General features: G+C 63.4%; 50 protein-coding genes and 1 riboswitch (1 of these 51 running past the window's edge). Of the genes, 3 read left to right on the top strand and 47 right to left on the bottom strand.

Annotated elements, in window-relative coordinates; all coding sequences use genetic code 11:
- From xseA to WC509_02960, 8 genes are all read right to left on the bottom strand, one after another.
- Nucleotides 1-1112, bottom strand: partial view of an exodeoxyribonuclease VII large subunit gene (xseA, locus tag WC509_02995; protein ID MFA5006419.1) — the 5' portion only. It extends 166 nt beyond the left edge of the window; the window shows 1112 of its 1278 coding nt (coding positions 1-1112); its start codon is at nt 1110-1112; the stop codon falls past the left edge of the window.
- Between the two features lie 9 nt (nt 1113-1121).
- Nucleotides 1122-1493, bottom strand: coding sequence for a transcription antitermination protein NusB (locus WC509_02990; protein ID MFA5006418.1), 372 nt, complete (start codon nt 1491-1493; stop codon nt 1122-1124).
- Between the two features lie 78 nt (nt 1494-1571).
- Nucleotides 1572-2636, bottom strand: coding sequence for an extracellular solute-binding protein (locus WC509_02985; GenBank protein MFA5006417.1), 1065 nt, complete (start codon nt 2634-2636; stop codon nt 1572-1574).
- Between the two features lie 124 nt (nt 2637-2760).
- Nucleotides 2761-4467: an alpha-glucosidase gene (locus WC509_02980; protein MFA5006416.1), complete on the bottom strand. Its 1707-nt coding sequence runs from the start codon at nt 4465-4467 to the stop codon at nt 2761-2763.
- A 108-nt stretch (nt 4468-4575) separates the two neighbouring features.
- Complete coding sequence (locus tag WC509_02975) at nt 4576-7515, bottom strand: hypothetical protein (protein MFA5006415.1); 2940 nt, start codon at nt 7513-7515, stop codon at nt 4576-4578.
- A 4-nt stretch (nt 7516-7519) separates the two neighbouring features.
- Nucleotides 7520-8041, bottom strand: a complete 522-nt coding sequence (locus tag WC509_02970; protein ID MFA5006414.1) for a metallophosphoesterase — start codon at nt 8039-8041, stop codon at nt 7520-7522.
- Nucleotides 8038-8625, bottom strand: coding sequence for an RdgB/HAM1 family non-canonical purine NTP pyrophosphatase (rdgB, locus tag WC509_02965; protein MFA5006413.1), 588 nt, complete (start codon nt 8623-8625; stop codon nt 8038-8040). Before rdgB ends, WC509_02970 begins: the two co-directional genes overlap by 4 nt.
- 100 nt (nt 8626-8725) lie before the next feature.
- Complete coding sequence (locus tag WC509_02960) at nt 8726-9391, bottom strand: TrkA family potassium uptake protein (GenBank protein ID MFA5006412.1); 666 nt, start codon at nt 9389-9391, stop codon at nt 8726-8728.
- A gap of 146 nt (nt 9392-9537) precedes the next feature.
- Between WC509_02960 and WC509_02955 the strand changes: the two genes are divergently transcribed.
- Complete coding sequence (locus tag WC509_02955) at nt 9538-10656, top strand: CPBP family intramembrane glutamic endopeptidase (protein ID MFA5006411.1); 1119 nt, start codon at nt 9538-9540, stop codon at nt 10654-10656.
- 49 nt (nt 10657-10705) lie between these two features.
- On the opposite strand, the gene WC509_02950 is transcribed toward WC509_02955, so the two are convergent.
- The 7 genes from WC509_02950 to efp all read right to left on the bottom strand — a co-directional run bounded on the left by WC509_02950 (nt 10706) and on the right by efp (nt 17371).
- Nucleotides 10706-10978 carry an HU family DNA-binding protein gene (locus WC509_02950; protein ID MFA5006410.1) on the bottom strand — a complete coding sequence of 91 codons (273 nt, stop codon included), beginning with the start codon at nt 10976-10978 and terminating at the stop codon, nt 10706-10708.
- A gap of 102 nt (nt 10979-11080) precedes the next feature.
- On the bottom strand, nt 11081-12388 hold the full coding sequence (gene der, locus WC509_02945; protein MFA5006409.1) for a ribosome biogenesis GTPase Der: 1308 nt from the start codon (nt 12386-12388) through the stop codon (nt 11081-11083).
- 36 nt (nt 12389-12424) lie between these two features.
- On the bottom strand, nt 12425-13861 hold the full coding sequence (locus tag WC509_02940; protein MFA5006408.1) for a S1 RNA-binding domain-containing protein: 1437 nt from the start codon (nt 13859-13861) through the stop codon (nt 12425-12427).
- Nucleotides 13854-14540, bottom strand: a complete 687-nt coding sequence (gene cmk, locus WC509_02935; GenBank protein ID MFA5006407.1) for a (d)CMP kinase — start codon at nt 14538-14540, stop codon at nt 13854-13856. Before cmk ends, WC509_02940 begins: the two co-directional genes overlap by 8 nt.
- Before the next feature lie 66 nt (nt 14541-14606).
- Nucleotides 14607-15338, bottom strand: coding sequence for a pseudouridine synthase (locus WC509_02930; GenBank protein ID MFA5006406.1), 732 nt, complete (start codon nt 15336-15338; stop codon nt 14607-14609).
- Between the two features lie 52 nt (nt 15339-15390).
- On the bottom strand, nt 15391-16788 hold the full coding sequence (locus WC509_02925; GenBank protein MFA5006405.1) for a hemolysin family protein: 1398 nt from the start codon (nt 16786-16788) through the stop codon (nt 15391-15393).
- A gap of 22 nt (nt 16789-16810) precedes the next feature.
- Entirely contained in the window at nt 16811-17371 is a 561-nt protein-coding gene (gene efp / locus WC509_02920) for an elongation factor P (GenBank protein ID MFA5006404.1), read from the bottom strand.
- A gap of 127 nt (nt 17372-17498) precedes the next feature.
- Between efp and WC509_02915 the strand changes: the two genes are divergently transcribed.
- Nucleotides 17499-17906: a rhodanese-like domain-containing protein gene (locus WC509_02915; GenBank protein MFA5006403.1), complete on the top strand. Its 408-nt coding sequence runs from the start codon at nt 17499-17501 to the stop codon at nt 17904-17906.
- A gap of 46 nt (nt 17907-17952) precedes the next feature.
- Here WC509_02915 and miaA read toward each other — a convergent pair whose 3' ends face one another.
- The 28 genes from miaA to WC509_02775 all read right to left on the bottom strand — a co-directional run bounded on the left by miaA (nt 17953) and on the right by WC509_02775 (nt 52607).
- Nucleotides 17953-18888, bottom strand: coding sequence for a tRNA (adenosine(37)-N6)-dimethylallyltransferase MiaA (gene miaA, locus WC509_02910; GenBank protein MFA5006402.1), 936 nt, complete (start codon nt 18886-18888; stop codon nt 17953-17955).
- Nucleotides 18867-20570, bottom strand: coding sequence for a DNA mismatch repair endonuclease MutL (gene mutL / locus WC509_02905; GenBank protein ID MFA5006401.1), 1704 nt, complete (start codon nt 20568-20570; stop codon nt 18867-18869). The genes miaA and mutL overlap by 22 nt, the downstream gene beginning before the upstream one ends.
- A gap of 21 nt (nt 20571-20591) precedes the next feature.
- On the bottom strand, nt 20592-23177 hold the full coding sequence (gene mutS, locus WC509_02900; GenBank protein ID MFA5006400.1) for a DNA mismatch repair protein MutS: 2586 nt from the start codon (nt 23175-23177) through the stop codon (nt 20592-20594).
- Between the two features lie 28 nt (nt 23178-23205).
- Nucleotides 23206-24666, bottom strand: coding sequence for a hypothetical protein (locus WC509_02895; GenBank protein ID MFA5006399.1), 1461 nt, complete (start codon nt 24664-24666; stop codon nt 23206-23208).
- A 135-nt stretch (nt 24667-24801) separates the two neighbouring features.
- A complete protein-coding gene (locus tag WC509_02890; protein ID MFA5006398.1) occupies nt 24802-25119 on the bottom strand; it encodes a YlbF family regulator in 318 nt (105 codons plus the stop codon).
- On the bottom strand, nt 25109-26548 hold the full coding sequence (gene miaB / locus WC509_02885) for a tRNA (N6-isopentenyl adenosine(37)-C2)-methylthiotransferase MiaB (GenBank protein ID MFA5006397.1): 1440 nt from the start codon (nt 26546-26548) through the stop codon (nt 25109-25111). The genes WC509_02890 and miaB overlap by 11 nt, the downstream gene beginning before the upstream one ends.
- A gap of 20 nt (nt 26549-26568) precedes the next feature.
- Entirely contained in the window at nt 26569-27327 is a 759-nt protein-coding gene (locus tag WC509_02880; GenBank protein MFA5006396.1) for a TIGR00282 family metallophosphoesterase, read from the bottom strand.
- A 55-nt stretch (nt 27328-27382) separates the two neighbouring features.
- On the bottom strand, nt 27383-28948 hold the full coding sequence (gene rny / locus WC509_02875; protein ID MFA5006395.1) for a ribonuclease Y: 1566 nt from the start codon (nt 28946-28948) through the stop codon (nt 27383-27385).
- A gap of 233 nt (nt 28949-29181) precedes the next feature.
- Entirely contained in the window at nt 29182-30198 is a 1017-nt protein-coding gene (recA, locus tag WC509_02870; GenBank protein MFA5006394.1) for a recombinase RecA, read from the bottom strand.
- A gap of 61 nt (nt 30199-30259) precedes the next feature.
- Entirely contained in the window at nt 30260-30838 is a 579-nt protein-coding gene (pgsA, locus tag WC509_02865) for a CDP-diacylglycerol--glycerol-3-phosphate 3-phosphatidyltransferase (GenBank protein ID MFA5006393.1), read from the bottom strand.
- Nucleotides 30839-30937: 99 nt separating this feature from the next.
- The gene (locus tag WC509_02860) at nt 30938-31669 is read right to left on the bottom strand and encodes a YebC/PmpR family DNA-binding transcriptional regulator (GenBank protein MFA5006392.1); all 732 of its coding nucleotides are present in this window, start codon (nt 31667-31669) and stop codon (nt 30938-30940) included.
- A gap of 57 nt (nt 31670-31726) precedes the next feature.
- Nucleotides 31727-32569, bottom strand: a complete 843-nt coding sequence (locus WC509_02855) for a S1-like domain-containing RNA-binding protein (GenBank protein ID MFA5006391.1) — start codon at nt 32567-32569, stop codon at nt 31727-31729.
- 11 nt (nt 32570-32580) lie between these two features.
- Nucleotides 32581-32940: a hypothetical protein gene (locus WC509_02850; GenBank protein ID MFA5006390.1), complete on the bottom strand. Its 360-nt coding sequence runs from the start codon at nt 32938-32940 to the stop codon at nt 32581-32583.
- Between the two features lie 327 nt (nt 32941-33267).
- On the bottom strand, nt 33268-34311 hold the full coding sequence (locus WC509_02845; protein MFA5006389.1) for a serine hydrolase: 1044 nt from the start codon (nt 34309-34311) through the stop codon (nt 33268-33270).
- An 89-nt stretch (nt 34312-34400) separates the two neighbouring features.
- On the bottom strand, nt 34401-34949 hold the full coding sequence (locus tag WC509_02840) for an epoxyqueuosine reductase QueH (protein ID MFA5006388.1): 549 nt from the start codon (nt 34947-34949) through the stop codon (nt 34401-34403).
- Between the two features lie 9 nt (nt 34950-34958).
- Nucleotides 34959-36674, bottom strand: coding sequence for an SEL1-like repeat protein (locus tag WC509_02835; protein MFA5006387.1), 1716 nt, complete (start codon nt 36672-36674; stop codon nt 34959-34961).
- Between the two features lies 1 nt (nt 36675).
- On the bottom strand, nt 36676-37623 hold the full coding sequence (locus tag WC509_02830; GenBank protein ID MFA5006386.1) for a tetratricopeptide repeat protein: 948 nt from the start codon (nt 37621-37623) through the stop codon (nt 36676-36678).
- Nucleotides 37624-37659: 36 nt separating this feature from the next.
- Nucleotides 37660-39489, bottom strand: coding sequence for a family 20 glycosylhydrolase (locus WC509_02825; protein MFA5006385.1), 1830 nt, complete (start codon nt 39487-39489; stop codon nt 37660-37662).
- On the bottom strand, nt 39486-42665 hold the full coding sequence (locus WC509_02820; GenBank protein ID MFA5006384.1) for a UvrD-helicase domain-containing protein: 3180 nt from the start codon (nt 42663-42665) through the stop codon (nt 39486-39488). The genes WC509_02825 and WC509_02820 overlap by 4 nt, the downstream gene beginning before the upstream one ends.
- A 1-nt stretch (nt 42666) precedes the next feature.
- Nucleotides 42667-44988 carry a PD-(D/E)XK nuclease family protein gene (locus WC509_02815; protein MFA5006383.1) on the bottom strand — a complete coding sequence of 774 codons (2322 nt, stop codon included), beginning with the start codon at nt 44986-44988 and terminating at the stop codon, nt 42667-42669.
- A 136-nt stretch (nt 44989-45124) separates the two neighbouring features.
- Nucleotides 45125-45550: an Hsp20/alpha crystallin family protein gene (locus WC509_02810; GenBank protein MFA5006382.1), complete on the bottom strand. Its 426-nt coding sequence runs from the start codon at nt 45548-45550 to the stop codon at nt 45125-45127.
- A 164-nt stretch (nt 45551-45714) separates the two neighbouring features.
- Nucleotides 45715-46641, bottom strand: coding sequence for a cysteine synthase A (gene cysK, locus WC509_02805; GenBank protein MFA5006381.1), 927 nt, complete (start codon nt 46639-46641; stop codon nt 45715-45717).
- Nucleotides 46638-47528: a hypothetical protein gene (locus WC509_02800; GenBank protein ID MFA5006380.1), complete on the bottom strand. Its 891-nt coding sequence runs from the start codon at nt 47526-47528 to the stop codon at nt 46638-46640. The genes cysK and WC509_02800 overlap by 4 nt, the downstream gene beginning before the upstream one ends.
- A gap of 95 nt (nt 47529-47623) precedes the next feature.
- Nucleotides 47624-48820 (bottom strand): hypothetical protein, encoded by a 1197-nt coding sequence (locus tag WC509_02795; protein ID MFA5006379.1) that lies wholly within the window; start codon nt 48818-48820, stop codon nt 47624-47626.
- Complete coding sequence (locus WC509_02790; GenBank protein ID MFA5006378.1) at nt 48817-49080, bottom strand: thioredoxin domain-containing protein; 264 nt, start codon at nt 49078-49080, stop codon at nt 48817-48819. Before WC509_02790 ends, WC509_02795 begins: the two co-directional genes overlap by 4 nt.
- A complete protein-coding gene (locus WC509_02785) occupies nt 49077-50189 on the bottom strand; it encodes a cysteine desulfurase family protein (protein ID MFA5006377.1) in 1113 nt (370 codons plus the stop codon). The genes WC509_02790 and WC509_02785 overlap by 4 nt, the downstream gene beginning before the upstream one ends.
- Nucleotides 50190-50223: 34 nt before the next feature.
- Entirely contained in the window at nt 50224-51627 is a 1404-nt protein-coding gene (gene lpdA, locus WC509_02780) for a dihydrolipoyl dehydrogenase (GenBank protein ID MFA5006376.1), read from the bottom strand.
- A 95-nt stretch (nt 51628-51722) separates the two neighbouring features.
- Nucleotides 51723-52607: a DMT family transporter gene (locus WC509_02775; GenBank protein ID MFA5006375.1), complete on the bottom strand. Its 885-nt coding sequence runs from the start codon at nt 52605-52607 to the stop codon at nt 51723-51725.
- Nucleotides 52608-52750: 143 nt separating this feature from the next.
- Here WC509_02775 and WC509_02770 point away from each other — a divergent pair, with 143 nt between their 5' ends.
- Complete coding sequence (locus tag WC509_02770) at nt 52751-54871, top strand: AAA family ATPase (GenBank protein ID MFA5006374.1); 2121 nt, start codon at nt 52751-52753, stop codon at nt 54869-54871.
- A gap of 39 nt (nt 54872-54910) precedes the next feature.
- Here the strand turns inward: WC509_02770 and WC509_02765 are convergent, their stop codons facing one another.
- From WC509_02765 to WC509_02750, 4 genes are all read right to left on the bottom strand, one after another.
- Entirely contained in the window at nt 54911-55408 is a 498-nt protein-coding gene (locus WC509_02765) for a ferritin (GenBank protein MFA5006373.1), read from the bottom strand.
- Nucleotides 55409-55522: 114 nt separating this feature from the next.
- Entirely contained in the window at nt 55523-56317 is a 795-nt protein-coding gene (locus tag WC509_02760) for an alpha/beta hydrolase-fold protein (protein MFA5006372.1), read from the bottom strand.
- Nucleotides 56318-56326: 9 nt separating this feature from the next.
- Nucleotides 56327-56869, bottom strand: a complete 543-nt coding sequence (locus WC509_02755) for a hypothetical protein (protein ID MFA5006371.1) — start codon at nt 56867-56869, stop codon at nt 56327-56329.
- On the bottom strand, nt 56844-57257 hold the full coding sequence (locus WC509_02750) for a DUF4430 domain-containing protein (GenBank protein MFA5006370.1): 414 nt from the start codon (nt 57255-57257) through the stop codon (nt 56844-56846). The genes WC509_02755 and WC509_02750 overlap by 26 nt, the downstream gene beginning before the upstream one ends.
- A 12-nt stretch (nt 57258-57269) precedes the next feature.
- A riboswitch (cobalamin riboswitch) is annotated at nt 57270-57433 on the bottom strand.
- Nucleotides 57434-57671: the final 238 nt, after the last annotated feature.

Raw genomic sequence — 57671 nt, 5'->3', positions numbered from 1 at the left:
AGTTCCAGCCGTTCCGCGGCGCGACCGTAGGCGTAGCCGGCTGTGGCGAGAAACGCTTCGGCGCGCGACCGCATCCGTTCCGTCGCCTGTTCGAGGCGGTTCTTCTTCTCGAGCAGGAGCCGGTCGGGACGGGTCAGGTCGAGCCGGTCGGCGAGATGCGATAGGCGGAGGGCGGGTTTTTCAAGAAGGCGTTCGGGAGCGCGGAAGACGAAGGATCCGGTGACAGCCTCGAAACGATCGCGGACGGTGGCGAATGCCCGGTTTTCGGCGAAATCGAGCTTGCGGCGCAGCACGGCGAGCCGCTCGAGAGTCTCGCGGCGGTCGGGAACGACCAGTTCGGCGGCGCCGGAAGGCGTCGGGGCGCGCAGATCGGCGACGAAGTCGGCGATCGTGAAGTCGGTCTCGTGGCCGACCCCCGAGACGACCGGCAGGCGCGAGCGGTGGATCGCGCGGGCGACGACCTCTTCGTTGAAGGGCCAGAGGTCTTCGATCGAGCCGCCGCCGCGGCCGACGATGAGGACGTCGACCAGGCTTTCGACGTTGGCGCGGTCGATCGCCGCGACGATCGAATCCTTGGCGTCGTTTCCCTGCACGGAGGCGGGGTAGACGACGATGCGGGCGGCCGGCCAGCGTCTTCCGATGATGTGGATGACGTCGCGGACGGCGGCTCCGGTCGGCGAGGTGACGACGCCGACGGCCTTCGGATAGCCTGGTAGGGGGCGCTTGCGCTCGGGACGGAAGAGACCTTCGGCCTCGAGTTTCTGCTTGAGTCGTTCGAACTCAAGCCAGAGATCGCCCTTGCCGACATCGGTCATGCGCCGCACGTAGAACTGGTACTGCCCGTAAGGGACGTAGATCTCGACGGAGCCCTCGACCAGCACCTGGTCGCCGTCCTTGGGACGGAATCGGAGCGAGGATGCGGCGCCGGCGAACATCACGGCCGGGATCTGCGACTTCTCGTCCTTGAGCGAGAAGTACAGATGGCCGGAGGAATTGCGTTTGAAATTGGAAATCTCCGCCTTGAGGAGCAGGTCGCCGAGCTGCCGGTCGGCGTCGAACTTCGCCTTCAGGTAGCCGTTGAGCGCGGAGACCGTGATCGGGGTTCGCTCCATCGGATCACCTCATTTGCGGATCTTGTTCTTGATGGTATCGAGCAGCTTGTTGTTGAAGGCCTTCTGCTTGTTGTCGTCGAGGTTCGTGTATTTCTTGGTGAGTTCGATCGCCTGGTCGATGATCACTTCGTGGAACTCGTCGGTATACGCCAGTTCGTAGACGGCGTAGCGGAGGATCGCCAGGTCGACCTTGTTGAGCCGGTCGATGGTCCAGTCGACGAGGTTCTCGGAGATGATCCGGTCGATCTCGGGAAGTTTCGCGAGGACCGCGCGGAACGTCGCGAGGAGTTCGTCGGGATGATCGGCTTCGCCGTATCCGCCTTCCATGCTCTTCGTATAGAGTAGCGTGACGATCGTTTCGCGTTCCTTGGTCCTGCTCATGGGTTTCACCTTGTCTGTGACGTCATTCCTATTGTATCACGCGCGACCACGGATGGAAAGCCAAAACGTCCGTGCGCGTCACTCGCCGGTCTTCGCCCGTTCGAGGATCAGAAGCAGGTCCTCGGCGTGCGGTTGATCGACGAATCGGTAGATGCGCCGGTCGGCTCCCGTCGGGGCGGGATCGAACCTCGGGTCGTCGTACACGTTGTCGTCGGTCATCGCATCGAAGATTTCGAGAAACGGCGGTGTATAGCCGATGTATTCGGCGTTCGCGAGGACGCGGTCGTATTGCATCATGTAGTCGATGAACGCATAGGCGAGATCGAGATCCTCGGCCCGGGTCGGGATGCAGATCGCGTCCATCCAGACGTTCGTCGTCGCCGGCACGTAGAGGTCGAAGGTCACGTCGTTTCCGGAATCGATCGCGAGTTCGCGGGCATAGAAGTAGTCGCCGGAGTAAACGAGCGCCAGATCGAGCGTTCCCGTCGACACCAGCGCCTGAAGCGAATCCTCCCCCCAGGCGGTGAATCGGGCGTCCTTGAGCGCGTCCTCCGCCATCGCGAGTTCCTCCTCGTCGACCGTGTTCACGTCGAAACCGTAGTACAAAAGCGCCGCGGCGACGGCATCGCGCGCCGAATCGTACATGCCGACGTCGTAGGTGTCGCCGGCGGTGAAGAGGGCACCCCATTCCGCCTCCTCGACGAAGGCGGACAGGCCGGGGACAGTCGCGTCGTAGAGGATGCCGAGCGTCCCCCATGCATACGGGATCGCGTAGTCGAACCAGGATTCCCCTCCGTAGAGCGAATCGATCCCGGGCATCACCGTGAGCATGCCGAGGTTCGGAAGGGCCGTCGCGTCGATCGGCCGCAGCATTCCGAGCTGGACGAGCCGTCCGATCATGTAGTCGGACGGGATGACGAGGTCGTAATGCGCCGCTTCCGACCGGAGCAGTTCGACCATCTCCTCGTTGGAACCGACCTCGCGGTAGACGACTTCGCAGTCGAAGTCGCGTTCGAAGGCCGAGACCAAAGAGCGGTCCATGTAGTCGGGGAAGTTGAGGATGTGGAGCTTCGGTCTCGCCGCGCAGGCGGCCGTGGCGAGGATCCCCGCCGCAACGAGGAGGATGAGCAGGATTCTTTTCACGGACGATGCTCCCTTCCCCCGGACGGCGGGAAAAATGAAAGTCGCGTCCCGACCGCGGCTCCGCGCCCGAGCGGAGAGCCGCGCCCCGAGGCGCAACTTCATTATAGTGGAATGGCGCGATTTGTCAAGCGCGCGGGGCGAGGAAGCGGACGAAGGCCGCCGCTTCGTAGGGCTCAAGGACGATCCTTCCGTCTCCGATCGCGGGCGGCTGTTCGCCGTTGTGCACGACGGGCGTCCACCCGTCTGCGGTCACGCCCGGCAGGTCGACGGCGAGCGAAGCGTCGGTGAAGTTGCAGAGAACGAGGCGGGAGGACGTCGCGCCTTCGTTCAGGTAGCAGTAGGAACCGGTCCCGTCGATGTCGAAGAAGCGGATCCTGCCGCCCATGATGTCGGGATCGGCGGCGCGCATGTTCAGGATCGTGCGATAGAGCGAGAGGATCGAGTCGGGATCGGAGTCCTGGTCGCGGACGTTGATCTCGGGATAGTTCGGATTCGTGCGGATCCAGGGCGTGCCGGTCGTGAAGCCGCCGTTCTCGCCGTCGTTCCACTGCATCGGGGTGCGGGCGTTGTCGCGGCACCGCGCCTTGATGATCGCGAGCGCCTCGTCGGGGGAATACCCCTTGTCGCGCATGTTCTGGTACTCGGTGAAAACCTCGACGTCGCGGAACTCCTCGAGTTTGTCGTAGCGGACGTTGGTCATGCCGATCTCCTCGCCCTGGTAGACGATCGCGGTCCCGGGCATGAAGTAGAGCGCGATCGCGAGCATCTTCGCGCTCCTGACGCGGTATTCGCCGTCGTTCCCGTAATGGCTGAGGACGCGCGGCTGGTCGTGGTTGTGCCAGTAGATGACGTTCCAACCCTTGCCGTCGAGCATCCGGTACCAGTTCATGAAGGATCGCTTGATGTTCGCGACGTCGAGCTTCCCCTGCGCCCACTTGCCCATCAGGCGCGGATGGCGGTTGTCGATGTCGGCCCAGCAGTGCCCGAACTGGATCAGCATGTTGAACTCGTTTGACCCGTAGCCGCAGTACATGAGGGCTTCTTCCTTCGAGGCTCCCCCCGACTCGCCGACGGTCAGGACGTCGCGCGGGACGAAGATCTCCTCGCCGAGTTCGCGGAGGTACTCGTGGTGCTTCGGGATCGAGGAGAAATTCTCGTAACCGGGGAAGCCGTCGGGGAAGTCCCAGTTCTTCTCGAGATGGTTCGAGGCGTCGACGCGGAAGCCGTCGAGGCCGAGGTCGAGCCACCAGCGGATCATCTTCTTCATGTCCTCGCGCATCTCCCGGTTGCGCCAGTTGAGGTCGGGCATCTTCTTCGAGAAGATGTGCAGGTAGTATTCGTCGGTCGCCTCGTTATAGTCCCATGCGGGGGACCCGAACCAGCCGATCCAGCGCGTCGGCCGCATCCGGCGGCCGGCGTCGTCGCGTTTCGGCTTCCGCCAGATGTAGTAGTCGTGATACTTCGCATGGTCCGGATGCGAGGGGTCGCGCGCCGCCTGGAACCAGACATGCTCGTCCGAGGTGTGGTTCAGGACGAGATCGGCGATCACCTTGATGTCGCGGGCGTGGGCTTCGGCCAGAAGCGCCCGGAAGTCGTCAAGCGTCCCGTAGTCGGGCGAGACCGCGTAGTAGTCGCGGACGTCGTAGCCGTTGTCGTCCATCGGCGAATCGTAGTGCGGCGAGATCCAGAGGACGCCGATCCCCAGGTCCTTGAGGTAGGGGAGCTTGGCGACGACGCCCCGAAGGTCGCCCTTGCCGTCGCCGTCGGTATCGAAGAAACTGCGGAGATAGATCTGATAGATGTTGCGCTGTTCCCACCATTTGCGTTCCATGAGGGTCCTCCCGTTGAAGCCAAGCCCATTATACACCGCGCGTCCGCGATTGAAAAGCGCGCCGTCCCCGCAACCGTTTTCCGAACGGGCGGGAGCGGCGCGCGGCGCTCAGAGCGACGCGGTCAGTTCCTCGATCGTGTCGAAAATCGGTAGGACGCCGCCTTCGACGAAGGCGATCCGCGCGTTGCGGACGGCGCCGACGAGGGCTTCGTCGTCGACTGGTGCGGCGACCAGGGTCGCCTTGGTGCTCTGCGCGTACGCTTCCCAAAGGGAGAACGATGGCCGGTCGAGGAGAACCGGATCGATCCAGACGTCGTCCCACTCGATGGTTCCCGAGACCTCCCATGGCGCGACGCGGTCGCGCCGGCCGTCGAAGCCGAAGGCGATGCCCGCCTCCGCGAGCGCTTCGATCGCGTCCGCCGCCGCCGGGATCGCGACGTCGCCGTCGGGGATCACGACGAATTGAAGACGGGCGAGGGGGACCTTCCTCTTCTTCGCGGCCCGCAGGATCTCTTCGACGAAACCCGGGGAGACGAGCGTTGCGGGATAGACGGGAAGGGCGAACCGGATCGGGATCGGCCGGATCCGGAAGAGCGCGTCCATGTCCTTCAGGACGACGGACAGCATCGCCCGGGTCACTTCCCGGGCGATGCCGAAGCGCCGGACCGACATGCGGAGGAGTTCGGCGTCGCCGATCACCGGATCGGGATGGAGCGAGACACGATAGAGTTCGACCTTCTTCGTGAAGACGTTGCCGACCTGGGCGTAGCGCGGTCTGATCGCATCGGTCTCGATCAGGTGGTGAAGATGCGCCGCGACGGCTTCCGTCCGGTTCTCCCAGACGATCAGGTCGCGGTCATAGTGGCGATGGGGTGCCCCCGCAGTCGCGGCCGCGCAGGCGAGCCGGGCCTTCGCGATCGATTCGGCGACCGTGCGGTTGCGCAGGAGGTTCACGAAACCGGCGCGGACGCCGGGGGTCGCGATGCGCGGGATGGCGTCGGCGATGTCGCGTTCGGTGCCGTCGACGGTCGCTCCCGCGATACGGTCGAGGATGCGCTTGTCGATCGTGTCGTAATGGGCGAGGAAGGATCCGTCTTCGCCCTGATAGAGACCGAGGAGATGGGTTCCGGCACCGGCGCGGACATGGCGGATCAGCCGCGCGGCCGCATCGTTCCAGTCGTCATAGGTCGTGTCGTCGAGACAGGACGCGGTCCATCGTGCGAGCGCCGTCTGGGTCTCGGTGCGCTTGATCGCGGCGTCGAGCGCATGCATCGTCCCCAGACCGAAACAATAGGAGTCGGAAGCCTTGCGGAGCGCGTCGGCGGCGCGTTCCTCGTCCTCGCGGACGTCGGTGGCGAGGAAGTGGACGGCCTGTCCGTCGGTCCAGACGACAGCCTTCCAGAGCATCTTCCGACCGGAAAAGCCGGTCACCGGAAAGACGAGGGTCTTCTTCCCGACGAAATCGTCGACGTAGAGCTTCCGTTCCCCCATTCTTGTCTGGAACTCCTCGAACGGGATGAAGCCGCGGTCGGTCTCGAGCAGCGACCTGGCGCGGTCGTCGACGAGAAAGAGGTATCCGGACTCGATCCGGAAGACGCCCGTGCCGGCGGCAGAGAAGGCATGGTCGGCGGCCATGATCCGGACGGCGTCCTGTTCCCGCAGACGGGCGGTGTCGAACTTGCCCTCAAGGACAAGGCGGGCGGTGACGAGAAGTTTCGAGACGAAGTCGAAATGGCGTTCGCGGTCGAGGTAGGCGACGATGAAGCCGGCCGTCGATCCGACTGCGCGGACCTTGAGCGCGACCACCTGGCGGATCGGACCGTCCTTGAGTGGGCGGTTGTCGACATGGTCGACGAGGTCGCCGAAATCCACGCCCATGAGCAGCAGGTAGTCCCGGTCGGCGTCGATCGCGGCACCGATCGCGGTGCCCGCCAGGTCGGTTGCGGCCATGTTCTTGTCGAGCAGGAGTCCCTTCGAGAAGGTTTCGACGAGCACGCCTTCCGCAGTCGGGGCGACGAACAGGAGCCGCGGCACCTCGGCGACCTTGACGAGGGCGCGGAAGCATTCGAGGACGACGTCGCGGCGCTCGCGGTCGGCGGGAATCCGGTTGGCCGCCTCGAGCAGGGCGCGGACGCCGTCGAAGCTGTCGATGATTTCGGGTTCCTTCTCCATCAGGGCGAGGATTCTTTCCTTGATCTGCGCGGCCTCGTCGTAGCGGCGGAGCGCCTCCGCCACGCGAAGACCCGCCTCGTAGAGTTCGAGGCGGTAGTTCTTCGAGACGTTCGTCGCGGCCTTCTTCTCGTACGCCTTGTAGAAACGCCACGCCTCTTCGAAGTTGCCGAGGCGGGCGTTGATCGTGATGTAGCGGTCGAGATAGCGCGTCTTGGTCTTCGATCGCAGGAAGAAGTCCTGGTACGCCTTGAGCGCGTTCAGGATCCGGCCGTCGGCGAAGAGGATGTCGGATTCGACGAGATAGAACATCTCGTTCTTCTTCGCCTTGTCGAAGACGAGGGCGTGGTCGTAGGCGTTCCTGGCGGCCGTGAGATCCTGGGTCTTCAGGTACAGCATCGCCAATTTCAGGTATTTCGATGCGAGGTTCGGCGCCGAGATGTTGTCGGGCACCTGGACGAGGGCGGCGATCGCGAGGTCATACTTCTTCAGCCCCTCGTAGCAGACCGAGAGGTAGAACTGCTGCATCATCGTCTGCGACGGGACGCCCGTGGCGAAGCGCGCGCGATACTGCAGGACCTGCTCGAGCTGGACGAAATCCTCCGTCTTGAGGAGAAGCTGGACGAGACGGTCGACGATCGCGATGATCGTCTTGTGGTCTTCGAAGGCGTTGTCGCGGAGAACGGCCGAAAGCATCGCGACCGCTTCGTCGGTCGCCTGCATCGTGAGATAGGTGTCCGTCAGGAGGTGGGTCGCCTTGAGGAAGGCCTCGGCGTCGCCGGCCTTGACGGTCTCGTCCTGCAGGGCGAGCAGCTTGTCGGCGAGTTCGGCGTTCTTCGGGAACGCCTGGTATTCCTTGAGCGTGACATCGAAATCCATCGGCTCACCTCCGGAAGGAATCTTGCTTGCGTTTGGATAGGGTGCGGACCGCCCGGTCGTCGTCGAGGTCGCGGATCGCGGCCGTCAGGGTCGTCTCGGTCACGACGACGACGGCGTAGGTCGCTCCCGCGCCCGACCGCGGTCGCGCCGCGGATCCGGGATTGAGGAAGACGACGCCGTCCCGGTCCTCGAGGAAGGGGGCGTGCGTGTGGCCGAAGCAGACGAGGTCGCATGCCTCCGCCCGGGTGCGTTCGGCGAGCCAGTACAGCCCGCTCTTCACGCCATAGCGGTGACCGTGGCAGAGAAACGTCTTCCATCCCTCGAAGACGGTCGTGAGTTCTTCGGGGAAATCCGGTTCGAACGGATAGTTGCCCCTGACGCCGTAGATCCCGAGGGCGGAAAGTTCGTCCTCGCGCATCTCCGAATCGCCGAGCGAGACGATCCGGTCGGCGTCGCGATGGAGAGACACGATGCGTTCAACCGACTGCCGGTCGCGATGGTTGTCGGAGAACAGGACGATCTTCATCGCGTCCACCAGTCCCGATCCGCCATCATCGCCATGAACGCGCGGCCGCGATGGCTGATCTCGTTCTTGACCCCGGGTTCCATCTCGGCGACCGTGCACCCCGATTCCGGGACGAGGAAGAGCGGGTCGTAGCCGAAGCCGCCGGAGCCGCGCGGAGCGGTCGCGATCCTTCCTTCGAGCGCGCCGACGTAGAGACGGCTCTGTCCGTCCGGCCGGATCACCGCGATCGTGCAGACGAAGCGGGCGCGGCGGTCGGCGACGCCCGCAAGCGCCGCCAGCAGCTTCGCGTTGTTGGCCGCGGCGGTGCCTTCGGCGGAATAGCGCTGGGAGCGCACCCCGGGAGCGCCGCCGAGGGCGACGACCTCGAGCCCCGAGTCGTCGGCGACGCACAGGCCGCCGAACGCGGCGAAGCAGGCCGACGCCTTGAGGAGCGCGTTATCGGCGAAGGTCGATCCGGTCTCCTCGACGTCGGGCAGTTCGGGATGGTCGAGGAGCGAGCCGACGGACAGACCGTAGGGTGCGAACAGTTCCCCGTATTCGACGACCTTTCCGCGATTGCGCGTCGCGACGACGACCTTGCACATGGGCGCATCCCCCTTCTTCGGCATCCGATTCCATGATTAGTATACCATGAGGACGGCGACGTTTTCACCGAAACCGACAAAAAAAGACCGTTTCCGGTCTTCATTTGTTCAGCCACTGGATGAATTTCTCGATGTTTGCGTTCGATCCGACGAGGAGGACCTCGTCATTGGTCTCAAACGGCGTCGTCGAGCTCGGAATCATGATCTTGTCGTTGCGACGGACGGCGACGATGTTGACGCCGAAGCGCGAACGGATCTCGAGTTCGAGGAGATGCTTGCCGAGGATCTTCCGGGCGGCGGTGACGGTGACGAAACTGTACTGCTGGTCGAGTTCGATGAATTCGAGGAAGTTGCCCGAGACCAGGATCTTCGCGATCCTGCGACCGGTGGACTGCTCCGGCCAGATGAGGTGGTCCTGGTCGACGCCGAGTTTCTCGACGACGCGCGCGTGGTACTCGCTCTGCACCTTGACGTAGACGTCCTTGATGCCGAGGTCCTTCAGAATCAGCGTCGTCATGATCGAGTTGTCGACGTTGATGCCGGTCGCGACGACGACCGTGTCGTAGTTGGCGATGCCGACCTCGCGGAGGGCGTCGACGTCGGTCGAGTCGAGACAGACGGCATTGGTCACGATTTTGGCGACCTTGTCGATCTTGTCGATGTTGCGGTCGATGACGAGCACGTCGGCGCCGAGGTTGGAGAGTTCTTCGATGAGCGCGAGGCCGAAGCGCCCGACGCCGATGACGGCAAAAGTCTTTTTGGTCATATGGGATCACCCGTTTCCGTTCTGTCATCATTATACCCTTTTTACGCGGAAAGTCAAATCCGGAACGCGCAACCGCGAATTTTCCTTTCATGAAGCGCGCGCATGCGGTATAATGATGGGTGAAAGCCACGAAGCGGAGGACCACCATGCCCAACCCCTACGAAGACCTGTTCAAGAACGCCCGGACGCCGGCGCCCGCCGCATCCGAACCCGCCCTGCCGGGCTCTCCCGAACCCGCTCCGGTCGATTCCTCCGATCCGCTCGACGACCTGTTCAAGACGCGTCGAACCAACCTCATGCTGATCGTCGTCTACGTGCTCGGGCTCGTCCTGGTCAACGTGGCGATGTACGGCATCTTCATGGCCCGCTATCCCGAGATCGAGTCGATCACGGCGAACATCGTCGAGATCGGCATCACCTCGTCCCATGTCGAAAGCGATCTCTACGAAGGCTTCCCGTATGCCGTCACGATCGTCGGCCGCTACGAGAATCGGAATTCCTTTTCCCTCGGCAGCATCTACGTCGACTATACGTTCCTCGACCGCGAAGGGAAAATCCTCGGGAAATCGTCCTACAGCGAGGACGAGGTCGAGAGCGGCGGAGGGCTCGTGGTCGTCGACACGCTCTACTTCGAGACCGAGGTCGCCTCGGTCGTCCGCGAATACGGATTCGACATGTCCTCGACCTTCTATCTCGTCGTGAACGCGATCCACGGCTTCGCCATCGCGGTCGCCTTCCTCCTGATCGACCGCCTCCACCTGGCCGACCGCTGGCGTCGCTTCCGGAAGAGCTGGAAGTCGATGGTGGGCCATATCGTGATGGGGGAGGTCCAGGTCTACCTCGTCCTGATCCTGTCGACCCTCGCGATGGATTGGCTCGGGATCTCGAGCGGATCCGAGAACGAATCGGCGATCGCCTCGATGTTCAAGCCCGACGCCCTCGTGCTCGTCGCCCTGTTCCTCACCCTCTGCGTCTTCACCCCGATCATCGAGGAGACGATCTTCCGCAAGGTTTTCTTCGGACTGTTCCCGAAGCGATTCGGTCCGGTCGTCCCGATCGTCGCCTCCGGTCTCGTCTTCGGACTGATGCACGTCGTCGCCGCCGGCGACTACCTGCAGTCGATCCCCTACGTCATGATGGGATTCGTCTTCGGCTACGTCTACTGGATCTCCGGAAAGAACGTCTACGTCACGATCGGGGTCCATTTCCTGAACAACCTCGTTTCCTTCCTGATCTACGTCGCGGCGATCTACGGCGCGTTCTGATCCGATTCCATGAAAAAAGTCGACCTTGCCGGTCGACTTTTTGATTGATTCAGCGAACCTGTTCCTTGAGAACCTTGCCGGACTTGAAGGTCGGCGCTTTCAGACGGGGGATGTCGATGATCTTGCCGGTGCGGGGATCGTGTCCGGCGCGGGCCTTGCGTTCCTTGACTTCGAAGGTTCCGAAGCCGGTGAGAATCACCTTTTCACCCTTGACGAGAGCTTCCTGGATGGCCAGGACCGTCGAGTTCAGGGCCTGTTCCGCGTCCTTCTTGGTCAGATCGGACAATTCGGCGATGCGTGCGACTAATTCGGATTTGTTCATGAATTCGATTCCTCCTTCGTATCTTTGGTTTCATTATAGATTCGGTGTGCGCAAATTGCAAGCCATTCGCAGATATTTTCTCCAAATTCCGCCCAAATTCGCCTATTCGCGTCGACGCAGGATCAATTTGATCGGGGTTCCCTCAAAATCGAACGCTTCACGGATTCGGTTTTCCAAATATCGGCGGTAACTGAAATGGAGCGCTTCCGTGTCGTTCACGAAGAGGACGAAGGTGGGGCACTTGACCGCGACCTGGGTGGCGTAGTAGACGCGCAGCTTGACCTGGTTGTGTTCATGCGGCGGGAACATCGCCATCGCGTCGGAGACGACCTCGTTCATCACCGATGTCGAGACGCGGCGGGCGAAGTTCTCGGCGACGCGACGGATCGCGGGGAAGAGGAGATGGACGCGGGTCTTCTTCTTCGCGGACAGGAAGACGATCGGAATGTACGACAGGAACTGGAATTCGGTGCGCATGACCTTGGTCCATTCCTCCATCGTGCGGTCGTCCTTCTCGACGGCGTCCCACTTGTTCACGACGAGGATCATCGCCTTCCCGCTGTCGAGCGCGAAGCCGGCGACGTGCTTGTCCTGTTCCTGGATGCCGACGACGGCGTCGATCACGACGAGCGCGATGTCGGAACGTTCGATCGCCTGCATCGCCCGAAGGGCGCTGTACTTCTCGACCGATTCGAAGATCTTCCCGCGCTTGCGCAGGCCGGCCGTGTCGATGACGACGTACTTCTCGCCGTCCTTGACGAACTCGGTGTCGATCGAATCGGTGGTCGTGCCCTCGATCGGCGAGACGATCACCCGATCCGATCCGAGGATCGCGTTCACGAGCGAGGATTTCCCGACGTTGGGGCGACCGATCACGCAGATCTTCGTCGTATCCTCGGAATACGGTTCCTCGATCGTCTCCGGGAAGCGTTCGACGACCTTGTCGAGCAGATCGCCGACGCCGATGCCGTGCGCCGAGGAGACGGCGACGACGTCGTCCGCCCCGAGTTCGAAGAAATCGTAGGTCTCTTCCAGCAGGCGGCGGTCGTCGACCTTGTTCACGGCGACCACGACCGGCTTCTTCGAGCCGTTCAGGATCTTCATCACGACATAGTCGTCGGGATGGACCCCGTTCTGGACGTCGGTCACGAAGACGACGACGTCGGCCTCTTCGATCGCGATCTCGGCCTGGGCCTTGATTTCAGCCAAAAAGGGCGCATCGCTGATTTCGATGCCCCCCGTGTCGATGATGTTGAAGCGATGGGTCAGCCACGTCGCCTTCGCATAGATGCGATCGCGCGTGACGCCCGGCGTATCGTCGGTGATGGAGATCCTGTCGCCCACGATGCGGTTGAAAAGCGTCGATTTGCCGACGTTCGGTCGGCCGACGATCGCCACTGTTGGCAGCATGCAGATCACCCTTTTTGGAAAACCCGGAAACGGATTCTACTTCTTGAACTTGGCGAACAGGTCGGCGAGCGACTGGTTGCCGGAGACGTTTTCGTTCAGATGCGCTTCGAATTCCTTGCGGTCCGATTTGTAGACGGCCTTCTTGAGGGAGACCGTGAACTTCCATTCCTTCGGGAAGAACTGGAGCACTTCGAGGTTGAGGACGTCGCCGACCTTGACGACGTTCTCGACGCGCTCGACGCGCTCTTCGGCGAGTTCGCTGATCGGCAGGAAGGCTTCGATGCCCTGGACTTCGACGAGCGCGCCCTTCTCCTGGATCGCCTTCACGGTGCCGGAGACGAGATCGCCCTGGCGGACCTTGACGTCCGACCACGGGTTGTACTCGAGATGCTTGCGGGAGAGCGAGAACTGACGCTTCTCAAGGTCGATGTTGGTGATCTGGAGCTCGATCTTGTCGCCTTCCTTGACTTCGCCGGCGAGATTCTTCGAGGGATTCCAGCTGTAGTCGAAGCGGGAGAGGAAACCGCGCATCTCCTTCTCGATCTCGACGAGCATGCCGAACTGCATCTTCTTGAAGATGGTGCCTTCGACCTTCTCGCCGACATGGTGGTTCTTCACGAACGAGGTCCACGGATCGTCGGTGAGTGCCTTGAGCGAGAGCGAGATCTTGCGGCCGGCGAGCTTGATGACCTTCGCCTGGACGACGTCGCCGACCTTGACGGCGTCTTCCGTCTTGGCGGTGCGGTAGTGGGAGAGTTCGCTGATATGGCAGAGGCCTTCGGTGAAGGCGCCGATCTTGATGAAGGCGCCGAAATCGACGATGCGCTCGACGGTGCCGGTGACGACGTCGCCGACCTGGAGCTTGGCGATCTCTTCCTTCTCCTTGGCCTTCAGGAGGCCGTACTGCACCTGCTTGCGCGAGCCGATGAACTTGTCGCGGCCGCGTTCATTGCGGATCTCGATGATCTTGACGATCTCGTTCGTGCCGACGAGGCCCTGTTTGATCTCCGCGAGTCCTTCCGGACCGACGTTCTTGATCTCGACGAGCGAGTCCGGAACGAAGATCTCGATGCCGAAGTAGTTGCAGAGGAGGCCGCCCTTGACGGCTTCGCGGACCTTGACCTCGACGTCGGCGTCGACGACGAGTTCCGCCTTGTGGGCTTCGCGCTGCGCGATCTTCTCCTGCGAGGCGACCTTCTTCTCGACGTCCAGACGGGACAGGAGGAGGATGTTGGAGTCGTCGCCGAAGCTGATCTTCGTGACCTTGACCTCGATCTCGTCGCCGACCTTGACGATCTCACCGCAGTCCTTGATCGGCTTGGTGGTCAGGTGATCTCTATAGATGGTCCCTTCGAACGCGAAACCGACGTCGACGAGGACGGTATTGGGCTCCACTTTCAGAATCTTTCCGACGACGACGTCGCCGACGTGCAGTTCCTTGATGTCCATGGTCATTTGCTTGTTGTCATCCATTGTGGTTCTCTCCTTTTTTATCTCCCGAAGTGATTCTCGTGAACATGTCGTAGATGCGGTCGGCGACGGCGTTGATGTCGAGGTTCGACGTGTCGAGGAAGACCGCGTCCTCCGCCTGCCGAAGCGGGTTGTAGGCCCTGGAGGAATCGATCCGGTCGCGGCGCTCGATGTCCTTCTGGATCTTCAGGACGTCCGATTCGCGGCCGTTGGCCAGATTCTCCTCGTGACGGCGGCGGGCGCGTTCTTCGACCGTCGCGGTCATGAAGATCTTGAGGTCGGCGTCAGGCAGGACCACGGTGCCGATGTCGCGTCCGTCCATCACGACGTCCGCCGCGAGGGCGATCCGCTGCTGGAGGGCGACGAGCTGGTTGCGCACCGGGATGTGGCTGGCCACGACCGAGACGCTTGCGGTGACGGCGGCGGAGCGGATGCTCTGACCGACGTTCTCGCCGTCGAGGAACAGGATCCCGTCGCAGAATTCCATCGTCGTGTCGGCGAGGAAGCCGAAGGCGTCCGGATCCGACAGTTCGACGTGCAGCCGGAGGGCCTTGTACGTTGCGGCGCGATACATCGCACCGGTGTCGATGTAGACGTAACCGAGGCGTTCAGCGAGCAGTTTGGCGACCGTCGACTTGCCGGCACCGGCCGGGCCGTCGATCGCGAGCGCGTGTCGTTTCATCGTATCGCTCCTCAACTTTTCATATTATATCATATTTTCGGGCTTTTCCATCCCTAAATGCAAAATTCATCGTTCCGTTTTTCCGAAACTGCTGAGATTCCAAAGCTGCTTGATTTCGTGCGGTTTCAGACGCCTCCAGGCCCCCGGTTTGAGCCCTTCGCAGGTGATCGTGCCGAAGCGTTCGCGACGCAGTTTCAGGACCGGATGCCCTACCGCGGCGAACATCTTCTTCACCTGGTGGTACTTGCCCTCGGTGATCACGATCGATAGATGGCTCGAAGCCCGGTCCTCGTCGTATCGGACGTCGAAGATCTTCGCCGGCGCCGTCTTCGCGCCGTCGATCTCGATTCCGCGGCAGAGTTTCGTCGAGGTCTCCTTGCGGATCAGTCCCTCGACCTTGACGCGGTATTCCTTCTCGACGTGGAAGCGCGGATGGATCAGGGCGTTGTTGAAGTCGCCGTCGTTGGTGAGGAGGAGGACGCCGGTCGTGTCGAAATCGAGGCGTCCGATCGGAAAGATGCGTTCCCTGGCGCCGATGAGATCGACGACGGTCTTCCGCTTCTTGTCGTCGTCGGTCGTCGAGACCACGCCGGGCGGTTTGTAGAGAACGTAATACACCTTCTCCTCGCGGCCGATCACGTCGCCGTCGATCGCGACCTCGTCGGTCGGTTCGACCTGGGTGCCGGGCAGCGTGACGACGACGCCGTTGACGGCGACGCGCCCCGCGGCGATCATTTCTTCGGCCGCCCGTCGCGATGCGACGCCGGCGGCGGCGATGACTTTCTGCAATCGTTCCATGGGGGACCGCCTTTCAATCAAAGCCGGAGATCGTCCGATCCCCGGCGGTTCGTCATTCGGCGACCGAATCGCCGGCCGTCTTGGATCCCGTGACGCGCACGTTCAGGAGCACCGACTTGATCCGGCGCTGCTTGACCTTGAGGACTTCGAAGGTGAGCACCTCGAGGTCCTCGCCGACGAGTTCGGAGAGATCGTTGTAACGCTGGTTCACGGCCAGCGAGAATTCCAGCTTCTCTCCGACCTCCGGGATGTCCTGAAACTGCTCGAAGAGCCAGCCGCCGACCGAGGTCGCCTCGCTTTCGGGAGGCGTTCCAAGCTCGAGGTCCTCGAAGAGGCGCTTGAGGTCGAAGTCGGCGTCGACCACATAGGTGTTCTGGTCGCGCTTGACGACGTTCTTCTCGACGTCGTCGTGCTCGTCGTAGATTTCGCCGACGAGTTCCTCGAGGGCGTCCTCCATCGTCACGATGCCGTCCACCCCGCCGTACTCGTCGACGACGACGGCCATGTGGTTGTTCTCCCCCTGCAGCAGTTCGATGAGCGCGTCGACCTTGGTGGTCGCCGGCACGAAGAGCGGCTTGCGGAGGATCTTCTTGACGTTGAAAGTGCGGTTCTTGATGAGTTTGGTGAAGAAGTCGCGCTCGTAGAGGATGCCGACGATGTTGTCGGAGTTGCCGTCGTAGACCGGCATCCGCGAGAACTTGTGCTTGATGAACATATCGGTGATCTCTTCGACCGTCTTCTCGATGTCGATCGCGACCATGTCGACGCGCGGCGTCATGATCTCTTCGACGGTGATGTCCGAGAGGTCGAGGACGCGCTGCAGCATGTCCGCCTCCTCGCCGTCGATCGAGCCTTCCTCTTCCATCGTGTCGATGATCGTCTCGAGTTCGTCCTCGGTCACCGTCGGCTTCTGCTCGCCGCCGGCGTCGAGGCGCTGGACGACGCGGCTGTTCAGCTTCCGGAAGGGGAAGGTGATCGGCGTCATGACCCGGATCAGGAAATAGAGGAAGCCGCTGATGCGGAGACACATCTTCTCGGGATTCATCTTGGCCGCGCTCTTCGGCAGGATCTCGCCGAAGATCAGGATCATGATCGTCATCGCCGCGGTATTGACGATCGAGACGACCGTGGTCGCATTCGGCAGCGAGGCGAAGAGCGAGGAGAAGAACACCACCGCGACCGAGGTGTTCGCGATGTTGACGAGGTTGTTGCCGACCAGAAGCGTGGTCAGCGTGCGGTCGAAGTTCTCGGCGATCCAGAGCGCCTTCTTCGAACCGTGCGCGTTCTGGTCGACGAGCGTCTTCAGGCGCACCTTGCCGACGGCGGAGAAGGCCATCTCCGCCATCGAGAAGAACGCTGAAACCGCGAGGAGCGCCAGCATCAACGCCAAAAGGGGCGCATTGAAGACGTCCCAGACGGCGGTGAAGAGGCGCAAGTGCCCGGTACTCAAGCTCGATCAGCTCCTCGGATGGTTATTTGGCGCGGCTGTCGTACTTGCCCGTGAGGGTCGAGACGACGATCTTCTCGCCCTGGTCGATGAAGAGCGGGACGTTCAGCTTGAGTCCCGTGTTCGTCAGGGCTTCCTTCTGCGCGTTGGATGCGGTGTTGCCGCGGGCGGCACCGGCGCATTCGACGACTTCGAGGACGACCTTGTCCGGCATCTCGATGCCGAGGACCTCTTCCTCGAACATCATCACCGTGATGTTGACGCCCTCGGTGAGGTAGAGCAGCTCGTTCTGGATCCGATCGGCGTGGATCTCGATCTGCTCGTAGGTGTCGTTGTTCATGAAGACGTGCATGTCGCCCGAGGCGTACAGATACTGCATCTGCGTCTTCGTGACGTTCGCGGTGTCGAGGTTGACGCCGCCGTTGAAGGTCTTGGAGATGACGCCGCCGGTGCGCAGGTTGCGCAGCTTCGTCTGCATCATCGCGCCGGACTTGGCCGTCTTCAGATGCTGGAATTCCAGGACCATGTAGATGTTTCCCTCGAACAGGATGGTCATCCCGTTGCGGAGTTCGTTCGTGTTGATCATGTCTACCCTCCGGAGTGCAAGCGGGGCGTCGCCCCGCGAAAATGACATACGTATTATATTACAAAAATCATTTATTGACAACAGAAATCTCCGGCACTATAATAGGTTGTAGTTTCGCCAGAAGGGAATGGATCCGATGTTTCTCGCCACGTTCTGGGACTGGGCGCTGCCGATTTCGGTCGGTCTGCTCGCCGGTCTGCTCATCGCCACCCGCAAGCAGTACGACTACAAGCGCATCGTCGTCCTCGATCCCGAGGAGTTCCGCAAGAACATGCGCCGCGGTCAGCTCGTCGACCTCCGTCCCGCCGAGGCGTTCGGCGCCCGCCGGATCAACGGCGCGCGCAATTTTCCGAAGCGCGAGGTCTTCTCGCAGCTGTCCAAGCTGCGCACCGACATGCCGGTGTTCGTCTACGACGACCGCCAGGGACCGCTCGTCCGTGCGGTCTCGCGCAAGTTCGTCCGGAAGAACTTCAATCCCGTCTACGTCCTCAAGGGCGGCTTTGCCGCATGGACCTTCGGCGTCAAGGAAGAATAGCCTTCGAACAATAAAGGGATGCGGTTTCACGCCGCATCCCTTTTTTTCATCGTGTTCCGAGCCTTCCTTCGAGGTGGTCGAGGACCCGGGCGACGCATTCCTCGAAGCGGTCCGGGTCGACCGTGAACCAGGTCGCATTCATCCGGTTCCGAAACCACGTCATCTGCCGCTTGGCGTACTGGCGGGTATGGACCTTGATCGCTTCGACGGCCTGCGGAAGCGACAGCGCACCATCGAAATGGGCGAAGAGTTCGCGGTAGCCGATCGCGGCCGCGGCCTGCCCGCGGATTCCGCGGTCATAGAGCCGTCGCGCCTCCTCGACGAGGCCGCCTGCGACCATCGCGTCGACCCGCGCCGATATTCTTGCGGAAAGCGCCGGGCGATCCATCGTCAGACCGACGACGACGAGGTCCGGATAGTACGGGTTCTTTCCCGAGGTGCGGTCGATTTCTTCTTCGGACGCCGTCGCGGCGATCTCGAGCATCCGGAGGATCCGCCGCCGGTTCTCGGGTTCGATCGTCTCGGCGAGCGCCGGATGGCGCGTCGCGAGCAGCCCGTGGAGTTCGAACGTCGAGAGCGCGTCGTAGAAGCCGTCGGGAGTCCGGTCGCGGCCGACGCCGGCGAAGCGATAGTCGTAAAGCGCCGCCTGGACGTAGAGGCCGGAGCCGCCGACGAGGACGGGCAGTTGTCCGGAGGCTTGCACGGCCGCGATTTCCGCGCGGACGAGACGCTGGTAGTCGGCGACCGAGAAGGGCGCGTCCGGCTCGAGGATGTCGATCAGGCGATGGACGATCCCGCCGCGCTCGGCGACGGGCGTCTTGGCGGTGCCGACGTCCATCCCGCGGTAGAACTGATATGCGTCGCCGGAGACGACTTCGCCGCCGAAACGACGCGCGATCGCGATCCCGAGGGCGGACTTCCCGACCGCGGTCGGGCCGACGACAGCGACGACCGGCACCGTCAGGGAATCCGCTTGAACCATTTCTCGATCTCCCGGACGCCGATCCTGACGATGATCGGACGCCCGTGGGGGCAGGTGTAGGGATGTTCGCACTTCGCGAGTTCCGAGAGCAGCGTCCGGACTTCGCCTTCGTTGATGTACCGGTTCGCCTTGATCGAACGCTTGCAGGCGAGCGACTTCGCGAGTTCGTCGCGGACCGCCGCCGTCGAAAGCGTCCGCTCCGAATGGATCGTCGCGAGGATCGTCTCGACGTATTCGGCTTCCATGCCGCGGGGGAACCAGGCCGGGACGCGGGTCACGGCGGTCGATGAGTCTGAACCGACGTCGACCGTCACGCCGAGCGCGGCGAGTTCGGCGGATACCGCCGTCGCGGCGATCCCGTCGGCGTTCGAGAGACCGAGGTCGATCGGGATCAGGACCTCGTAGACGGCCGCAAGCGGCGCCCCCATGCTCCGGGCGTAGCGTTCATAGCGGATCCGCTCGGCGGCGGCGTGCTGGTCGACGAGGTGGAGTCCCTCGGCGTTCTGGAAGAGCAGGTAGGTGCCCGCGAACTGACCGATGTAGTCGAAGACGGGGAATGAGGCGTCGACGGGCGCTTCATAGATGACGGCGGGTTCTGCGACCGCGGGCGTCTCCGGTTCGGAATCGCCGAGGGCGAAGGACGGCTGGAAGACCTCCTTCGGGGTCTCCTCGGGACGCGTCGCCGGGAGAATGACGCGGACGTCGCGGAGCGCCGCCGCGACGCTCGCCTCGACGAGCCGCCAGAGTTCCGCCTCCTCCGAGAACTTGACCTCGAGTTTGGTGGGGTGGACGTTGACGTCGAGAAGCGAGGGATCGGCGGCGATGTCGAGCGTGGCGATCGGATACCGTCCGTGCGGGAGCGACTGGCCGTAACCGTCGATGATCGCCTGGACGGCGCGCTGGCTGCGCACCACGCGCCCGTTGACCGAGATCGTGACGTAGGCGCGGGAGGCGCGGTGGACGAGCGGTTCGGCGAGAAGTCCGCTCACGCGATAGTCGCGGCCGCGACCGGCGTAGGGGCGCATCGCCTTCGCGACGCCGACGCCGTAGACGGCGGCGAGGGTTTCGACGGCGTCGCCGTTTCCACGGGTACGCAGAAGCGTCCGGCCGTCGTTCTCGAGCGAAAACGCCACGTCCGGGCGGGTGATCGCGTACTTGTCGACGAGCTCGACGATGAAGGCGAGTTCAGCCTCGGGCGACTTCACGAATTTGAGGCGGGCGGGGGTGTTGAAGAACAGACGCGAGACGGTCACGACGGTGCCTTTCGCGGCGGCCGAGACCTCATCCGCGACGAGCCGTCCTTCCTTCCAGGCGACCTTCCGGCCGGCGGCGTCGCCCATCGAAGTGACGAGTTCCACCGCGGCGACGGCGGCGATCGAAGGCAGGGCCTCGCCGCGGAACCCGAGGGTGGCGATCCGGAAGAGGTCGCGCTCGGTCCTGATCTTGGAGGTGGCGTGACGTTCGAAGGCGAGGGCGGCGTCCGCGGCATCCATGCCGCACCCGTCGTCCTCGACGCGGATCTGCGCGAGGCCGGCTTCGCGGAGCGAGACGCCGATGCGCCGGGATCCGGCATCCAGGGCGTTCTCGACGAGTTCCTTGACGACGTTGCCGACGCGTTCGACGACCTCGCCGGCGGCGATCATGTTGGACAGATGCGGATCGAGACGGACGATCTGGCCCATGGGCGGCCTCCTTTCGTGACGTTATCTTTTGCGGTTGAGCTCGGCGACGACGTCGGCGAGGATGTTCATCGCCTTGAGCGGCGTCAGTTCGTTCACGTCGAGCGCCTTGAGCTGCTCGACGATCGGGTCGTACTCGGCGGGAATCGACGCGTCCGCCTCCGCGGCGGCCTCGAAGTTGAAGAGGGTCGTGTCCTGCGGCTTGATCACGTTCGTGCCGTGGTTCTTCTCGAGTTCGAGCAGGATCGCGTCGGCGCGGGCGACGACCGCCGCCGGCAGTTTCGCCAGCCGGGCGACGTGGATCCCGTAAGACCGGTCGGTGGGTCCGTCTTCGACCTTGTGGAGGAAGACGATGCCGCCCTTCTCCTCGCGGGCGAGGACGTGGACGTTGTGGAGCGCCTTCAGATCGTCCTCGAGGTAGGTGAGTTCATGGTAGTGGGTGGCGAAGAGGATCTTGGCCTTGAGACGGTGATGGGCGTATTCGATGATCGCCTGCGCGAGCGCCATGCCGTCATAGGTGGCGGTGCCGCGCCCGATCTCGTCGAAGAGGACGAGGGAGCGTTCGGTGGCGTTCTGGAGGGCGAAGTTGACCTCGAGCATCTCGACCATGAAGGTCGATTTCCCGCCGGTCAGGTCGTCGGCGGCGCCGATGCGGGTGAAGATCTGGTCGAACAGCGGCAGCCGCGCCGAATCGCACGGCAGGAAGCATCCCATCTGCATCATCACGACCATCACCGCGAACTGCCGCATGTACGTCGACTTGCCCGACATGTTCGGTCCGGTGATGAGCAGGATCGAGGTCTTCTCGCCCATGACGACGTCGTTCTTGACGAAGCGCTCGTCGACGAGCGTCTTTTCGACCACGGGATGGCGTCCGCCGAGGATCTCGACGCCGCGGCCCTCGACGATGACGGGCCGGACGTAGCCGTTTTCCGCGGAGACGGCAGCGAACGAAAGCACCATGTCGATCTCGGCGACGGCGCGTGCCAGCGCCTGAAGTCCCTCGGTCTTTGCCTTGGCGGCGTCGCGGAGGGCGACGAAGAGGTCGTACTCGAGCCTGACGGCGTCCTCCTCGGAGCCGACGATGAGCGCTTCCTTCTCGCGCAGTTCGGGCGTCACGTAACGCTCGGAGTTGGCGAGCGTCTGCTTGCGCTCGTAGCCGAACTCGTCCCTGACGAGGTCGAGCTGGCCCTTGGTGATCTCGATGTAGTAGCCGAAGACGCGGTTGTAGCCGACGCGCAGCTTCCTGATGCCGGTGCGCTCGCGCTCGTTCTTCTCGAACTCGGACAGCCAGTCGCGGCCGCCGACGGCGTCGCCGCGGAGACGGTCGAGGTCGGCGGAGTAGCCGGGACGGATGATGCCGCCCTCGCGGACCGAGAGCGGCGGGTTTTCGACGATTGCGGTCTCGATCGCGTCGGCGAGCTCCTGGAGCGTCTCCGTGCCGGCCACGATCTCGCGGGCGTAGGCGTTGTCGAGGCGTTCCATCGCCGTCCTGATCGACGGCATCGCCCGAAGCGAGCGGGCGAGGTTGACGAGGTCCTTGGCGTTGGCGGTTCCGAACGAGAGGCGGCCGACGATGCGCTCGAGGTCGTAGACTTCCGCGAGGCTGCCGCCGAGCTCGTCGCGCACGACGAAATCGTCGTTGAGCGCCTCGATGAGCGAGAAGCGGTTCTCGATCCGCCTGCGGTCGACGAGCGGTCGCAGGATCGTCTGCTTGAGGAAGCGCGACCCGAGCGCGGTGCGGCAGCGGTCGAGGAGCCAGAAGAGCGACCCGCGGCGGTTCATGTAGCGCGCCGTCTCGACGAGTTCGAGGTTGCGCTTGGAGTTGGCGTCGATGCGGAGGTAGGAGGTCGCCTCGAAGCGCTGCAGCTTCTGCAGGTGGAGCAGTTCCGTCTTCTGGGTGCGGACCATGTAGTTGACGAGGCGCCCGAAGGTCTCGAGCGATTCCTTGTCGTAGATTTCGCCGGCCAGTCCGCGGTAGAGCGCAGGGAGGTCGACGTCGTCGGAGACCGTCACCGTGAGCGGATGTTCGGAGAACTGGCGGCGCAGGAGGCGTTGGCTGAACTTCGAGCCGACGACGATCTCGCGCACCTGCAGGTTCACGAGCTCGTTCCCCATCAGGTCGGCGTCGCGCGGCGTCGTCACGAGGCAGTTCTGGCCCGTCGAAAGGTCGGCGTAGGCGATCGTGAACCCGGCCTTCGACTCGGTCACGGAGGCGATGTAGTTGTTCGACTTCTCGTCGAGCGAAGCGGGACCGACGATCGTTCCGGGGGTCACGAGCTTGATCACGTCGCGCTTGACGAGACCCTTGGCGAGCGCGGGATCCTCGAGCTGTTCGACGACGCAGACCTTGAAGCCCTTCTCGACGAGACGCTCGATGTAGACGTCGACGGCGTGGAAGGGAACGCCGCACATCGGCACCCGCTCCTCCTGGCCGGCGTCGCGTCCCGTCAGGACGATTTCGAGTTCCTTCGCCGCAATCGCGGCATCGCCGAAGAACATCTCGTAGAAGTCCCCAAGTCGAAAAAAGACTATAAAGTCCATATAGTCTTTTTTGATATCGAGATATTGTTGCATCATGGGGGTGAAGCCGTTCTTGTTCGTTTCCATGGAGTGTCACCCCGCCTTGGCGTAGGGATCAGAAGAGGCTTTGGAGGAACGGCGGAAGGTTGCCCGGATCGATGGCGTAGTAATACAGCGCGACGTATCCGGCGAATCCGAGGATCGCGGCGCCGAGAACGCTCGCGAAGACGATCCAGAACGTCTTCTGACGGCGCCTCTTGTTGTACTTGCGGATGATCTGGTTGATCTTCTCGTCGAGCAGGCCGCGTTCCTCGTCGGAGAAGTCGTAGGCTTCGGGTCCGGAGAGGGGGACCGGCTTGCGGGCGGGTTCGGGTTCCTTCGCCGGTTCGGGCTTGGGCTCCTCGCGGACGGGTTCGGGTTCCGGCTTCGGTTCCTCGCGGACGGGCTCCGGTTCGGGCTTCGGCGCAGGCTCGGGTTCCGGCACGGGCTTTGGCGCGGGTTCGGGTTCCGGCACGGGCCCGGGTGCGGGTTTGGCTTCGGCGACGGGCTCGGGCTTCTTCTCCTCGGCGGGCGCGGGTTCGGGCTGGCGCATCGGCGCCGGCGCCTCGACCTCTTCTTCCTGGACGACGGCGGGTTCGGGCTTCGGTTCGGGTGCGGCTTCGGGCTTCGGTTCGGATTTGACCGGGGCGACGTAGCCTTCGACCGGGATGTCCTGATCGTTCTGGACGAAATCGATTCCGTCGATCACGACGGCGTCGATGTCGGCGGACAGCGGGACCTGGTAGTTGTGGGCGTCGCGCGCCACCTCGACGTGGTAGAGGTTGAGCGAGAAGACGAGGAATTCGACCATGTCGCTCTTCTTCAGGTCGATGGAGATGCTGAAGCCCTTCTCCTTGGCGTAGATCTCGAGTTCGAGGACCGACTTGCCGTTGATCAGGTCGATTTCGGCCTGCGACAGGCGGAACCGCTTGGCGAGGATGTCGACCAGCTGGAACTTGTTGATGCGGCGGGGGATCTTGACGCCGTACTTCTCGCCGATGCCGCGGAGGTCGCCGAGCGTGCACGAATGCACCAGGACGTCCTTGAGGATGCCGAGGTTGACGCCGTCGAGATATCCGGCGGGTTCATAGAACAGGACGCCGAACTTCGCGATGAAGTCGCGGTACCCGATCTTCTCGAAGTCGACGGCGTATTTGTATTTCAGCTTGTCGAGGTCGTTCAGGAAGGCGTCCCGGATGCCGTAGAGCTCGCGGTTCAGGAACAGGAGGTCGAAGAAGATCTCCTTGTATCGCGCGGCGTCGAAGTCGAGACCGTAGTCCTCGATCAGCTTCTCAAGCAGATAGAGCGAATACTCGTGGTATCCGCGCAGACGGTATTTGACCTCGTCCGTATAGGTCTGGTAGAGCTGCGTCTGGAAGACCTTCGGATAGATCGTGTCCTTGAGCACGAACCGGTGCACGTAGAACGGCACGCGGATCTTGTGCGCCATGAGCAGGGCGGCGAGATCCTCCGCCGGTATGACGGAGAGCGTCTTCGAATAAGCGAAATAATCTTCGTTCGACTTGAATTTGGCCACGTTGTCACCCTCGGAATGCGTCTTAATATAATAGTACTCTACTTTTCAGGCGAAATCAAGCAGTCAAGCCGAAAAAAAGTCGGCAGTTGGGCGATTTCCAAGCATTTCGTCCGCGGTTTCCGGAATCCGCTTCGGTCATTGTGCGACGCCCTCGTTCAGGATCGCCGCGACTTCCTGCGCGACATCGTCGAGTTCCTCCACGAGCGCGAGATATTCGGCGACCAACGGTTCGTCGACGAGCGCCGAAAGCATCGCCTCGTGCTCGATCCGAAGGGCTTCAGCACGTTTCGAACGACCCGCCGAAATGGCGTTCACGAGTTGCTTCTGATGATCCAGAATAGCGCCGTATCTCGCCATCGCACGAGCATCCGAAGAAAGTGCCGCCGCGATCTCCCGGAGCCGCTTGACGAGGTCTGAAGCGCGGATCATCGCGACCAGCCGCTCACCTGTCATGGCCGATCGCCTCGCCTTCGAGACTCCAGGTCTTCGCGTCGGTGACGCGGACGTCGACGATCGACCCGATCCACGCGTCGGGGCCTTCGAAATGCAGGATCTTGTTGTGTTCGGTATATCCCGAGAGCAGTTTCCGTCCCGTCGGCGAACGGCCGTCGACGAGCACCCGCACGATCCGGCCGATGAAGCGGCGGTTGCCGGCGAGGAAGCCCTCGTTCACCTTCCGGTTCAGCGTCTGCAGGCGAGCGTCCTTGACGGCGCGGGGCGTATCGTCGGGATAGGTCGCAGCCGGCGTGCCGGTCCGGGGCGAAAAGACGAAAGTGTAGGCGCCTTCGAAGCCGGCGGCGTCGACGAGGTCGAGCGTCGCTTGGAAATCCTCCTCGGTTTCGCCCGGGAAGCCGACGATGAGGTCGGTCGTGACGGACACGTCGGGGATCGAAGCGCGCAGTTTTCGCACGAGCGACAGATAGTCGGCCGACAGATACTTGCGGTTCATCGCCTTCAAGATCCGGTCGGAGCCGGACTGGACCGGGAGATGGACGTACGGCATCAGGTTGCCGCCGCGGGCGAGGGATGAGACGAGGTCGTCGGAGAAATCCTTGGGATGCGAGGTGGTGAAACGTACGCGGTCCACCGGGAGAAGCCGTACGGCGTCGAGCAGGTCGGAGAAACGGTAGGTCCGATCCTGGAAGTCGAGGCCGTAGGAGTTGACGTTCTGGCCGAGGAGGGTGACTTCACGGACGCCTTCGGCCGCCAGCGCGGCGATCTCGGCGAGGATGTCCTCGGGCCGGCGGCTGCGCTCACGGCCGCGGGTGTAGGGGACGATGCAGTAGGTGCAGAACTCGTCGCACCCGTACATGATGCTGACCCAGGCGCGCGGTCCAGCGATGCGTCGTCGCGGCACGTTCTCGACGATGCCGCCTTCCTCGGAGCGGACGTCGACGACGCGGACGCCCTCGTCGGCGCGCCGGAGCATCCCCGGAAGTTCATGCAGGTTGTGGGTGCCGAAGACGACGTCGACCTGGTCGTATTTCTTCAGAATCCGTTCGACGACGGCCTCCTCCTGGGGCATGCAGCCGCCGACGGCGATCTTCATTCCGGGGCGCGTCAGCTTGTATCCCTTGATGCGTCCGAGTTCACCGAAGACCTTGTTTTCGGCGTTTTCGCGGATCGCGCAGGTGTTGAAGACGATCAGGTCGGCCTCGGCGGACGAAGCGGCGGGTTCGTAGCCGCAGGCCAGAAGCAGGCCGGCGATGCGTTCAGTGTCGGCCTCGTTCGCCTGGCAGCCGTAGGTCTCGATCGCAAAGGTGCGTCCCGCCGCGAAGCCGGAAAGGCCTTCCGGCAGGGTGAACGCCGAAAACGCGGAAGCGGTCTGGGACCGTTTCCGCGCGAGGGCGAGGCTGGGTTTTCGAAGCTCGTTCTTGAGCAAGGGGTAGACCTCCCGTCGGGTCATTCGGCGATGCGGACGCTTTCGATCCGCTTCTGCTGCAGATCGAGGAAGACGGCATTGAACTGGAGCGGTCCGTTGAGTTCGGGGACGACGGTCTCGGGGACGCCGGACAGGAACTTGCGGATGCCCTGGACGGCCTGCCCTCCGATCACGCCGTAGCGCACGCCGGTCATGCCGACGTCGGTGACGTAAAGCGTCCCCTTCGGCAGGCGACCCGCATCGGCCGTCGGAACATGGGTGTGGGTGCCGATGAGGGCGTCGACGCGACCGTCGAGATAGAGGCTCATCGCGATCTTCTCGCTCGTCGCCTCGGCGTGGAAGTCGACGATCCAGTAGTCGCTCTTCACGGACGAAAGGATCTCGTCGATGCGGACGAAGGGATTGTCGATCTGGTCGCGCATGAAGACGCGGCCGAGGAGGTTGACGACGGTGACCTTCTTGCCGTTAAAGTCGACCGTGAGGTACTCGCGGCCGGCGGCGCTCCGGCCGTAGTTGGCGGGACGGACGATGTTCGGCAGTTTCAGGACCTCGGCGGAGTCGCGCCGTGTGAAGGCGTGGTTGCCGAGGGTGACGACGTTCACGCCCGCGGACATGAGGTCGCGGTAGATGTCGGCGGTGATGCCGTTGCCGTCGGCGATGTTCTCGCCGTTCACGACCACGAACTGCGGCTTGTACTCGTTCTTGACGGTTTCGTAGTATTTGGCGAAGGCCTTGCGGCCGGGCGCCATGTAGACGTCGCCGACGAACAGGATTCTCATGAATGGAAGCTCCCTCTAGAATGCGAGCCTCCCTGGATAGGAAGGCTCGGGTGGATTATTTCGCGACTTCTTGGGCGCGGGTCTCGCGGATGACGGTGATCTTGATCGTCCCCGGATAGCTCATCTTTTCTTCGATCTGCTGACGGATCTCGCGGGCGACGGCGAAGGTACGGGCGTCGTCGACTTCGCTCGGCTTGACGATGACGCGGACTTCGCGTCCAGCCTGGATGGCGAACGACTGGTCGACTCCCTTGACGCCGTTGGAGATCTCCTCGAGCTGGGTCAGGCGCTTGATGTAGTTCTCGAGCGATTCGCTGCGGGCGCCCGGACGGGCGGCCGAGAGCGCGTCGGCGGCGGCGACGAGGACGCCGATGACGGTCTTCGCCTCGGTGTCGCCGTGATGGCTGGAGATTGCGTCGACGACGGCGGGATTTTCGCGATAGCGGGTGGCCAGGGTGACGCCAATGTCGACGTGGGAACCTTCGACTTCGTGGTCCACGGCCTTGCCGATGTCGTGCAGAAGACCGGCGCGCTTGGCGAGGATTTCGTTCTCGCCGACTTCGACGGCGAGCTTGCCGGCGAGGAAGGCGGTCTCGATCGAATGGCGGAGGGCGTTCTGCCCGTACGAGGTGCGGAAATGCAGGCGGCCGAGCAGCTTGACGATGTCCGGATGGACCTTGCCGACGCCGGTTTCGAAGACGGCCTTGTCGCCCATGTCGCGGATGAACTGGTCGACCTCGACGCGGGTCTTCTCGACGATCTCCTCGATGCGGGCGGGATGGATGCGGCCGTCCTGGATGAGGGTTTCGATCGTCTTCTTGGCGATTTCGCGGCGGATCGGGTCAAATCCGGAGAGGACGACGGCCTCGGGCGTGTCGTCGATGATGAGGTCGACGCCGGTCATGGCCTCGATGGTGCGGATGTTGCGGCCTTCGCGGCCGATGATGCGGCCTTTCATCTCGTCGCTCGGGAGGTTCACGACGGAGACGGTGGTCTCGGTGGTGACGTCCTGGGCGTATTTCTGAATGGCGTTCGCGATGATGTTCTTGGCCGTCTTGGCGGCTTCCTCGCGCGCGGTATCCTCGGCGTCGCGGATATAGCGGCCGATCTCGTCGGCCATCTGGGCCTCGACGCGTTCCATGATGATCAGTTTGGCTTGTTCTTCGCTCAAATTGGCGATTTCAAACAGTTTGGTGTTCTGTTGCTGGATGATGCTTTCCAGGCGGGCGTTCTTGTCCTCGAGAGCGGCTTTCTTCTCGTCGATGGCTTCTTCCTTGCGATCCAGGTTCAGTTCACGCTTGTCCAGGTTGGCGGAACGGCGTTCGAGCAGATCATCGCGTTGATTGAGTTTGTTTTCAATCTCGGCGATCGCCGTTTTCTTCTCCCTGATGACCTTATCGTTTTCCGAATTGAGATTGTAGATTTCCTGTTTCGCTTCAAGAAGCTTCTCTTTTTTCAGTTTTTCCGCTTGCACGACGGCTTCGTCGACGATTTTCTTCGCCTTTTCGCGGGTGGTCTGGAATCCTTTTTCCACGACCGTGACGCGATAGATGAAACCGGCGATGCCGCCGAGGATGAGACCGACCACACCGGAAATAAGGACAATTGCGAAATCAGGCATGTCTTTACCTCCATGATGTAGTTTTTTTCTTGCCTTGAGACCGTTATATCATCGGGTCGACCGCGGCATCCCACACGCTGCGGTCCGATCCATCAATATACCCATCGTGATGCATTTACTCTCTATATTATAGTATAAACCGACTTCATAGTCAAAAATTATTTACCGCGCGTGACGAAAACGGAAGGGGACGACCCGCAAAAAAAACCCGCGGACGGGTTTTTTCGAAAACGTCATTCCTGCGACTTGCTGGTGGCGGTCGGCTTGTACTTGGAGCGTACGATCGCGGCGATCTCGTCCATCACGGCGGGGTTCTCCTCGAGATAGCGTTTTACGTTCTCGCGGCCCTGCCCGATCTTCTGGTCGTTGTAGGCGAACCAGGATCCGCTTTTCTTGATCACGTCGAGGTCGACGCCGAGGTCGACGACCTCGCCCGACCGGGAGATGCCCTTGCCGAAGATGAGGTCGATCTCGGCCGTCTTGAACGGCGCCGCGACCTTGTTCTTGACGACCTTGACGCGTGCCTGGTTGCCGATGATGTCGTTGCCTTCCTTGATCTGCTCGCCGCGGCGGATGTCGAGGCGCACGGAGGCGTAGAACTTGAGGGCACGGCCGCCCGGAGTGGTCTCCGGATTGCCGAACATGATGCCGACCTTCTCGCGGATCTGGTTGATGAAGATGGCGATGCAGTTCGATTTGGAGAGGACCCCCGAGAGTTTGCGCATCGCCTGGGACATCAGGCGGGCCTGCAGACCGACGTGGGAATCGCCCATTTCGCCGCGGATCTCGGCTTCCGGCACGAGCGCTGCCACCGAGTCGACGACGAGGATGTCGACGGCGCCGCTGCGCACGAGCGCCTCGGCGATCTCGAGTCCCTGTTCGCCGGTGTCCGGCTGGGAGAGGATGAGCGAATCGATGTCGACGCCGAGCGCCTTGGCGTAGACCGGATCGAGCGCATGTTCGGCGTCGATGAAGGCGGCATAGCCGCCGCTTTTCTGGACTTCCGCGATCGCATGGAGCGCGAACGTCGTCTTGCCCGTCGATTCCGGACCGAAGATCTCGACGATGCGACCCTTGGGGTAGCCGCCCACGCCGAGCGCGGCGTCGAGCTTGATCGAACCGGTGGAGACCGTTTCGACCTGCATGTTCTGCTGCTCCTCGCCGAGGATCATGACGGCGCCTTTGCCGTATTCCTTCTCGATCTCCTTGAGCGCGATTTCAAGACTCTTCTTGCGTTTTTCGTCAGCCATGGCAGATTCCTCCCGTCGAATGGTCAATCAAGATGATACGCCGCTTCCGGTCCTTTTCTTCTCAGACCGAGGCGAAAATCGATTTGCGGTTTTTCCAGAAATAGTCGGCGCCGGAGACGATGGTGAGCAGGAGCGCCGCGGCCATCAGGACGATGCCGACGACGTCGAGCGCTGGATGCAGTTGCCACGGCAGGACGAGGAAGTAGTAGCCGGTCGCGGCCATCGTGACGGCGGTCTTGGCCTTGCCGAGCTTCGAGGCGGCGATGATCGTGCCTTCGCCGACGGCGACGAGCCGGATCGAGGTCACGATCAACTCGCGGGCGAGGACGATGAGGGGAGCCCAGAACGGCATCCACAGTCCCGGGAGGATGTTCCGCGCATCGACGTCGGCGAGGATCACGAGGGCCGTCATCACGAGAAGCTTGTCGGCGAGCGGATCCATGAACTTGCCGAAGGTGGTGACGATGTTGCGCTTGCGCGCGATCGCGCCGTCGAGATAGTCGGTGAAGGAAGCGAGAAGGTAGATGGTTCCCATCGCGAGATAGGCAGGCACGCCATGTGCGCCCCAGATGACGTAGACGGCGATCAGAAGCGGGACCATGACGATGCGTGCCATCGTCAGTTTGTTCGGCAGATTCATCCTATGCACCTCGCGAGAATTATATCACAGATCGGTCGATTTTCATCTGAAATCGATCCAAAAAATGAAAAAAGCAGACCCTAAAGGGTCTGCGAATCTTCATTCCTCTTCCGGAGGAAGTTTGATGTTGGTATAGACGTCCTGGACGTCGTCGAGTTCGTCGGTCATGTCGCGGAACCGGTAGAACTTGCCCAGATCCTCGTCGTCGAGTTCGATCAGCTCGTTGGGAAGGTAGGTGACCTTCTCCTCGAAGACGTCGCAGTCCGGTTTCGCCTTCAGGAGGGCTTCCTTGATCGCGTCGAGGTCGGTCGGTTCGCCGATCACGGTCACGGCTTCGTCCTCGGTCCGGATGTCGCGGATCTCGATGCCGGCGTCCATCACCGCTTCAAGCGCCTCGTCCTCGGTGATGCCGTCGGCCATCACGAGGGCGACGTACTGGTAGTTGTGGATGACGCTGCCGGCGACGCCGATCTTGGCGCCGGTCTTCGTGAAGATCGAGCGGACGTCGCCGAACGTGCGGTTGACGTTGTCGGTCATGCACTCGACGATGATCGTGGCACCGCCCCAGCCGAAGCCTTCGTAGCGGATCGGCGTGTAGTCTTCGCCGCCGGATCCCTTCGCCTTCTCGATGTTGCGCTTGATGACGTCGGCGGGGACCTGCGCGGCTTTTGCCTTCTCGATCGCCTTCTTCAGGGCGAGGTTGCTGTCCGGCTCGGGGATGCCGTTCTTGGCGGCCATGTAGATCTCCTTGCCGAAACGCGAATACAGCTTGCTCTTGATGGCGGCGGTGCGCGCCATCGCTTCCTTTCTCACTTCATGGGCTCTTCCCATCGGTTCATACCTTCGATTTCATCGGATTTTTCCGTCTGCACGGAAATGGGGGGGAGGCTATTTGAGGATGGTTGCGTCCGGACGCAGTTCGACGCGTCCCTCGCGGTAGAGGGTTCCGAGCGCGCGCTTGAAGGCGCTCTTGCTCATATGGAACGCGGCCTGGATCTCCTCGGGTGCGGACGCGTCGGTAAAGCGCATGCGTCCGGCGTGGTTTTCGAGATAGCGGAGGATGGCGTCGGCGTCCGGCTGCAGCATCATCTCTTTCTGCTGGATGAGCGTGCCGACGGCCTCTCCGTCGGGATTGATCTTGAGGATGCGAACGTTGACAGTCTCGCCGAGACGGTACTTCCGCCGCATGTTGTTCTCGTGGACGAAGATCTCGTGCCCTTGTTCGGTGACGAGGATCAAGCCGTCGACGATGAAATGGGAGACGATCGCGTCGGTCGCGGTATCTCCCTCGAGCGGACGGTCCGGTCGGAGAACCGTCGGGGGAACCTTGCGTCCGACGACCTTCGCGAAGAGGAGACCCTTCTTCGCCTTGACCGTACAGAACAGCCTGTCGCCCACGACCGGCCAGTAGTTGGTCGACAGCGGCAGGTCGTCCTTGGACAACAACAGGTCCTTGGCGATCCCGTTCGCGAGGAAGACGCCGAACTCGTGGTTGACCGAGACGACTTCGAGGAAGGCGGCCGTCGTGGTCGTGGCGTACGGACGTGCGGTGGTGGCCGCGATCCTGCCCTGACTGTCGGCGTAGAGGAAGACTTCGACCTCGTCGCCGACCGCATAGGAGCGGTCCGCTTCCTTCTTGTGCAGGAAGACCTCTTCATCGCCGTCGGCGAGCATCCAGGCGAGATCGGTCTCGCGCAGGATCCTGAGACGGTTGTAGTTGCCGAGTTCCATGGACATCCCTCCTAGAGGATCCGGATCGGCGCGTTCAGGACGCGCGATCCGATCCGTCGTCCGCGGGGGTTCCCCAAGGGGACGAGCGCGAACGATAGCGGAAACGGGTGCGGAATCCGGTCGTGGGACGCGACGGTCGAAGGAGGTTCCTCGGTCGCCAGATACTCCCGGAGGATGCCGCGGGCGGGTAGGAGGATGCCGTCATGGCGGCGATTCGCATCGACGTCGCGGCGGCCGGACGAACATTCGTCCGACAGAAAACCGAAACGCGCCACGTCCGAAAAGACGGGGCGTTCCGCACCGCCGTCGGTCGTACCGATCGCCGCTAGCGGCCGATCGACCCAATACTGCCTGGATTCCGCGTATGTCATGGTTTCCATCTCGCACCTAAAAAAACATTCCGTTGAACGCTACCGTCATTATACCAAAAAATCGCCGGCATGTCCATCGAATCCGGCCTTCAAACGGGCGTTCCGTGACGATTCTCGAATCGATTTGCACCTTTCACCGAATCTCCACAAACGGCACACCGAAAATCCATGGATCGGCGGTAGAATGGTGGTGTTCCGTGAGAACGGACGGATCGTTTCTTCATTTCTTCTTTTCCCCGCGTTCCCCCCGCGGGGACCTCCTGACTCTCCTGTTCCATCCAATAGATAGAAAATGCCCCGGTTCGGTCGACCGGGGCATTTTCTTCATCACCAGGTGCGGGTGCGCTTCTCCTCGTTGAGGATCGGCGCCGATTCCTCGCGGAAACGGGCGATGTAGTTGCGGAGCGTGAAGTTGTCGTATACCCATCCCTTGCGGCAGGCGGGGAGCACGTAGCTCGAGAAGAGGTCGAGGAGTTCGCGCGACTCGTAGGCCTGGATCGCGAACACGACGGCGTGCGCGCGGTCGACGACGACGTATTGCTTGAACATTCCAGCCATGCGGAAGTCGCCGAAGTCGTTGATCCAGAACTGATAGCCGTACCCGTAGCGGTCGCGCGGACCGAGCGCTTCGCCGGAAGGAATCTGGAACGACGTGGCCGCCCTCACGTATTCCGCGGAGACGATCCGGTCGCCGCGCCAGACGCCGTCGTTCAGAAGCAGGTGTCCGAATTTGGCGAGCGAGATCGCGTCGAGGGCGAGGCCGGTCGCGCCGGCGTTGTAGCGTCCGATCGTCTTCCATGCGGGTCGCGGGATCTCGAGCTTGTCCCAAAGGAGGTCGCCGAGGAAGTCGTTCACGGTCTTTCCGGTGACCGCGGTGACGATCGCGGACAGGAGGAATGAGGACGCGTTGTCGTAGAAGAATTGCGTTCCGGGAGCGTCGACGACGGGCAGCTGGAAGAACTCGGCGACGGGGTCGGCGGCCTTCCAGATCCGCTCGAGGCCCTCTTCGGCGTGCCCCGAGGTCATCGTGAGCAGATGCCGTACGGTCATCGTCGCGTGGACCGGAAGGTGTCCGACCTCCGGGAAGAAACGCAGGATCGGATCGTCGATCGAGAGCAGGCCGCGGTCGGCGAGGATCCCGACGGCGATCGAAACGAACGATTTGGAACAGGAATACGTCTCTTCGACGACGCCCGGCCCGAAACCCCTGGCGTAGGCGTCGAAGACCTTGTTGCCGTCCTTCACGAACACGATCGCGTGGACGTCGAGCCGATCGTCGCGGATCTTGTCGAAGAGGTCGACGAGCAGGCCCTTCTCGACGTTGGCCTCGCGGCATGAAGCCTTTTCGAAATCCTGATGGGGATAGTTCATGGAAATCCTCCTTCGAAACGCTTTGACATATTGTAGCATCCGCCCCGAACCGCCGCAAGCGGCGGAACGATTTTCGCGAAAAAAGACGCTCAGGGCGTCTTTCTCGTCATCTTCGCGCGGTACCGCTCCTCTTCCGAGAAGATGCATCCGCAGTACTTCTGCATGTAGATCGGGAGGGTGCGGGCGATTCGCTGTCCCTCGCGGAAATAGGGTCGGAAATCGACGTAGTGGAACGGGATCCCGACTTCCGCCGCGATTCTCTCCGCCACCGCCTTCAGCGTTTCGTGCTTCTGGTAGGGGGAAATCAGGAGCGTCGTCGAAAACGCTTCGTAACCGCCTTCTCTGGCGGCTTCCGCCGTTTTCCTAAGACGTTCCTCATAACAGCCGGCGCAGCGGTTCTCGAGATCCGCCATCGCCCGCTCGACGAACGGCCGCAGTCCGTAGAAATCGTTCTGGACGACCGGCATCCCGATCGATTCGGCGTAGGCGAGCAGCGAATCGCGCCGCGCGACGTACTCGGTGTACGGGTGGATGTTGGGGTTGTACCAGTAGGCGGTGACGTCGACGCCGGCATCGCGCAGCGTCTTCACCGCCATCACGCTGCACGGGGCGCAGCAGACGTGGAGCAAGAGTCTCATCATGACCTCCTAGAGCAGCAGCAGTTTGGCGATGGCTTCCCGGTGGTTCAGCCGCGCCGCGGCGTCGAGGAGCGCGCGTCCGGCCTTGGGGTCGACCTGGACGCCGAATCCGCCCTCGAGGAGCAACAGCCCCTTCTCGTAGAGCGCGTCGGCGTTCGTGGCGTCGGCGGCGGCGCGGTCGAGCCATTCCTTCGCAAGCGGAAAGTCGCGCTCGCGGAGCAGGCGGTAGAGTTCGGTCATCGCCCGCGTGAGTCCGTCCTCGGCGGCCGCCTCGAACCAGTAGCGGGCGCGGCGCGGCGCGGCGGGCGTCCCCATGCCGTCGCGGTGGATGAGTCCGAGTTCGTAACGGGCGAAGGCGCCGTTGGCGGCGTTGTGGGCCGGATCCTCGAGGTATTCGACGAACAGGCGGCGGCACTCCGCCCATTGCGGCTCCGCCTTCTTCGCGTTCTTCTGCCGTCCCGGCAGTTCCTCGAAGATCATCGAAGCGTACTTGTACTTCGCGCCGAGGCTGCCGCCGGCGATCGCGCGCCGGAAACTCTTCTCGGCCTCGTCGAAGTCCCTGTCGCAGCCGATCCCCTTGTCGTGGAAGATGCCGAGCCAGTAGTGCGCCTGGACCGAGCCGTTCTTCGCGGCCGTCTCCATGTGGTTGAAGGCGAGCTGGGGAGATGCGCCTTCGACCTGCCCGCGATAGTTGAGGAGGCCGAGGTTCATCGTCGCCTCTGGTTCCTGGAGGCGGGCGGCCTCCATGTACCACTTCTTCGCCGACTCGAAGTCGACGGGACCGCCGAGCCCGAGCCGATCGGCGTCGCCGAGACGCGTCATCGCGAGTGGGTGACGTTCCCGCGCCGCGTCCTGAAGGAGCCGTCGCGCCTGTTCCGCGTCGGTCTTGACGCCCTGTCCGTAGAGCAGCGAGACGCCATAGCCGTACTTTCCGACGGGATCGTCGCGATCGCAAAGCGCGCGATAGTAGGCGGCCGACTTGTCGTAATCGATCTTGCAGACGGAGGTGCCGTCGTGGTAGGCGGCCGCGATCGTACGTAGACTCGGCAGATCTCCGGCCTTGGCGAGCAGTTCGCGGTAGTAGAACACCATCTCGTCGAGGTGGGTGCGGGATTTCTTGCGCAGCGCCGGATGCTTGCCGGCGAGATAGTATTCCTCGAGCGTCCGCATGGCGTCGACGCTGCCGCCCGTCGCGCCCTTGTCGAGCCATCCGACGGCTTCGTCCGGCGATTTGCGGAAAGCAGATTCGCTCATCAGGATCAGGCCGAGCTGGCAACAGCCCAGCGCGTCGTTCTGGTCGGCGGCCTTGCGGAACCATTCCTTCGCCTTGCCGGCATCCTTCTTCGTGCCGTTGCCGTTCCGGTAGCACAGTCCGACCGCGTCGAAGGCCTCGATGTCGGAAAGCTTGGCGGCGCCGAGATACATCTTGAACGCCTTCGCCTTGTTCTTCCGGACGCCGACGCCCTTCTCGTAGCGGCGAGCGAGCGCGAGGAAGGCGGGCGCATGCAGGAACGCCTTCGCCTTCTCGTAGTTGAGGAGGGCGGCCTTGTCGTCGCCCTTGGCGGCGAAGTACTGCCCGAGGTTGAAATACCCGACGGGATTGTCGAGGTCGGCCGCCTGTTTGTAGTAGGTGTAGGCGAGTTCGCGGTTGACGGGACGGCCGATGCCGTAGAAATAGGCGTCGCCGGTATCGTTCAGGACCTTCGGATTGCTGTTGTCGGCCATGTCAATACCCCCGCAGCGCGACCAGTTCGGCCGCCGCTTCGGCGCTTCCCGCCTGCGCCGCCTTCGCATACCAGGACGCGGCCGAAAGCGCCGAGGAGCGGACGCCGTCGCCGGCTTCGTATTTCCGTCCGAGCGAAAGCATCGAGACGGGATCCAGCATCGCCGCACCGCGCTGGGCGTATTCGAACGCGACCTTGGCGTCCTGCTTCATCCCGCGTCCGCTTTCGGCGGCTTCCTGGAGGAGCCTGACGGAAGCGGCGTCGTTCTCCGCGGCGGCGATCAGGAGGTACGGGATCGCCCGTTCCGGGCGGTCGGAGCGGAACAGTTCGCGTCCGATCTGAGCGATGTCGGCCGTCGAACGGGCGTCGGTCTTGCTTTTCGTGCCGATCAGCCGGAACTGGTTCATCGCGTCTGCGGATCCGAGCGCGAGCGCCTTGTTCAGCCACGAGAACGCCGATTCGGGGCTGCGGGCGACGCCGCGGCCTTCGAGGTAGGCCATGCCGATGCGATAGGTCGCATAGGGGTTCTGCCGCTTCGAAAGTTCGACGTAGATCGCAAGCGCCTTCTGCTCGTTTCTTGCGATCCCCTTGCCGGTCTCGAGGCATTCCGCCTCTTTGAGCGCGGCTTCCGGATCCCCCTTGGCCGATCCGGCGGCATAGTACTCGTAGGCCTTGGCTAGGTCCTTCTCGACGCCGGATCCCTCTTCGTAGCAGCGTCCGCACATGTAGAGGCTGCGCACCTCGAGTTCCATCGCCGAGCGCCGAAAGCAATCGAAGGCGAAGACCGGATCGGGTTTTCCGGCGTGGTTCTCGTAATGGATCATCCCGAGATAGTACAGCGCTTCGGGGTCGTTCTTCCGGGCGAGCCGGCGCAAAAGGGACAGCGCTTTGTCGTACTGCCTCACCTCGTATGCCTTGATCGCTTCCGTAAGGATCGGATCGCGTTCCATCGGATCACCGCCTTCCACATCGATTATATCACATGTTCAGAGGGGTTGCGATTCCTCCAGGATCATTTTCAGCGCCCGCGGTCGCACGAGCGATCGATCGAGCCCGCCCTCGCGGTTGCGGGAGCGCCAGAGCCGTTCATGCTCGGGGAGGACGCGAGCGAGGAAGTCGACGGCCGCGGCGGTCGCCTTCGCGCCGCGTTCGGGATCGGTGAGGGCGACGTTCGCGGACACCGCCGCGGCGATCCAGCCGCAGGTCGCGATGATCTCGTCGCGGACGATGGAGGGCGGAGCCTCGCGCGCCGCCCGGTCGACGAAATCGATCAGCTCGAAGACGTCCTTGGCCGATTCGGCACCGTAGGCGGAACCGGCGAGGGCGCCGGCGAGGATCGTCCTCTTGGTCGACGCGTCGCGACCCGGAGCGGGGTCGATGAACATGATCGAGCGGAAAGCGGTCGTGCCGTTGTAGACATAGTCCTTCTCAAGCGACGGGTAGGTCGACAGATCGAGGATGCAACGGCCGAGACGACCCTTGCCCTCCGGAGCGAGATGACGGTCGATGTGGCGGATCACCGCGGTCTCGGACGGGGCCTCTCCCCACGCGACACCCGCCGCGTGGAGCATCCCCGGCCATGAGAACGGGAGGTACTGGAGGTGCCCGAAATCGCCCCAGTCGGTCTGGAGGATGCCGAGGCCGCCGTACCGTTTCATCGCCGCGGCGGCGCGCCTGGTGGTATCGATCATGTCGCCGCGGCGCGACGCGAAGCTGTTCCATGACGACGTCCCGGGGGCGGCGACGAGCTTGAGTCCGGTCTTCGCGATCGCTTCCGCATGCGGTTCGAAGGGATAGCCGCGGTCGTATCCCCAATCGATGAAGACCGCGTCCTTCGGCAGTTTCGCAGCCGCTTCCGGATGGTTGACGAGGACGTCGCCCCAGAGCATCGGGGTCTTGCCGTACCGCGCCGCCTCGGCGCACAGGAGGTCGATGAAGTCGACGTAGACGGCTTCACGGCCGCGCGTGTCGCACACGGCCTTCGACTTTCCCTGCCCGAGTTCGAACGGTTCGTCGCCGCACAGGTTGAAGTAATTCGAGGTTGTCCGCGGCAGCATGTCCGCGTATAGTTTCTTCACGAGTTCGAGACTGCCGGGATCGAGCGGATTCAGGGTCGAGGCCGGGAACGGGAAGCCCCATGCGACGAACCCCTCCTCGCACTCGGCGAGAGGGTGGTACTCCGGTCGTGCGAGCCAGGCGGACATGTGTCCGAACCCGTTCTGGCACGGCACGAAGTCGATTTCGCGCGCGGCGCAATAGGCGTCGAGCTCCTCGTATTCGGACGGCGTGAAGGGCGTCTCGTCCTTCCACACCTCGGGGAAGGACGGATAGGCGTAGGAAAAACCCTCGACGTAGAGTTCGAAGTGGTTCATCTTGACCATCGCGAGCGCGTCGACGAAGCGCTCCACCGTCGCCATCGTCGGGATCTTGTCGCGGCTGACGTCCATCATGAAGCCGCGGAGCGGCAGGTCGGGTTCGTCCGCGATCGCGACACAGGGGATCCGGCCGCTGCGCGGGTCGACCAGCTGGCGGAGCGTCTGGAGCGCATAGAACGCGCCGCGGCGTCCGGAGGCGACGATCCGGACGGTCCGCGGATCGACTTCGATCCTGTAGGCCTCGGGGCCGATCGTCGGATCCAGCGAAAGCTCCAGACCTGCGTCCACCCGTCTTCCCTGACGGTGCGGAAACCACTCTTCGACGAAGCCGGCCAGGTCTTCGAAGGGCGGTTCGAAGCCGCGGCGGGAAAATCCGCCCGCGCAGGACGCATGCCCTTCACGTACTTCGTATCGCTTCGGTACCGGAATGATGTTCTTCATGGTTGCGTTTCTCCCGTCTCGACGATCCTGTCGTCGTTGATCGAATACAGATAGGTCCGGACCGGCAGTCCGGTCATGCGTGCGACATAGTCGCGATAGCCGCGCAACTGGGCGGCGTACGCGGGATCGTCGATGCGGGAAAGCTTGTAGTCGACGATCGTCGCCGCGGTCCGGCCGAGCAGAAGCAGGTCGATCGTTCCGCGCGTCGCGGTCGCGTCCGTACCGTCGATGAACGCGAGTTCCTGCCGGATCTCGCAGTCCCGCCAGCCGGCGAGTTCGGGATGGGACAAGAAGCCGAGGACGCGGATCCGCCATTCGGGTTCAAGTCGCGCGAGCGACGGTTCGAGCCGCTTGAAGTCGATGCTTTCAAGGATCGCGTGGAATCGCGTCCCGACGGCCAACGCGGCCTTCACGGCGGAATCGGGAAGCGTCGGTGCGCGCTTGGCGAAGCCGGATGTCGGGACCGTGCGCGGGCGAAGGTCGAGGGCGACGGTCCGGACCGGACCGACGGAAACAGCCGGCATCGCGGTCGGCCGCGGTAAAGTGGCGGCGGTCGGAACGGGAACCCTCCAGTCGCGCAGCGCGGGGATCCCGCGGAGCAGGTCGGCGAACGAACCGGCGCCGAGACGATGGCTCTCGGTCATCGTTCCGGACGCGTCGTACGGCGGATAAGGCAGGTCGTCCTTGCGGGCGTCGGCGAGGAAGAACATCTTTTCGCGCGTCCGCGTCATCGCCACGTACAGCAGGCGGATCCGTTCCGAGACCATGTCGCGGTCGACGGCGTCGCGCAGGAGGGCGTGGACGAAGGTGTCCTTGAAGCCGCGGTCGAAGGCCTTCGTGACGAGACCGAAACGGAGGTCGAACAGGAAGAACCCCTTCGTATCGGCGCGGTTGAACCGCTTCGACAGCCCGGGATAGAGGCAGAACGGAAATTCGAGTCCCTTCGACTTGTGCATCGTCATGATCGTGACCGCGTCGTCGCGGAGTTCGACCGGCTTCGCATACTCGATGTCGAGATCGCGCGACGACTCGATGCCGGAAATGTAGTCGAAAAGACCGGCGAACCCGGCCGCCGGCAGCGCCGCGGCCTTCTCGAGCAGATGGTCGAGTCGGGCTTCGGCGCTTTCCGGTTCGGGAAGCGTCGCCGCGTGGCGGTAGATGTCGCAGCCGTCGTAGAGCCGCGCCAGAAAATCCGGTGCGGTCGCATCCGCGGCCGCGGCCGACAGCGTGCGCACGAGGTCGCGGAGGGGGGTAAACGCCGCCGGCAGGATCCGTTCGCCGAATCCGGTCATGCCGCGGTCGGCGACGAGGGGCAGCGCGATGTCGTCGCGAATCCGATAGACGAACGAGCGGGCGGCGGCGTAAAGGGAGTGGCGGAACCAGTCCGCCGCATACGCGGGATCGGTTTCGCAGCGGACGAGACGGAGGATGGACAGGACGAACAGGATCTCGGTGGACGACAGGAAACGCTCGTCGGCGACCGCGAAGGCGGGAATGCCCGCGGCGACGAAGGCGTTGCGATAGACGTCGAAATCGGTCTTCCGGTCGACGAGCACGCAGAAATCCCCCGCGCGGCACGGTCGGTCGACCAACCCGCCTTCGGTCTTTTCCGTCACACGCGTTCCTTTCGCGAGTTCGGCGGCCACCAGGCGGACCAGAAGGTCGGCCTCGACGGCGGTCGGCGCGGATTCACCGGGATCGTAGGCGATCACCGCGGGGGCGAAGTCCTCATCCTCCGTCGCCTTTTCGCGCGCCGCCGTGAGTGATTCGCCGGCGCGGTAGTCGACGCCGCCGAGGGGTTCGTCCATGAGCGCGGTGAAGACGACGTTGACGGCGTGGAGGACCTCTGAGCGGGAGCGGAAGTTGTCGGAAAGCCGGATCAGGTCGCCGTCGCCGCCGTTCTCGACGGCGCGGCACTTGCGGATGAAATTGCCCGGATTGGCGTCGCGGAACCCGTAGATCGACTGCTTGACGTCTCCGACCATGAAGACCGACCCCGCGGAAAGCAGCTCGACGAGACGATCCTGAAGGTCGTTGGTGTCCTGATATTCGTCGACCATGATCTCGACGATGTCGGCCGCGCAGCGTTCACGCGCCCGTTCGACACGCTCCAGAAGCGCGATCGCGAAGGCGGTGACGTCGTCGAAGCCGAACAGGTTCAGATTCCGTTTCGCCGCCGACAGGCGGGTGCGGTAGTCGGCGACCGCTTCGAGCACCGTCGTGACGACGGAACGCGTCTCGTTCCAGGCGGCCGCGAGTTCCTGCTCGTTTTCGGCATAGAACGACTCGAACCACTTCTTCGCCTTCCCAAGGGTTCTCCGGAAGGGGGCGACCGCGGATCGCATCGCGATCGCGAGTTCCTCGTCGAGATCCTTCGCCTTCGCCGGCGTCGCCGGTACCTTGCAGGCGGATACGGCGGCGCGCAGGGAACGGTAATCGGTGTCGGGGAATGCTTCCGCGAGCGCCGCATAGGCGGCCGCGGCGGGACCGGCCTTGGGATGCGCGAAGCCGGACAGACCGTCGGCGGCGGCGCGTGCGGCGGCGCGAAGGTCGTCGCGGCGCCGCTTCAGGAGCGCGGAGAAGCGTCCGAGCAGTCCTTCCACGGCGATGTCGGAGTAATGGTCGCGGTCATATCCGGCGAGCCATGCGTCGGCGTCGGGAATCTGGCGCATGCCGGCGGCGACGAGCCTGACGGCTTCCGCGAATCCGTCGTCGTTTCCGTTCCAGACGCGGTCGACCGCCGACAGGAATCCGGGATCTCCGTCGCGATAGCGGTCGAGGACGACGTCCGCGAGAGTCGTCTCCTCGAGGCGCCGGAGGACGGCGGAATCGGCGATCCGGACGTCCGCCGGCAAGCCGAGCAGATGGTGGTTCTGCCGGACGATGCGGAGGGCGAAGGCGTCGAACGTCGAGATCACGGCGTTGTCGAGTTTCGGAAGCTGGTCCTTCAGGGCCGCATCGGATTCGATCTGCTTGCGGATGCGTGCGCGCATTTCGGCGGCGGCGGCGTTCGTAAAGCTGAGGACGACGAGCTTGTCGACGTCGATCCCTTCGCGGATCCGGGAAAGCACGCGGGCGGCGAGCACGGCCGTCTTGCCGCTGCCGGCCCCGGCGGAGACGAGAATCCTGCGGCGGCGCGATCGGATGGCGTGAAGCTGGTCACGGGTGAAGGCCATGTCACTCATCCTCCGTTTCGATCGCCGATTCATCGACGGCGATCTCGGGGATCCGGTCGACGGAGTAGCAGATTCCGCGGTTCTCGCAGTATTCGCAGGAAGCCGAGGGGCGGCCGGCGGGGCGTGGTTCGGGATCGATCGCGTACGACCCGTCGACGATCGCGGCGACGGCTTCGGCGATGAAGCCGTCGATCCTCGCCACCATCTCGGAGAGCGTCTCCGCGTCCGCGACGGCGGAGCGTTCGTAGAAGTTTCCGTCGTCCTTGATGCGGACGTTCCGGAGCGCGGCGGGACCGCCGACGGCGTCGACGGCCTCACGCGACGCGAGGATCAGGCCGTCGAGCCGGAGGGCGTCGGCGACCATGTCACGGACATCGGAACGGACAATCCGGCCGAGGGTGACGGGCTGGTAGTGGAATCCGCCGGGAGCGGCGCCAGGAATCGCCTCCGTCTTCTCGAGCAGATGGAGATAGAAGACCGGTTGGATGTCCGTTCCCTTGGCGAAATCGGTTCGGGAGAAGGATGTCGCGCCGGTCTTGTAGTCGACGACGAAGACGAGATTTCCACCCTCGCGTTCGAGGATCGCGACGCGGTCGATGGTGCCCTTCACGACGAATCCGGATGCATGTTCGAACGCGTACTCGAACTCGCGCTCGTGCGCGAAGTCGCGGACCGTCGCGTCACGTCCGCGCAAACGGTCCTCGACGATCTCGAGCCGTTTCGCCAGCAGGTTCCCGAGAACCGCGAGCCGCGGATCGGCATCGGCGTGCGCCGCGGCCGCTCTGCGCGCTGAATCCGCGGCCGGAACCGCGTCCGCGAAGGCGTCGCGGAGCGCCTTGTGGGCGATCTTCCCAAGTTCCTGGGAATCGGTCGCCGCATACGGAGCGAGTTTCAGGAGATGGTCGCAGAGAAAACGGAAGCGGCACCGGTGGAAGGTTTCGACGGAGGTGGCGGACAACACCGTCCGTCTGCCCCGCAGGCGCATCGCGGATGCTTCCGAAAGCGGTGCGAAGGCGGGATCGTAGGCATCAAAAGACGTCGAAAAGCGGGCGGAGAAAGCCGAAAAGCCGTCTTCTTGACGGCCGAATGCGCGTTCTTCATGAAGTCCTTTCGCATAGGTGAGGAACCCGTCCGACTCGGATTGGAGATGGTCGGAAGGGGCATAGGGCTCGGGTCGGACCGGACGGAGTCCCTCGAGGAGGAACGCGGGACGGGTTTGAGTACCCTCGCGTTCGCGGGGACGGAACAGGACGACTCGCTTCAGGGACGCGACCGCGGCACCGAGGCGTTTGCGGTTCCGGAGGTTGGCGGCGACGGCGGTCTCGAGGCCGAGGGCGGCCTTCTCGACGTCGCGGAGGTAGTCGTCGTCGACGACGGGCGACGGGAATGCGTCGTCGAGATAGTCGAGGATGAAGATCCGCCGCGCATCGTAGCCCGAAAGGGACGTGTGGGGGACGGAACGGACGACGCCCGTCGAACGTTCCCGGCGCACCGGTTCGCGGGCGCACTCGAAGGCGAGCAGCCCGGGACGGAGCGCTCCCTCGTTCCCGTGGCGCGAAAGGATCGAAGCGATGGCGTCGAGCGCGGCCTGTCCGGCGGCGGTCGCGTTCGCCGGATCGGTACGAAGGCGATCGAAGGCGGCCAGAGGATCGTCGGCCGCTGTCGCGAGGAAGGCGGCGCCGAGCGGGACGCGGTCGAGGGGGACGGTCGCATCGTCGACGACGGTGAAACCGTAGGCGGCAGAAAGCCGCGCGAGCTTGCGGACGGCGGCGGGCGACGCGTTGACGATCAGGACGTCGTCGGGCGGGACACCTTGGGAAAGCGTCTCAGCGACCAGCGCGGCGACGGCGCGGAGCTGCTCCTTCTCGTCGGCGGTCTCGATCAGGCGGATCGGGGATGGATCTGCATCAAGCAGGTCGAAACGGGCCGAGGCGCGGAAGTCGGCGTGATCCGGTGGTTCGACGTCGTTCAGGAGGACGACGCGCTCGGGATCGGGTCGAAACGCCGCGGGAAGGAGTCTGCCGTCCGCGACCAGCCGGCGGATGATCGCATGGAGGTCGGCGAGGGCGGGTATGGTACGTCCGGATGCGAGGACGCGAGGACAAGCGGCGGCGATCCGGGCGGCATGATGGACGTCGAAGCCGGTGAAATCCATGATCGCCTCGAGCGCGTCGTCGGCCAATGTCGGCAGGAAGGCGGACGGGTCGACCGTCTTGAACGGCGGAAGCGCGTGCGCCGTCGCGGCGCGGCGCAGGAGGGCATCGGCGTCGGCGGCGGAAGCGACGACGATCCTGTCGCGAAGCGTCATCCATCGATCATCCATGCGATCCCCTCCGTTCCCTTTTCACGTCCATTATATCATGGACGGCCGAAGACGGCGCGGGGCATTCCGATAAACGAAAGAAAAAACGCGGCCGGGGGAACGGCCGCGTCCTTCTCCGCCATGGGGCGGGGGAGCGTTATTCGATGGAGATGAATTTCTTGGCCTTGACGTTGGTTCCCTGGTGTGGGATCGAGAGGGTCAGGACGCCCTTGTCGATGGCGGCCTTGACGTCCTGTTCGGCGACGTCGTCGCCGACGTAGAAGCTGCGGGCGGCGCTGCCGAAGGTGCGCTCCTTGCGCAGGAAGTGCGCGCCCTTGTCCTCCTTCGACTCCTCCTTCTTCGCTTCGACCGTCAGATAGCCGTTCTCGAGGCTGATCTTGATGTCTTCCTTGGCGAAGCCGGGGACGTCGATCTGAAGCGTATAGCCTTCCTCGGTCTGACGGATGTCGGTCCGCATGCAGTGGTTGACCTGGCGGTTCCCGAAGCCGGGGAAGAAGCCGTCGAAGAAGTCGTTGAAGATGTCGAGGTCGTCGTTGCCGTTGCGTCTGATGATTGCGTTCATGGATGATATCCTCCTATATGTGATTGATATTGGCACTCGTCTCTCTCAAGTGCCAACCATATTATAGCATACTTGTTAGCAGTGTCAAGCATTGAGTGCCAATCTTCACAAAAAATCCACAATCGCTTCCACGAAAAGAAATGAGCCATCAAAGATGGCTCGAGTCACTTGAACAGAATCGTCGAGAGATAGCGTTCCCCGGTGTCCGGCAGGACGAGGACGATCTTCTTCCCAGTCATTCCGGGTTCTTTGGCAAGACGGATCGCCGCGGCGAGCACGGCTCCGCTCGAGATTCCCGAAAGAATTCCTTCGCCGGAGGCGAGTTCCCTGGCGCAGGCGACGGCCTCCTCGTTTGAGATGCGCTCGATCCGGTCGACGACGGCGGGATCGTAGTTCCGCGGGATGAACCCGGCGCCGATCCCCTGGATCGCGTGCGGCGCGGGCGCTCCTCCCGAAAGCACGGGAGAGCGTTCCGGCTCGACGGCGATGATCGTGACGGACGGCTTTCGTCCCTTGAGGAAGCGGCCGACGCCGGTGACCGTGCCGCCGGTACCGACGCCGGCGACGAACATGTCGATCGTCCCGTCGGTGTCGGCGAGGATCTCCGGCCCCGTGGTCGCGGCATGGACGTCCGGATTGGCGGCGTTCTCGAACTGCATCGGCATGAACGCCCCCGGAGTGGCCGCACGGATCCGCTCCGCCTCCGCGATCGCGCCCTTCATCCCGAGCGACCCGTCGGTGAGCACGAGCTCGGCGCCATAGGCGCGAAGCAGCGCCCGGCGTTCGAGCGACATCGTCTCCGGCATCGCGAAGATCGAACGGTATCCCCTGGCGGCGGCGACCATCGCCAAGCCGATGCCGGTGTTCCCGCTGGTGGGTTCGACGATCGTTCCGCCCGGCTTCAGGCGGCCGTCGCGTTCCGCGGCCTCGATCATCGCGAGCGCGGCCCGGTCCTTGACCGACCCGCCCGGGTTCTGCCGTTCCAGTTTGGCGAGCAGGACGGCGGACAGACCGTGCGTCCGTTCGATCCGCGCGAGGCGGACGAGCGGGGTTCCGCCGATCAGGGCGGTGACGTTTTCGAAGATTTTCATGGTTTCTCCTTTGCGGCCGATGCCGGTCGCGGGACGTCGGGGATCTTGCCGGCGACTTTGGCCCCCGCGGGGACCGATACGGTGATGAAGGCGTTCGAGCCGATCGTCGCACCGTCGCCGACGACGGTGGATCCGCCGAGGATCGAGGCGCCGGCGTAGATGGTGACGTCGTTTCCGATCGCGGGATGACGGCGGACGCCGCGAAGCGACTGTCCGCCCTTGGTGGTGAGCGCGCCGAGGGTCACGCCCTGATAGATGCGGACGTTTCGGCCGATGACCGCGGTCTCGCCGATCACCACCCCGGTGCCGTGGTCGATCATGAAGCGTTCGCCGATGGTGGCGCCTGGATGGATGTCGATCCCGGTTTCGCGATGGGCGAACTCGCTCGCCATCCGGGGCAGGAACGGAATTCCGGCCCGGTCCATCGCATGGGCGAGCCGATGGACCAGGATGGCGTAGAAGCCGGGGTAGGCGACGACGATCTGGTCGCGGTTGAAGGCTGCCGGATCGCCTTCGTAATGCGCCTCGAGGTCGAGGGCGACGAGCGTGCGTACCGCGGGAAGGGCGGCGAGAAACGCCTTCGACAGGTCCGCGGCGCGATGCTTCGCCTCGCATGCCGCCTCGGATCCGTCGAGATAGCGGAGCACGCGGACGATTTGCCGGACCAGCCGGCGGTGGAGCCGGCGGATCGCGATCGCCGTGCGCAGGCGACCTCCGGTCTCGGGACCGCGGTCGCCGAAATAGCCGGGCAGAAGCAGTTTCTTCGCCTCGGCGACGATGCGCTTGACTTCCCTGTTCGACGGCATCCCGCAACGCCCGTGGTCGCGCAGGATCGGTCGTTCGCGATGCGAGCGGTCGAGGGAATCGACGATTTCACGGATGGTCATGGGGATCGCCTCCTTGTAGCCCATCATTATAGCAAATATCCCGCTTTGATCCAAGCGATCCGTCCGGAAACGCAAGAGTCCGGCCGGAGCCGGACTCAGAAGCGGAGCGTGACGATTTCGGGAAAGAAGACGAGCAGGAAGCCGAGAACGACCATGATCGCGCCGCCGACGAGGGTCGACCACCGCGCGTAGCGGGAGGAGATGCCGGTGACGCGCATCGTCACCATCGCCGCGGCGAAGACGATAAGGTCGTCGAGCAGGAAGAACAGGATGTAGAGGCCGATGAACCCGTAGTAGGAAGCCGCCGGCAGCTGGTTGTAGACGAGGATCTGGGTGAACAGGAGCGGCAGGCCCGCGGAGCAGGCGAGTTCGACGAAGTTGACCGAGACCGCGAGCGTCACGATACCGAAGAGCGCGATCCAGAAACTGCCGTTCTTGACGATGGCGCGGACGCGGTCGGCGATCTTCCGCTTCTTCTTCGCGTCGGTGACGTCGCATCCGGCGTCGGGGATCTTCGCCTTCCGGAAGAAGCGGACGACGTTGCGGATGCCGAAGGCGAAGGCCGCGACCCCGATCACGATCCGGATCCACTGGACTTCGGAGATCGTCAGCGCGACGTTCAGCCATGCGGCCATGAAGAGGAAATACATCGCCGCCGAGGCGAAGAGGAACGCGCTTCCGAGCAGCCACATCCGTTTCCGGTCGCCGTGGTCGGCGAGGAGCGTGATCAGGAACAGAAGGACCCACATGGCGCACGGATTGAAGCCGTCGACGAAGCCGATGAGGACGGCGGCGAGGCCGAGCGATAGGTCTTCGACGGCGATTTCGCCGATGATCGGCAGATCGATCACGTCGCCGTCCGCATACCCGAACTCGTCGAAGTCGGCTTCCGTCGGGGTACCGCCGGCGGCGACGATCCCGACGACGTCGGCGTGCGCCTCCGTCGAATAGCGTACGATCATCGTCTCGATGTCGCGCCCGGTCTGGTCGTTGTATCCGGAAAAAGCGACTCCGCCGAGGACCGTGTACGGCGTTCCGGAGACGTCGCCGAAAGCGGTCTTGACGGCTTCGAAGAGGGCCGCCGCCTCAGCATCGGTGACTTCGTACTTCATGACCACGAGGTTGTCGTGGCGCGCCGCGATCGCGTCGAGCGCGACCTCCTCGGCGGCGCAGTTGACGCACGTGTCGAGATGGAAGAAATGGAGGACGACGACGTTCTCCGCCGTCGCCGTCGGTCGCGGGAAGGCAAGCAGAAAGCCGAGCAGAAGGAACGCCTTGAGCCACTTCTTCACGGGGCGATTCCCCCGAAGAAGCGTTCGAGTTCCTTCATCGTCTTCTCGCCGACGAGACGCAGGACCTCGCGCGTGCCGTCGAGGACGATCATCACCGGCAGGACGTCACCGATACCGTACTGGCGTACGGCGTCGACATCGTCGTCGTAGTCGTAGTCGATCTGACGGAAGTCGGGTCGATCCTTGAAGAAGACGCGCCAGCGGCTCTTCATGATCAGGCAGGAGGGGCACCAGACGGCAGTGAAGCGCAGGACGGTCATCGTTCGGCCACCTCCCGCACGCAGGCGATCAAGGCGTCGAGTTCGGATTCGAGGGTGAGATGCGAGAGCGAGATGCGGATCGAGGTCGTTGCCCGCCGTTCGTCCCCCGTCAGCCGCAGGACCGCCTCGGAACGCGACGACCGGGAACTGCACGCGGTCTGCTTCGAGACCGCGATGCCGCGTTCGTCGAGAAATCGGACCATGTCCGCGGCTTCGCGCGAGAGCACGCTCAGATTGAGAATGTGCGGGATCGATCCCGTGGGACTGTTCACGAGAACGCCGGGAATCGACGCAAGCGAAGCGACCAGCCTTTGCGCGAGGAAGGCGACGCGATGTGCGTGTTCCGGCTGGAGCGCGACGGCTTCCGCAAGGGAATCCGCGAGCGAGACCGCAAGCGGAGCGGCGGGGGTTCCGCTCCGGTATGGCGTGGTCGAGGCGCCGCCGTGGATCTGCGGTTCGAGCAGGACGTCGCGGCGCTTGATCAGCGCGCCGACGCCCTTCAGACCGTAGAACTTGTGCGCCGACAGGCTGGCCATGGCGATTCCGGCGAACGGGACGGGGATCTTTCCGACCGCCTGAGTGATGTCGGAATGGAACGCTGCGCGCGAGCGGGCGGCGACGAGAGCCGAAAGTTCCGCGATCGGCTGGACGATGCCGAGTTCGCTCGCCACGGCCGCGACGGAGACGAGGATCGTGTCGGGTCGCAGGGCGCGTTCGAGCAGTTCGGGAGTGACGCGGCCGTCGGCGTCGGTCTCGACGACGTCGACCTCGAAGCCGTGCTTGGCGAGGTAGCCGAAGCAGGCGGTGACGGACGAATGCTCGAACGGCGAGAGGATCAGATGGTTGCCTTCGGCGCGATGGTGGAGCGCATAGCCCTTGATCGCGAGGTTGTTGGCCTCGGTCGCACCGCTGGTGAAGACCGTTTCGCAGTCGACCGCTCCGAGCGCGCCAAGGACGGTCGCGGACGCCGACCGCATCGCTTCTTCCGCCGCGCGTCCGAAGGCGTGCGTCGAATTGGCGTTGCCGAAGACGTCCCGGGAGGCCGCGGCGAACGCGGCCAGCGCACGGTCGGAAGGCGGGGTGGTCGCCGAATAGTCGAGGTAGATCATGCTTGTCGCTTCCCTTCGCTTGAGGAATCAGACGTCATTCGGTATAGTGGATCGCGCCGCCGAGAACGCCGGCGGCGGCCTCGCGGATCGTTTCGGAAACGGTGGGATGGGCGAAGATCGTGGCTTCGAGGGCTTCGGCGGTCACGCCGTTCTGCATCGCCACGGTGATCGTCGCGATCAGTTCGTCGGCGCCGTCGCCGAGAATCGTCGCGCCGACGAGCGCACCGGTGCGTTCGTCTCTGATCAGCTTGACGAACCCGAGCGGCTGGTTCAGGATGAGGGCGCGTCCGTTCGCCGAGAACGGCGACTTCGTGACGCGAAAGGGAATACCGCGACGGTTCAGTTCCGCCTCGGACATGCCGACCCAGGCGACGGTCGGGGTGGTGTAGAGGACCGAAGGCACGAAGCGGTAGTCCATCACCGTCGGGATCCCGAGGATGTCTTCGACGGCGACCGCGGCCTGGCGGCTGGCCACATGGGCGAGCTGGACGAGATTCGTGACGTCGCCGATCGCGTGGATTCCCGGTATGTTCGTCCGCATCCGTTCGTCGACGGCGATCCCGCCGTTTTGCGAGAGCGCGACGCCGGTATTCTCGAGTCCGAGTCCGGAAAGTTCGGGAACGCGTCCCACGGCCGACAGCACGAGGTCGGCCGAAAGCGTCTTCTCGACGTCGTCCTTGCGGTAACGGATGGCGACGCCGTCTCCGGCGGTTTCCGCGGTGACGATCCGGACCGCGGTCTCGACGCCGATGCGGGCCTGTTTCGCGAACCGGAGAAGTCGCGAGACCGCGTCCCGGTCCGCCATCGGCAGGATCTCGGGAAGCGCCTCGAGGACGTCGACCTTGACGCCCAGACGGGCGTAGGCGAACGCGAATTCGATTCCGATGATTCCGCCGCCGACGACGATGAGCGACTTCGGGAGCGTCTCCATGGCGAGAATTCCCTCTGAATCGACGACCTTGGGAAGGTCGAATCCAGGGATCGGCAGCCGTCTGGTCTTCGCGCCCGTGGCGATGATCACATGTCTGGCGAGGAGCGTCCTGGTTGCTTCCGCGTCCTTGACGACGACGGTACGGGCGTCGGTGAACGATGCCGATCCGACGAGGACTTCGACGCCCGCCTTTTCGAGCAGGAAGCTGACGCCGTCGACGAGCGTCCTGACGATCCCGTCCTTGCGCGCCCGGATGCGAGCGTAATCGACGGAGACGTTCTCGGCGCCGACGCCGTAGTGCGCGGCGTTCTTCGCTTCCTGATAGACGTCCGCCGAGCGGACGATCGCCTTCGTCGGGATGCATCCGACGTTCAGACACGTGCCGCCGACGAAACGGCGTTCGACGAGAGTGACGCGGAGACCTTTCTTGGCGGCGAGAAGCGCCGCGACGTAACCGCCGGGACCGGCGCCGATGACGACGAGGTCGCGTTCTTGGAATTCGCTCATGGGAACCATCCTTTATTCAAAAAAGTCGCAGCTGCATGGAAGCAGACTGCAACTCCGTTCTATCGACATCATTATATCAATCGCCCGCGCGATTGTCAAGATTCGGGGGTGTGCGTGGCTCGCATTGGTTCGAACGACACGAACCAGGCGCCGAGCAAAAGCAGTGCGAGTGCGATTCCGAAGATCCATCCAGGGAGTTCCCGGAACAGGACGATCGACAGGCCTGCGCCGATGAAGGGCGCGATCGCGTAGTAGGATGCAGTACGGGCGGCGCCGAGGTGAGCCTGGGAAGTGACGTAGAGGAAGATGGAGAGACCGTATGCGACGAATCCGAGGAGAAGCGAGGCGATGATCGAAACGCCGTCGAAAGCGAAACCGCCCGTCACGAATGCGATTGCGAGCGCGACGGTGCCCGCGCCGTACCCTTTGACGACGACGACCCGGAGCGGGTCCTTCGTCGAGAGCATCCGCGTGCAGTTGTTCTCGAGGCCCCAGCATGTCGCCGCGGCGACGATGAAGAGAGAACCGGGGGAGAAGGCGAGTGCGCCGCCCTCGTCGAACGCAAGTAGCGCGCTCGCGGCGGTCACGAGCAAAATCCCGATTCCGACCCGTCGCGAGATCTTTTCGCCGAACGAGAAGAAGGCGAAAAGGGAAGTGGCGACGATCTCGAAATTGTTGAGAAGCGAGGCGTTCGCCGCTGCCGTCGTCTTCAGACCGACGAGCAGCAGGATCGGGGCGGCGACGTCGAGTGCGACCATCAGGACGACGTAGACGCGGTCGCTTATCGCAAACCGCGCGATGTTTGAGCGATTGCGTCGGAAGAGACCGACGACGGACATCCCGACTCCCGCGCCGAGGTAGAGGAGACCGGCGAGCATCGCCGGGGAGAGTTCGTGAAGCAACATTTTGGAGAGCGGTGCGGCGATCGCGTAGAGCGCGGCCGCAGCGAAAGCGTAGAGCACATGCAAAGGATGTTTCAATGGTGTCACCGTCCACGTTCCATTATAGCAGACTTTCGTGCCGTCGCGGAAGTTTCACTCGATCGAACGGTTAGCACTCTTCTATTGACAGTGCTAACAAATGGGCGTATAATGGATGCGAGAAAGAAAATGGGAGTGATACCATGCAGCAACAGGAATACGAGAATCCCCAGAACGACCAGAATGTCCTCGAGAAGTACGGTCGGAACATCATCACGCAGGTCAAGAGCGGGAAGGTCGATCCGGTCATCGGCCGCGAGGAGGAGATCCGCCGGATCGTCAAGATCCTCTCGCGCAAGACCAAGAATAATCCCGTCCTGATCGGTGAGCCGGGGGTCGGGAAGACGGCGATCGTCGAAGGCCTCGCCCGCCGCATCGTCGACAAGGACGTCCCCCTCGGTCTCCAGAACAAGACGATCTACGAACTCGATATCGCCAGCCTGCTCGCCGGAGCGAAGTACCGCGGCGAGTTCGAGGAGCGCCTCAAGGCGGTCCTCGACAAGATCAAGGCCTCCGAGGGCGAGATCATCCTCTTCATCGACGAGATCCACATGATCGTCGGCGCCGGACGCACCGAAGGCGCGATGGATGCCGGGAACATGCTGAAGCCGATGCTCGCCCGCGGCGAGCTCCACTGCATCGGCGCGACGACGCTGAACGAGTACCGCAAGTACATCGAGAAGGACAACGCCCTTGAGCGCCGCTTCCAGAAGGTCCAGATCGACGAACCGTCGGTGGAGGACACGATCTCGATCCTGCGTGGCCTCAAGGACCGCTTCGAGGCGTTCCATGGCGTCCACATCAACGACGCCGCGATCATCGCCGCCGCCACTCTGTCGCAGCGCTACATCTCCGACCGCTTCCTGCCGGACAAGGCGATCGACCTGATCGACGAGGCCTGCGCCTCGACGCGCATGGAGATCGACTCGATGCCGGCGGAACTCGACGGCATTACCCGTCGCATCATGCAGCTCGAAATCGAGAAGCGCGCCCTCGACAAGGAGTCCGACCCGGTCACGAAGGAACGGCTCGTCCGACTGAAGGCCGAACTCGAGGGCCTGCGCCGCGACGAGGACGCCCTCAAGACCCGCTGGGAGCGGGAAAAGGGCCAGCTCGAGCGGACCAAGGCCAAGAAGGCCGAACTCGAGCGGCTCCGCGTCGAGCTCACGAACGCCTTCAACCGTTCCGACTACTCGAAGGCGGCCGAACTCCAGTATTCGAAGATCCCCGCCATCGAAAAGGAGATCGCGGAAGCCTCGAAGCACGACGCCGACCGACTCGTGAGCGAGGTCGTGGGCGAGGATGCGATCGCCGAGATCGTCTCGAAGTGGACCCAGATCCCGGTCGCCAAGCTGATGCAGGGCGACCGCGACAAGCTCCTCGGTCTCGCCGACGCCCTGCGACGGCGTGTCATCGGCCAGGACGAGGCGATCGACCTCGTCGCCGACGCGATCATCCGCCAGCGCGCCGGAATCAAGGACACGTACCGCCCGATCGGCTCGTTCATGTTCCTCGGCCCGACCGGCGTCGGGAAGACGGAGGTGGCACGTTCGCTCGCCGAACAGCTCTTCGCCTCCGAAACCCACATCGTCCGCATCGACATGAGCGAATACATGGAGCCCCATTCCGTCGCCCGCCTGATCGGCGCCCCGCCCGGATACGTCGGTTACGACGAGGGCGGCCAGCTGACCGAGGCGGTTCGCCGCAAACCCTACTCGATCGTCCTCTTCGACGAGATCGAGAAGGCCCATCCGCAGGTCATGAACGTCCTCCTCCAGATCCTCGACGACGGCCGCCTCACCGACAACCAGGGACGCACCGTCGACTTCAAGAACACCGTCATCATCATGACCTCAAACCTCGGCAGCGAATTTCTGATCCGCGATCCCGACCACGGCACAGCCGAGGTCCAGACGCTCGTCCGGCGGCAGTTCAAGCCGGAATTCCTGAATCGCATCGACGAGATCGTCGTCTTCCGCCCGCTCTCGCGTGAATCCCAGACCCTGATCGTCGAGAAGATGCTCGACGACCTCGGGAAGCGTCTCGCCGGTCAGAACGTACGGATGTCCTGGAGCGAGGAACTCAAGAAGAGGATTCTCGACGAAGCCTACGACCCCGACTACGGCGCAAGGCCACTCAAGCGCTACATCCAGCGCCACGTCGAGACCTACGTCGCCCGCGCGATCGTCGAGGGGTCGATCCAGCCGAACGTCTATTACGCCCTTGAAGTCCGGGGCGACGGCCTCACGATCGTCCGGAAGTGAAAAAAAAGCGATTCCTCGCGGAACCGCTTTTTTGATGCCTTAGTCTTCCTCGCGCTTGCCGAGCTTCTTGTCGAGCATGAGGAACGTGCGGCGGTCGCCGCCGTAGTTGTCGTAGGCGAGCAGGTTGTCGTTCGCGTTCTTCTCCTCTTCGGCCTGTTCCTTGATGAACCAGTGGAGGAACTCCTGCGTGCGGAAGTCCTTCACGGCCTGGGCGGCGGCGTAGATGGCGTCGATCGAAGCGGTCACGAATTCCTCGTGGCGGAGCGATTCGACGAGCGGGTCGCGCAGCGTCGGATAATCCTTCGTCGGCTTGGCGATCGCGTCGAGGACGACGGCCTCGCCGTTGCCTTGAAGGTAATGCATGAACTTGAACGCGTGCTCGAGTTCCTCCTTGGCCTGGATGTCGAACCAGGCGGCGAAGCCCTCGAAGCCGAGGTTCCGGTAATGGTTGGCGATGTCGACGTAGAGATACGACGAGAAGAGTTCCTTGTTCACCTGTTCGTTGATCAGTTTCACGACGTTTTGGTTGAGTTTCATTGTTTGTCTCCTTTCTTGGTTTCGTGTTTCCATTATACCATGGATGGGCGGTTTTCGCCAGCCGGACGCCCGGCGACTCCCAGGCAAGAATGGAAAAGACGGCCGAAGACGTCTTCATTCATGAAGAATGAGCCAGTCGAGAAACCCGGGGAAGCGCCGCTCCCATGCGGATTCGTGGTGCGGGGCGCCTTCCTCCTCGACGTAGCGGAGATCGGCGATCCCGCGCCGTTCGAGCGCGTCGCGGATGGCGCGGGCGCCGTCGAGATAGAGCGCCGGAAAGGCGGGATTCCCACCGTCGGACGACTCGGCGGTGCCGATGTCGACGTAGCAGGACGCCGGATGGGGAAACGCGGCGGACAATTCCGCGAGCAGCGGTTCGCGGGCGAACCAGACCGCGGGGGAGAAGGCCCCGACCTTGCGGAAGGTCTCCGGACGGCGGCACGCCGCATGGAGCGAGATCAGCCCGCCCATCGACGATCCGGCGATCCAGGTTGAATCGGGAAAGGTCGGATACCGCTTGTCGACGGTCGCCTTGAGGACGTCCGCGATCCAGTCGACGTAGGCGTCGCCCTCGCCCCCGAAGGAGGCGCGGCCGAGACCGGGGATGAAGGATTCCATGTCGGGCTGGACCCACGGGGAATACTCGTCAAAGCGCTTCGGGCTCGGACAGTCGATCCCGACGACGAAGGGGACGCGAAGTCCGCGCCGGGCGGCGTCCGCGATCGCGCGGTGGACGTTCCACGATGCGCCATAGGCGCTCGTCGAGGCGTCGAACAGGTTGTGGCCGTCGTGCATGTAGAGAACGGGACGGCGTTCGTCCGCGGACAACCCGTCGGGGACGAGCACGCGGATGGTCTTGTCCCGGGAGAGCGCCGGGATCCGGATCGTGAGGACGTCGATCTTGGCCATGGGTCTCCTTCAGGTGTCGCGTTCGCCCTTGTAGAGCGTCGAAAGCAGTCTTCGGAGCGGTTCGTAGAGAAAGAGGACGGTCGTGAGCCCAACGGCGGCCATCGTGACCTCGGCCGGGAAGAAGTCGGCGACAAGGTACGGCCAGAGCCGATCGAAGCCGAACGTGATCGCGAAGGGAATCGCGAAGAACCATCCGTAGACGAATCCGAACAGGGTCGCTGCGAGGGTCTTCTTCCAGAGGGCGCCCTTTCGGAGGGCGCGCATCACGACTGCGAACAAAAGCCACGCGGCGAGCATCGCCGGCGTGTAGAGCAGATTGAACGACCCCATGAAGAGGTTGTCGAGCAACACGTAGCCCAGAATCACGGGATAGAGGAGCGCCGAAGGCAGGATCGCCGCGTAGACGGCGATCAGCAGGACCGTCAGTTGGACGTTGATGTCGAAGGCGAGCAGTTGTTCCTGGACGAAGAGGATCGCGAGCAGCATCGCCGAAAGCGTCGCCTCGCGGACGGCGATCCGGGGAGCCCTAGAAGGTCTCGAGCTTGAAGGCATAGACGGCGCCGTCCGTGATCGCGGTCGAGTCGATGCCGGAGTTGGCGTACTCGCCGTTCACGTAGAACGCGATGTATTCGTTTCCGTCGTCGGCGGTCACCCCGGCGACGCCGACGATATAAACGCCAAAGGAGGAGACGTAACCACAGGTGGCGTCTGGATCTCCATTGGCGTCGCCACAATAGGTTTCGAAGGTCGCTCGGACGAGACCGAGGAGGGTGTCGCCCTGATAGAACGGAACGGTTTCGGACGCGACGAGCACGTCGTCCGCGCCGTAGACCTCGAGGGTCACGACGCCGAGCCCGGAGGCGGTGGTGCGGCCGGCCTGACAGCCGACGAGCAAAAACGATGACACGGTCAAAAGCATGATGCCCAGTACTTTCTTCATGTTCTCCCCTTGGGAATGTATTTTGACGCAGGTAGGTCTCCCGGCTCGGTTTCATCTTCCGCGCACCTTCTCCCCTTGCGGGAATGGTCGTCGCGCTTCGTCCGCCTCACGGTTGCTGGCACAGTCCGGGAATTGCACCCGGTTCCCTGTTATGCACCTGTCATCAATCATGGATGTGTCGCCGGTGTTTTCCGGCAAGCGTATTCTACCACAAACGCCCCGCCGATTCAATCCGGACGGAAAGAAAAAAAGACGGCAGTGCCGTCTTGTTCGGAGGATGGAATCAGCGCTCGTTCGCGACGCTCGCGCGGACGAAGCGGAAGTCGGGATAGCTCCGCTGGAGCAGTTCGAGGGAGTTGTTCCAATGCTCGCGGTTGAGCGGCTTGGCCGTCTGGACCTTGACGTTGTGGCGGC

Source organism: Candidatus Izemoplasmatales bacterium (assembly GCA_041649275.1).
Taxonomy (GTDB): domain Bacteria; phylum Bacillota_I; class Bacilli_A; order Izemoplasmatales; family Hujiaoplasmataceae; genus UBA12489.
Note: the sequence above shows the minus strand (reverse complement) of the source record. Positions and strands in the feature narration are given on the sequence as shown.

What these genes read in the sequence shown, in the direction of transcription:
- WC509_02820 (MFA5006384.1), bottom strand. Translation starts at nt 42,665, where the DNA reads ATGGCCTTCACCCGTGACCAGCTTCACGCCATCCGATCGCGCCGCCGC.
- pgsA (MFA5006393.1), bottom strand. Translation starts at nt 30,838, where the DNA reads ATGAATCTGCCGAACAAACTGACGATGGCACGCATCGTCATGGTCCCG.
- WC509_02955 (MFA5006411.1), top strand. Translation starts at nt 9,538, where the DNA reads ATGCCCAACCCCTACGAAGACCTGTTCAAGAACGCCCGGACGCCGGCG.
- WC509_02860 (MFA5006392.1), bottom strand. Translation starts at nt 31,669, where the DNA reads ATGGGAAGAGCCCATGAAGTGAGAAAGGAAGCGATGGCGCGCACCGCC.
- cmk (MFA5006407.1), bottom strand. Translation starts at nt 14,540, where the DNA reads ATGAAACGACACGCGCTCGCGATCGACGGCCCGGCCGGTGCCGGCAAG.
- der (MFA5006409.1), bottom strand. Translation starts at nt 12,388, where the DNA reads ATGCTGCCAACAGTGGCGATCGTCGGCCGACCGAACGTCGGCAAATCG.
- WC509_02970 (MFA5006414.1), bottom strand. Translation starts at nt 8,041, where the DNA reads ATGAAGATCGTCCTGTTCTCCGACAACCATCGCGACCGGCAGTCGGTT.
- WC509_02830 (MFA5006386.1), bottom strand. Translation starts at nt 37,623, where the DNA reads ATGGAACGCGATCCGATCCTTACGGAAGCGATCAAGGCATACGAGGTG.
- WC509_02880 (MFA5006396.1), bottom strand. Translation starts at nt 27,327, where the DNA reads ATGAGAATCCTGTTCGTCGGCGACGTCTACATGGCGCCCGGCCGCAAG.
- WC509_02890 (MFA5006398.1), bottom strand. Translation starts at nt 25,119, where the DNA reads ATGACAGGTGAGCGGCTGGTCGCGATGATCCGCGCTTCAGACCTCGTC.
- WC509_02810 (MFA5006382.1), bottom strand. Translation starts at nt 45,550, where the DNA reads ATGAACGCAATCATCAGACGCAACGGCAACGACGACCTCGACATCTTC.
- WC509_02770 (MFA5006374.1), top strand. Translation starts at nt 52,751, where the DNA reads ATGCAGCAACAGGAATACGAGAATCCCCAGAACGACCAGAATGTCCTC.
- WC509_02840 (MFA5006388.1), bottom strand. Translation starts at nt 34,949, where the DNA reads ATGAGACTCTTGCTCCACGTCTGCTGCGCCCCGTGCAGCGTGATGGCG.
- recA (MFA5006394.1), bottom strand. Translation starts at nt 30,198, where the DNA reads ATGGCTGACGAAAAACGCAAGAAGAGTCTTGAAATCGCGCTCAAGGAG.
- WC509_02940 (MFA5006408.1), bottom strand. Translation starts at nt 13,861, where the DNA reads ATGGATGACAACAAGCAAATGACCATGGACATCAAGGAACTGCACGTC.
- mutS (MFA5006400.1), bottom strand. Translation starts at nt 23,177, where the DNA reads ATGGAAACGAACAAGAACGGCTTCACCCCCATGATGCAACAATATCTC.
- cysK (MFA5006381.1), bottom strand. Translation starts at nt 46,641, where the DNA reads ATGAAAATCTTCGAAAACGTCACCGCCCTGATCGGCGGAACCCCGCTC.
- rny (MFA5006395.1), bottom strand. Translation starts at nt 28,948, where the DNA reads ATGCCTGATTTCGCAATTGTCCTTATTTCCGGTGTGGTCGGTCTCATC.
- efp (MFA5006404.1), bottom strand. Translation starts at nt 17,371, where the DNA reads ATGATCAACACGAACGAACTCCGCAACGGGATGACCATCCTGTTCGAG.
- WC509_02855 (MFA5006391.1), bottom strand. Translation starts at nt 32,569, where the DNA reads ATGGAACTCGGCAACTACAACCGTCTCAGGATCCTGCGCGAGACCGAT.
- miaA (MFA5006402.1), bottom strand. Translation starts at nt 18,888, where the DNA reads ATGGTTCAAGCGGATTCCCTGACGGTGCCGGTCGTCGCTGTCGTCGGC.
- WC509_02845 (MFA5006389.1), bottom strand. Translation starts at nt 34,311, where the DNA reads ATGAACTATCCCCATCAGGATTTCGAAAAGGCTTCATGCCGCGAGGCC.
- WC509_02930 (MFA5006406.1), bottom strand. Translation starts at nt 15,338, where the DNA reads ATGGAACGATTGCAGAAAGTCATCGCCGCCGCCGGCGTCGCATCGCGA.
- WC509_02980 (MFA5006416.1), bottom strand. Translation starts at nt 4,467, where the DNA reads ATGGAACGCAAATGGTGGGAACAGCGCAACATCTATCAGATCTATCTC.
- WC509_02960 (MFA5006412.1), bottom strand. Translation starts at nt 9,391, where the DNA reads ATGACCAAAAAGACTTTTGCCGTCATCGGCGTCGGGCGCTTCGGCCTC.
- WC509_02800 (MFA5006380.1), bottom strand. Translation starts at nt 47,528, where the DNA reads ATGACCATCCGTGAAATCGTCGATTCCCTCGACCGCTCGCATCGCGAA.
- WC509_02765 (MFA5006373.1), bottom strand. Translation starts at nt 55,408, where the DNA reads ATGAAACTCAACCAAAACGTCGTGAAACTGATCAACGAACAGGTGAAC.
- rdgB (MFA5006413.1), bottom strand. Translation starts at nt 8,625, where the DNA reads ATGTGCAAGGTCGTCGTCGCGACGCGCAATCGCGGAAAGGTCGTCGAA.
- WC509_02835 (MFA5006387.1), bottom strand. Translation starts at nt 36,674, where the DNA reads ATGGCCGACAACAGCAATCCGAAGGTCCTGAACGATACCGGCGACGCC.
- lpdA (MFA5006376.1), bottom strand. Translation starts at nt 51,627, where the DNA reads ATGAGCGAATTCCAAGAACGCGACCTCGTCGTCATCGGCGCCGGTCCC.
- WC509_02990 (MFA5006418.1), bottom strand. Translation starts at nt 1,493, where the DNA reads ATGAGCAGGACCAAGGAACGCGAAACGATCGTCACGCTACTCTATACG.
- WC509_02815 (MFA5006383.1), bottom strand. Translation starts at nt 44,988, where the DNA reads ATGGATGATCGATGGATGACGCTTCGCGACAGGATCGTCGTCGCTTCC.
- WC509_02825 (MFA5006385.1), bottom strand. Translation starts at nt 39,489, where the DNA reads ATGAAGAACATCATTCCGGTACCGAAGCGATACGAAGTACGTGAAGGG.
- WC509_02950 (MFA5006410.1), bottom strand. Translation starts at nt 10,978, where the DNA reads ATGAACAAATCCGAATTAGTCGCACGCATCGCCGAATTGTCCGATCTG.
- WC509_02760 (MFA5006372.1), bottom strand. Translation starts at nt 56,317, where the DNA reads ATGGCCAAGATCGACGTCCTCACGATCCGGATCCCGGCGCTCTCCCGG.
- WC509_02915 (MFA5006403.1), top strand. Translation starts at nt 17,499, where the DNA reads ATGGATCCGATGTTTCTCGCCACGTTCTGGGACTGGGCGCTGCCGATT.
- WC509_02850 (MFA5006390.1), bottom strand. Translation starts at nt 32,940, where the DNA reads ATGACATACGCGGAATCCAGGCAGTATTGGGTCGATCGGCCGCTAGCG.
- WC509_02790 (MFA5006378.1), bottom strand. Translation starts at nt 49,080, where the DNA reads ATGACCGTCCTGCGCTTCACTGCCGTCTGGTGCCCCTCCTGCCTGATC.
- mutL (MFA5006401.1), bottom strand. Translation starts at nt 20,570, where the DNA reads ATGGGCCAGATCGTCCGTCTCGATCCGCATCTGTCCAACATGATCGCC.
- WC509_02975 (MFA5006415.1), bottom strand. Translation starts at nt 7,515, where the DNA reads ATGGATTTCGATGTCACGCTCAAGGAATACCAGGCGTTCCCGAAGAAC.
- WC509_02750 (MFA5006370.1), bottom strand. Translation starts at nt 57,257, where the DNA reads ATGAAGAAAGTACTGGGCATCATGCTTTTGACCGTGTCATCGTTTTTG.
- WC509_02785 (MFA5006377.1), bottom strand. Translation starts at nt 50,189, where the DNA reads ATGATCTACCTCGACTATTCGGCGACCACCCCGCCTTCCGACCGTGCG.
- WC509_02755 (MFA5006371.1), bottom strand. Translation starts at nt 56,869, where the DNA reads ATGCCTTCAAGCTCGAGACCTTCTAGGGCTCCCCGGATCGCCGTCCGC.